The 46962-nt window shown below is 53.5% G+C and carries 37 protein-coding genes (1 of these 37 cut by a window edge); 17 read left to right on the top strand and 20 right to left on the bottom strand.

All coding sequences use genetic code 11. The annotated features are described in order from the left end of the window. The first annotated feature begins 212 nt into the window (after positions 1-212). Entirely contained in the window at positions 213-2627 is a 2415-nt protein-coding gene (malP, locus tag UC15_RS12085; protein ID WP_112288674.1) for a maltodextrin phosphorylase, read from the top strand. A gap of 8 nt (positions 2628-2635) precedes the next feature. Then, entirely contained in the window at positions 2636-4711 is a 2076-nt protein-coding gene (gene malQ / locus UC15_RS12080; RefSeq protein WP_112288673.1) for a 4-alpha-glucanotransferase, read from the top strand. A gap of 44 nt (positions 4712-4755) precedes the next feature. Here the strand turns inward: malQ and UC15_RS12075 are convergent, their stop codons facing one another. The 3 genes from UC15_RS12075 to gntX form a co-directional block, all read right to left on the bottom strand. Continuing rightward, positions 4756-6174: a DUF1996 domain-containing protein gene (locus UC15_RS12075; protein WP_112288672.1), complete on the bottom strand. Its 1419-nt coding sequence runs from the start codon at positions 6172-6174 to the stop codon at positions 4756-4758. A gap of 275 nt (positions 6175-6449) precedes the next feature. Beyond that, on the bottom strand, positions 6450-7025 hold the full coding sequence (gene nfuA / locus UC15_RS12070; RefSeq protein WP_112288671.1) for a Fe-S biogenesis protein NfuA: 576 nt from the start codon (positions 7023-7025) through the stop codon (positions 6450-6452). Between the two features lie 97 nt (positions 7026-7122). Further along, the gene (gene gntX / locus UC15_RS12065; RefSeq protein WP_112288670.1) at positions 7123-7812 is read right to left on the bottom strand and encodes a DNA utilization protein GntX; all 690 of its coding nucleotides are present in this window, start codon (positions 7810-7812) and stop codon (positions 7123-7125) included. A gap of 46 nt (positions 7813-7858) precedes the next feature. Here gntX and bioH point away from each other — a divergent pair, with 46 nt between their 5' ends. From bioH to UC15_RS12010, 11 genes are all read left to right on the top strand, one after another. Then, positions 7859-8629 carry a pimeloyl-ACP methyl ester esterase BioH gene (gene bioH, locus UC15_RS12060; RefSeq protein WP_112288669.1) on the top strand — a complete coding sequence of 257 codons (771 nt, stop codon included), beginning with the start codon at positions 7859-7861 and terminating at the stop codon, positions 8627-8629. A gap of 229 nt (positions 8630-8858) precedes the next feature. Then, a complete protein-coding gene (locus UC15_RS12055) occupies positions 8859-9128 on the top strand; it encodes a YdgH/BhsA/McbA-like domain containing protein (protein ID WP_112288668.1) in 270 nt (89 codons plus the stop codon). A gap of 303 nt (positions 9129-9431) precedes the next feature. Continuing rightward, positions 9432-11093 carry a malonate decarboxylase subunit alpha gene (mdcA, locus tag UC15_RS12050; RefSeq protein ID WP_112288667.1) on the top strand — a complete coding sequence of 554 codons (1662 nt, stop codon included), beginning with the start codon at positions 9432-9434 and terminating at the stop codon, positions 11091-11093. A 5-nt stretch (positions 11094-11098) separates the two neighbouring features. Next, on the top strand, positions 11099-11956 hold the full coding sequence (locus UC15_RS12045; protein WP_112288666.1) for a triphosphoribosyl-dephospho-CoA synthase: 858 nt from the start codon (positions 11099-11101) through the stop codon (positions 11954-11956). A gap of 40 nt (positions 11957-11996) precedes the next feature. Continuing rightward, positions 11997-12299, top strand: coding sequence for a malonate decarboxylase subunit delta (locus UC15_RS12040; protein ID WP_112288665.1), 303 nt, complete (start codon positions 11997-11999; stop codon positions 12297-12299). Continuing rightward, positions 12289-13131 carry a biotin-independent malonate decarboxylase subunit beta gene (locus tag UC15_RS12035; RefSeq protein ID WP_112288664.1) on the top strand — a complete coding sequence of 281 codons (843 nt, stop codon included), beginning with the start codon at positions 12289-12291 and terminating at the stop codon, positions 13129-13131. Before UC15_RS12040 ends, UC15_RS12035 begins: the two co-directional genes overlap by 11 nt. Next, entirely contained in the window at positions 13128-13943 is an 816-nt protein-coding gene (gene mdcE, locus UC15_RS12030; RefSeq protein WP_112288663.1) for a biotin-independent malonate decarboxylase subunit gamma, read from the top strand. The genes UC15_RS12035 and mdcE overlap by 4 nt, the downstream gene beginning before the upstream one ends. A 189-nt stretch (positions 13944-14132) precedes the next feature. Beyond that, positions 14133-15095, top strand: coding sequence for an AEC family transporter (locus UC15_RS12025; RefSeq protein ID WP_112288662.1), 963 nt, complete (start codon positions 14133-14135; stop codon positions 15093-15095). A gap of 16 nt (positions 15096-15111) precedes the next feature. Continuing rightward, the gene (locus tag UC15_RS12020) at positions 15112-15738 is read left to right on the top strand and encodes a malonate decarboxylase holo-ACP synthase (RefSeq protein ID WP_112288661.1); all 627 of its coding nucleotides are present in this window, start codon (positions 15112-15114) and stop codon (positions 15736-15738) included. Positions 15739-15765: 27 nt separating this feature from the next. Beyond that, a complete protein-coding gene (mdcH, locus tag UC15_RS12015; protein WP_112288660.1) occupies positions 15766-16701 on the top strand; it encodes a malonate decarboxylase subunit epsilon in 936 nt (311 codons plus the stop codon). Positions 16702-16794: 93 nt separating this feature from the next. Then, the gene (locus tag UC15_RS12010; RefSeq protein ID WP_112288659.1) at positions 16795-17439 is read left to right on the top strand and encodes a hypothetical protein; all 645 of its coding nucleotides are present in this window, start codon (positions 16795-16797) and stop codon (positions 17437-17439) included. Here the strand turns inward: UC15_RS12010 and UC15_RS12005 are convergent. The 6 genes from UC15_RS12005 to greB all read right to left on the bottom strand — a co-directional run bounded on the left by UC15_RS12005 (position 17419) and on the right by greB (position 24635). Continuing rightward, positions 17419-18339, bottom strand: a complete 921-nt coding sequence (locus tag UC15_RS12005; RefSeq protein WP_112288658.1) for a LysR family transcriptional regulator — start codon at positions 18337-18339, stop codon at positions 17419-17421. The two genes, UC15_RS12010 and UC15_RS12005, sit on opposite strands and share 21 nt — an antisense overlap. Before the next feature lie 94 nt (positions 18340-18433). Beyond that, on the bottom strand, positions 18434-18670 hold the full coding sequence (locus tag UC15_RS12000; RefSeq protein WP_112288657.1) for a FeoC-like transcriptional regulator: 237 nt from the start codon (positions 18668-18670) through the stop codon (positions 18434-18436). 8 nt (positions 18671-18678) lie between these two features. Next, positions 18679-20997 (bottom strand): Fe(2+) transporter permease subunit FeoB, encoded by a 2319-nt coding sequence (feoB, locus tag UC15_RS11995; protein WP_112288656.1) that lies wholly within the window; start codon positions 20995-20997, stop codon positions 18679-18681. Between the two features lie 102 nt (positions 20998-21099). Beyond that, positions 21100-21324 (bottom strand): ferrous iron transporter A, encoded by a 225-nt coding sequence (feoA, locus tag UC15_RS11990; protein WP_112288655.1) that lies wholly within the window; start codon positions 21322-21324, stop codon positions 21100-21102. 395 nt (positions 21325-21719) lie between these two features. Further along, complete coding sequence (locus tag UC15_RS11985; RefSeq protein ID WP_112288654.1) at positions 21720-24050, bottom strand: Tex family protein; 2331 nt, start codon at positions 24048-24050, stop codon at positions 21720-21722. Positions 24051-24161: 111 nt separating this feature from the next. Beyond that, entirely contained in the window at positions 24162-24635 is a 474-nt protein-coding gene (gene greB, locus UC15_RS11980) for a transcription elongation factor GreB (RefSeq protein ID WP_112288676.1), read from the bottom strand. Positions 24636-24898: 263 nt separating this feature from the next. Between greB and UC15_RS11975 the strand changes: the two genes are divergently transcribed. Together UC15_RS11975 and pbpC are read left to right on the top strand one after the other, a co-directional pair. Beyond that, positions 24899-30916, top strand: a complete 6018-nt coding sequence (locus UC15_RS11975; protein ID WP_112288653.1) for an MG2 domain-containing protein — start codon at positions 24899-24901, stop codon at positions 30914-30916. 57 nt (positions 30917-30973) lie between these two features. Beyond that, positions 30974-33289: a penicillin-binding protein 1C gene (pbpC, locus tag UC15_RS11970; protein ID WP_232829861.1), complete on the top strand. Its 2316-nt coding sequence runs from the start codon at positions 30974-30976 to the stop codon at positions 33287-33289. A 67-nt stretch (positions 33290-33356) separates the two neighbouring features. On the opposite strand, the gene UC15_RS11965 is transcribed toward pbpC, so the two are convergent. From UC15_RS11965 to UC15_RS11950, 4 genes are all read right to left on the bottom strand, one after another. Next, a complete protein-coding gene (locus UC15_RS11965) occupies positions 33357-34472 on the bottom strand; it encodes a fimbrial protein (RefSeq protein WP_112288652.1) in 1116 nt (371 codons plus the stop codon). A gap of 9 nt (positions 34473-34481) precedes the next feature. Further along, positions 34482-37025 carry a fimbria/pilus outer membrane usher protein gene (locus UC15_RS11960; RefSeq protein ID WP_112288651.1) on the bottom strand — a complete coding sequence of 848 codons (2544 nt, stop codon included), beginning with the start codon at positions 37023-37025 and terminating at the stop codon, positions 34482-34484. 62 nt (positions 37026-37087) lie between these two features. Beyond that, entirely contained in the window at positions 37088-37774 is a 687-nt protein-coding gene (locus tag UC15_RS11955) for a molecular chaperone (RefSeq protein WP_112288650.1), read from the bottom strand. 106 nt (positions 37775-37880) lie between these two features. Next, a complete protein-coding gene (locus UC15_RS11950; RefSeq protein ID WP_112288649.1) occupies positions 37881-38429 on the bottom strand; it encodes a fimbrial protein in 549 nt (182 codons plus the stop codon). A 590-nt stretch (positions 38430-39019) separates the two neighbouring features. Here UC15_RS11950 and ompR point away from each other — a divergent pair. Both ompR and envZ read left to right on the top strand, forming a co-directional pair. After that, the gene (gene ompR / locus UC15_RS11945; RefSeq protein ID WP_009635740.1) at positions 39020-39739 is read left to right on the top strand and encodes a two-component system response regulator OmpR; all 720 of its coding nucleotides are present in this window, start codon (positions 39020-39022) and stop codon (positions 39737-39739) included. Beyond that, positions 39736-41097 carry a two-component system sensor histidine kinase EnvZ gene (gene envZ, locus UC15_RS11940; RefSeq protein ID WP_112288648.1) on the top strand — a complete coding sequence of 454 codons (1362 nt, stop codon included), beginning with the start codon at positions 39736-39738 and terminating at the stop codon, positions 41095-41097. Before ompR ends, envZ begins: the two co-directional genes overlap by 4 nt. A gap of 727 nt (positions 41098-41824) precedes the next feature. Here the strand turns inward: envZ and UC15_RS11935 are convergent. From UC15_RS11935 to UC15_RS11905, 7 genes are all read right to left on the bottom strand, one after another. Further along, entirely contained in the window at positions 41825-42304 is a 480-nt protein-coding gene (locus tag UC15_RS11935) for a PIN domain-containing protein (RefSeq protein ID WP_112288647.1), read from the bottom strand. Then, the gene (locus UC15_RS11930) at positions 42301-42513 is read right to left on the bottom strand and encodes a plasmid stabilization protein (RefSeq protein ID WP_112288646.1); all 213 of its coding nucleotides are present in this window, start codon (positions 42511-42513) and stop codon (positions 42301-42303) included. The genes UC15_RS11935 and UC15_RS11930 overlap by 4 nt, the downstream gene beginning before the upstream one ends. 103 nt (positions 42514-42616) lie before the next feature. Further along, a complete protein-coding gene (gene pckA, locus UC15_RS11925; RefSeq protein ID WP_112288645.1) occupies positions 42617-44239 on the bottom strand; it encodes a phosphoenolpyruvate carboxykinase (ATP) in 1623 nt (540 codons plus the stop codon). A 226-nt stretch (positions 44240-44465) separates the two neighbouring features. Further along, positions 44466-45350 (bottom strand): Hsp33 family molecular chaperone HslO, encoded by an 885-nt coding sequence (hslO, locus tag UC15_RS11920; protein ID WP_095923811.1) that lies wholly within the window; start codon positions 45348-45350, stop codon positions 44466-44468. A 58-nt stretch (positions 45351-45408) separates the two neighbouring features. Continuing rightward, entirely contained in the window at positions 45409-45813 is a 405-nt protein-coding gene (gene hslR / locus UC15_RS11915) for a ribosome-associated heat shock protein Hsp15 (RefSeq protein WP_112288644.1), read from the bottom strand. A 24-nt stretch (positions 45814-45837) separates the two neighbouring features. Continuing rightward, the gene (gene yrfG / locus UC15_RS11910; protein ID WP_112288643.1) at positions 45838-46527 is read right to left on the bottom strand and encodes a GMP/IMP nucleotidase; all 690 of its coding nucleotides are present in this window, start codon (positions 46525-46527) and stop codon (positions 45838-45840) included. Positions 46528-46649: 122 nt separating this feature from the next. After that, on the bottom strand, positions 46650-46962 hold the final stretch of the coding sequence (locus UC15_RS11905) for an intracellular growth attenuator family protein (RefSeq protein WP_198659701.1). 1829 nt of this gene lie beyond the right edge of the window; the window shows 313 of its 2142 coding nt (coding positions 1830-2142); its start codon lies off the right edge, out of view — the gene reads right to left on this strand; the stop codon is at positions 46650-46652.

Raw genomic sequence — 46962 nt, 5'->3', positions numbered from 1 at the left:
GGAGCCGATCGAGTTTTTGCGCCTCCCCCTTCGCAGGGGAGGCGGGGAGGGGGTTTTAATGGCAACGCCCCATCCCTTCGACATGATTTCATGCATTTTTCCTCATCCCCGCAGTGAGCATTTTTCCAGCATAGGGTTTATACATAGATATCGCGATCACACTTTTTCTCACGGAAGCATTCCGTCCCCTCAGACAGAAAAGAGACTGCCCTATGTCGAAGATCACGTTCAAGCAGGATATTTTTTTGGCGGCGCTCACCCGCCAGTGGCAAGCGTTCGGACTCACTTCAGCTTCAGATATGACTCAGCATCAGTGGTGGCACGCAGTCAGTGCTGCCGTCGCCGAACAACTTCCTCCGCAAAATGATACCGTCAGCAGCAAAAGCAAAAAAATTACCCGTCACGTTAACTACATCTCGATGGAATTTCTGGTTGGGCGTCTTACCGGTAACAATCTGATTAACCTCGGCTGGTACGAAAAAATCGCCACAGCGCTGCAACCGTTTGATATCAATCTGACTGATTTGCTGGAAGAGGAAATCGATCCGGCGCTGGGCAACGGCGGACTGGGACGGCTGGCGGCCTGTTATCTGGATGCGATGGCCTCGGTCGGGCAGCCCGGTATCGGTTATGGCCTGAACTATCAGTACGGTTTATTCCGCCAGCGTTTTGTTGACGGCAAACAGAAAGAGTCGCCGGACGACTGGCACCGCAGCGAATATCCATGGTTTCGCCATAACAGTTCGCTGGCGGTCAGCGTCGGCGTCGGCGGTAAAATCGTGAAAAATGAGCAGGGCGTGTCGCGCTGGGAACCGGAATTTACGCTGCGTGGCGAAGCCTGGGATCTGCCGGTGATGGGCTATCGCAATGGCATCACGCAGCCGCTGCGCTTATGGGAAGCCACGCATCCGCATCCGTTTGATCTCGAAAAGTTTAATGACGGCGAGTTTCTGAAAGCGGAACAACAAGGCGTCGACGCCGCTAAACTCACCAAAGTGTTATACCCGAATGACAACCATCAGGCCGGTAAACGCCTGCGCCTGATGCAGCAGTATTTCCAGTGCGCCTGCTCGGTGGCGGATATCCTGCGTCGTCACCATTTCCTTGGCCGCAAAATCAGCGAACTGCCGGATTATGAAGTCATCCAGCTTAACGATACGCACCCGACCATCGCCATTCCTGAAATGCTGCGCGTGCTTCTCGACGAGCATCAGCTGAGCTGGGATGACGCATGGCACATCACCAGCCGTACGTTTGCGTACACCAACCACACGTTAATGCCGGAAGCGCTGGAAACCTGGGACGAGCGTCTGGTGCGCAGCCTGCTGCCGCGCCATTTCCAGATCATTAAACAAATCAACGCCAACTTTAAGAAACGGGTCAGCAAAGAATGGCCGGGCGATGAGGCTGTCTGGGCGAAGCTTGCCGTGCATCACGACAAACAGGTGCGCATGGCAAACCTCTGCGTGGTTGCCGGTTTTGCGGTTAACGGCGTGGCGGCGCTGCATTCGGATCTGGTGGTCAAAGATCTGTTCCCGGAATATCACCAGCTTTGGCCGCAGAAATTCCACAACGTGACTAACGGCATTACACCGCGCCGCTGGCTGAAACAGTGCAATCCGGCGCTGTCCGCGCTGATTGATGAACGCCTGAAAACCGACGGCTGGGTGAACAATCTGGATTTGCTGAAAGGTCTGGAAGACGGCGTCAAAGACAAAAAATTCTGCAAGCAGTACCGCAAAATCAAGCACGACAATAAAGTGCGGCTGGCGGAATACGTCTGGCAGCGCATGGGGATCCGGCTTAATCCTGACGCGATTTTCGATGTGCAGATCAAACGTCTGCACGAGTACAAACGTCAGCATCTCAATCTTCTGCACATTCTTTCACTGTACCGCCAGATCCGCGATAACCCGAAACTCGACATCGTGCCGCGTGTTTTCCTGTTCGGTGCAAAAGCCGCGCCCGGCTATTACCTCGCCAAAAATATCATCTATGCGATCAATCAGGTGGCAGAGAAGATCAACAACGATCCGATCGTCGCCGATCGTATCAAAGTGGTATTCATCCCGGATTATTGCGTGTCGGTGGCTGAACTGATGATCCCGGCGGCGGATGTCTCCGAGCAGATTTCTACCGCCGGGAAAGAGGCTTCCGGTACCGGCAATATGAAACTGGCGCTGAACGGTGCGCTGACCGTCGGCACGCTGGATGGTGCCAATGTCGAAATTGCCGAACAAGTCGGTGAGGACAACATCTTTATCTTTGGCCTGACCGTCGATGAAGTAAAAGCGCAGCTGAAAAAAGGCTACAAGCCGAAAGCGCTGGTGAAAAAGGACAAACATCTCAAAACCATTCTCGACGAACTGGCCAGCGGCTTTTATGCCAACGGCGACAAGAAAGCCTTCGATCTGATGCTCAACAGCCTGCTCGACGGCGGTGACCCGTATCTGGTGCTGGCCGATTTTGCGGCCTATTGCGAGGCGCAGAAACAGGTCGATACGCTGTTCCGTAATACCGATGAATGGACGCGCCGCACGTTACTGAATACGGCGCGGGTCGGCATGTTCAGCGCCGACCGTTCTATCCGCGATTATCAGCAACGCATCTGGCAGGCCAAACGATAGGAGCAGACATGGAAGATAAGCAACTCGTTGCAGCCGCGCGCCGGGCAGGGATTGTAGACAGTTTCATCAATATGACGGATGACGTCGAAACAGTATCGGATGACACGCGGACGGCTTTGCTCGCGGCGATGGGGCGGGACCCGGCTGACGTGCCGGAAATCACGCCCGTACCGCCGGTAAAAGTATTTACACAAGGCAAAAAAGTGCTGCTGACGCCGGAAGGTGCTGGTGCTTTCAGCTGGCAACTGACGCAGGAAAACGGCAGTCAGACGCACGGCGACATCCCGGCGGGTCAGGCGCTGAACCTCGGCGCAGCGCTGCCTGCCGGTTATCACCAGCTGACGTTATCGCAAAACGGTAATGTCTGGCCCTGCCGGATTATCGTCGCGCCGCCGCGTTGCTATGAGCCGCAGGCGTTGCGGGCGGGTAAAAAACTGTGGGGCGCGACGGTGCAGCTTTATACCCTGCGTTCGGAAAATAACTGGGGCGTGGGTGATTTCGGCGACCTGAAAAAAATGGTCGAAGAAGTCGGAAAACGTGGCGGGGCGTTTGTCGGGCTTAATCCCATTCATTCGCTGTATCCGGCGAATCCACAAAGTGCCAGCCCGTACAGTCCGTCGTCCCGCCGCTGGCTGAACCTGACCTACATCGATGTGAACGCCGTGGAGGAATTCGCCGCCAGTCGCGAGGCACAAAACTGGTGGCATTCCAGAGAGACGCGTGACGCGTTATTGCAGGCACGCAGTACGGAGTTTGTGGATTATCCGCAGGTCATGGCGCTGAAATCCGCCGCGCTGAAACTGGCCTGGCCGCTGTTTTGTGAACTGCCGCAAGGCAGCCTGCGTAAGCAGGATTTCCGCCGTTTCGTGGAACTCGGCGGCGACAGTTTGCGGCAACAGGCGCTATTCGACGCGCTGCATGTGCATCTGCGGGATCTGGATTTAGGCCAGTGGGGCTGGCCGGTGTGGCCGCAAGCCTATCGCGATGCCCAAAGCGCGGATGTACGCGAATTCAGTGAGCGTTATGCCAGTGAAGTTGAGTTCTATCAGTGGCAGCAATGGCTGGCGCATACGCAGTTTTCAGAATGTTATCAGCGCAGTGTGGAACTGGAGATGCCGATCGGCGTGTACCGTGATCTGGCGGTCGGCGTGGCGCAAGGCGGCGCGGAAACCTGGTCGGATCCGGCGCTGTATTGCCTGAAAGCGACCATTGGCGCGCCGCCGGATATTCTTGGCCCACAGGGGCAAAACTGGGGACTTCCGCCCATTGATCCGCACGAAATGAAAGTCCGTGCCTATCAGCCGTTTATTGATTTGCTGCGGGCAAATATGGCGGAGTGCGGGGCGCTGCGTATCGATCACGTGATGGGGCTGCTGCGTTTGTGGTGGATACCGGCGGATCAGGAGGCGGGGAATGGCGCGTATGTCCGTTATCCGCTGGAAGATTTACTCGGCGTGCTGGCGCTGGAAAGTCAGCGACATCAGTGCATGGTGATTGGCGAAGATCTCGGTACAGTGCCGAAAGAGATTGTCGCCAGCCTGCGTGACAGCGGGGTGTATTCCTACAAGGTGTTGTATTTCGAACACGATAAAAACTACGTTTACCGACCGCCGGAAGACTATGTTTCGCAGGCAATGGCAACGGTCACCACGCATGATCTGCCTACGTTGCGCGGTTACTGGGAAGGTGGCGATTTAACGCTCGGTGCGTCACTTGGCGTTTATCCTGATCCGCAGGTGCTGGAGAAATTGCGCGGGGAGCGTGAACACAGCAAGCAGGGATTGTTGGATGCGTTGCATCAGACAGGGTGCGTGCCGAAATCGATCGGCAAAACGGCAACAAACATGCCGATGACGCCGGTGCTAAATGGCGGGCTGCAGCGTTATCTGGCAGGCAGTGCCAGCGCATTGCTCGGCCTGCAACCGGAAGACTGGCTGGATATGGATTTGCCGGTTAATGTGCCGGGCACGAATACCGAATACCCTAACTGGCGGCGCAAACTGACGCGAACGCTGGAGGAAATGTTTGGCGATGAGCATATTGATGCGCTGCTGGCCGATTTGAGCAAACGGCGAAAGGGGTAATCCAGGTGGCAGAAAAGGGCCTGAGTTTCCTCAGGCCGCTGTGATTAATTCTCTGTTGCCGCCTTGTAGCCTTTCACGATCAGCAACGGTGGATGGTTGGTTTCGGTGGAATCGAAGGTGTACGTCCCGCCGTTCTGATCACCGCCGAGGTAGAAAGCGACTTCTGTTTTGCCTTCTGCCAGCGCCTGGCGAACAGCCGTATCCACGATAGCGTCGCGATACTGACGGTTATTATTCATCGAGATGGTGCCAGCTGACTGGTAATCCGTTGCCGGATGGTTATCCCAGTTCACTGTTTTGCCATCCCAGTCCGTGGTTGTGCTGTAGACATTCAGCTTGCCGGTGGCGCTGGAAGCCGCATTGCCACCAAACACCCGCAGACGGTAGACGAATAATCCCTCTTCAGAGGCCGGGATGGCTTCCGGCAGTGCAGGAATTTTAAACTTAAACAGAACCAGACTTTCCGGATTGCTGGCATGACCGCCGTTTTTCCAGTTGTCGCTGGCGGTCAGCAATGTGCTGCTGCCGTAATTGGTGCTGCTGTTGGTACTGCTGACGACCGTGTCTTCCAGTGCCGGCTCGTAGCTGTAAGGGATGGTGTTACTGCAATCGAAAGCCAGATTCATACACAAGTCGGTCATGTATTTCGCTGACTGTTCAGGCCAGCCATTCACAAAATCACCATGGGCGGTGTAAATGCTGCCCCACTTCTCGATGCGTTGATCACCGACCATTTCAGGGTCCAGCGAAAGCTGTATTTTGCTGGTATCCAGTGAGGTGATCTGCGGCAACACGTAGGCAATGTTCATGTTGACCTTAGGTATTTTCACCGGAAAAGCCGCAGGACAGACATTGTTTGAGTCATATGTGGCGTTCGCCACACCCTTCTCAGGTTTCAGATGAACACCGTCCCAGCAGTTGGGGAAGTTAATGCCGATGTTGAACTGCACGGCATCCCCGCCTGAGCGCAAACCACAGACCTGATCTGCGGTGTTTGTGTAGCCGTTCCCATTGGCACACAAGAAGCTGACGTGCGGATTGGGTGCGGTGCCCACGTGATCCCCTGCCAGCAGCTGTAACCCCTTTGGGAAAGGCGTCAGCGGATACTTTTCTACCGAGTTAGCCTGATAATAGGTTTTCTGATACGACGGCTTCACGACTTCGCCTGAAGGCAGTTTCATGGTCGGTGCCCAATAGGCGGTGGAATCTGCCTTGTTGTCACAGGTGGTTTCCGGTTTTGCCTGCAGCGTGTCGTAGGTGGAATACGCATCGGTGCTGGTGTTACCAAAGAAATCGTGCAGCATCGCGTGATTGGGCATACCAAACATCAGAATGGCATCGTCGCCGAGGGTATGGCTGTAGGAACAGGAAACGTTCGACTGTCCTGATGCCGCATGAGAAGCCAGCGGCATCAGGGCGAACAGACCTGCGAGAGGGACTAAAACGCGTAAGGTTTTTTTCATAACAGACTCCGGACAGACAGTGATTTCCTTAGAAATGACATCCGGGGAAGTGTGTGTGTCCGGCCTGGCTCTCGCTTGAGAAAGCAGGTCTGAGACGTGTTGTAATACACGATTCCTTTTCCCCTGCCTCTGTTTTATGCGCAATCTGTGCGTGCTGAAAGCGAGTCTGGTTGTGCCATTACGGGCACAACAGGAAGGGGGAAATTGCAGGCAATAAAAAGGGCTCAGCGGTGCTGAACCCTAAAGTATTGTGATACTGGAATGGCGTTAACCTATCAGTAGAACGAGTGTTCACCGCGCTGGTGTTCGGTCAGGTCACGAACGCCTTTCAGCTCAGGGAAGTTTTGCAGCAGTTCTTTCTCGATGCCATCTTTCAGGGTGACATCAATCATTGAACAGCCGTTACAGCCGCCGCCGAATTGCAGAACAGCGATACCGTCGTCAGTGATTTCCATCAGGGAAACACGGCCGCCGTGGCTGGCTAACTGCGGGTTAATCTGCGATTGCAGCTGATATTCAACACGTTCCATCAGCGGCGCATCGTCAGAGACTTTACGCATTTTGGCGTTCGGTGCTTTCAGCGTCAGCTGAGAACCGAGCTGATCGGTAACGAAGTCGATCACCGCATCCTGCAGATAAGGTGCGCTTAATTCATCGACGAAAGCAGACAGTTTCTCGAACTTCAGTTCGGTATCCGTCGCTTCAACGGCGTCAGGCGGGCAATAAGAGACACCGCATTCTGCGGTCGGCGTACCGGGATTGATCACGAATACGCGGATTTGGGTGCCTTCTTCCTGGCTTGCCAGCAATTTGGCAAAGTGCTCTTGGGCAGCATCGGTAATAAGGATCATAACATTCGCTCAATAGTTGACTACTCTAGTTGGTTATAATACGCCCTTTACTTTTACCCGTCACCCTTCACGTTGCCAGAGTGTTAGCAGCACGTGCCTATGTCTGCAACGTCCGGCAGATACACGCGATTTGCAGTGAAGCAACGCCCTGATTGCGCAGTATTTTACTGATTTCACGCACCGTGCTGCCTGTCGTCACCACGTCATCCAGCAGCATCACGTGCTTATCTCGCAGATTGATATGGCAGGTGAAAGCTTTACGCAGATTCCACTTTCTTTCCCGCTCGGTCAGGCTTTGTTGTGACGTCGTCTGCCGGTCGCGGCTCAGGGCATCGGGCAGGTATTCACAATGCAGCCAGCGTGCCAGTGGTTTTGCCAGCAATTCACTCTGATTATAACCTCGTGAGAAATAGCGTTTCTGATGCAGCGGCACGCTGAGCAGCACGTCGGGTCTGGGCAGATTGCGCCTCCGGTAGCGTTCCAGCCAGCGCAGCAACAGCAAGCGGGCGAGTGCGGTGTCGAGCTCCGGTTGCCCGGAGAATTTGAACCGCAACACCAGCCCGCTCACCGGCATTTCATAGGGACTGGCGAAGATCATCGCGTCCCACGGCGGCGGTTTTAATAAACACCGCCCGCAATCAGCCTCACCGCCGCTGGAGGGCAATCCGCAGCGCAGGCAATGCGGCGGAGCGACCGGCAGATGTTTCATACACAGGCTGCAAATGCCCTGGATCGTAAGATGCAGCGGACACTGGCATAGCCAACAGCGGCCGGCAATTGTTAGCATAGTGGCGGGTTCCTTTAGCCATTCAGACAGACACGGACAATACGCTATGAATACGCTTTATCAGGAGACAATCGGCGAAGGAGATCGCCATCTTGTGCTGCTTCACGGATGGGGGCTGAATGCCGAAGTCTGGCGTTACACGGCAGAGCGACTTGCGCCGCAATTTTGTCTGCATCTGATCGACCTGCCGGGCTATGGCCGCAGTGAAGGTTTCGGGGCGATGACGCTGGAAGAGATGGCGGAAGCGGTTCTGGCGGTCATGCCGCCAAAGGCCTCGCTGATGGGCTGGTCGCTGGGCGGTCTGGTCGCCAGCCAAATTGCGCTGAGCGCGCCGCAGCGCGTGGAAAAACTGATTACCGTGGCATCTTCGCCTTGCTTTACCGCGCACGAAGACTGGCCGGGGATCCGCCCAGATGTGCTGCAGGGTTTTCAGCATCAGCTGAGTGAAGATTTCCAGCGCACGGTCGAGCGTTTTTTGGCGTTGCAGACACTCGGCAGCGACAGCGCGCGTCAGGATGCCCGATTGCTTAAATCGATTGTCCTGAATCTGCCGATGCCACCGGCTGATGTGCTCAACGGCGGGCTGGAGATTTTGCGCACGGCCGATTTACGCCAGCCGATGACGCAGCTGACGTTGCCAATATTGCGTATTTACGGCGCGCTGGACGGGCTGGTGCCGCGAAAAGTCGTGCCGTTGCTGGATGCGTTACTGCCGGATTCCCGTTCAGAAGTCATTGAAAAAGCAGCACATGCGCCGTTCATTTCTCATCCTGATGCGTTTTGTGAACTTGCCGGTCAGTTCCTGATGTCAGAATGAAAATCAATGTAAATATTTTTTTCTAATTTCTGGATAATTCCCGAAGGTGATTAATACTTAAGCCGATAGATGCCGGAGGTGAGAGGGGGAAGAGTTTCCATCGCCCGTTTGTGTCTCTGGGGAGAAATCTGGTGGTTGACCAGGAAGGTTCGTGCCAGCACAGATTCACCTGCCGTTCATATCTTGACTGCTTTCTTTCAAAATTATTCATCCAATTAGAGGTAATGTCATGAAATCAAATAAAATTATTATTGCAGCTGTTCTGGCAGGTTTGTTCTCTGTGAACGCAATGGCCGCTGAGATGATCACCAAAGAAGAAGCCAAAGATAAGGGTTACACCAGCCTGGGCGTGGTAACGACCAGCAATGAATACACTGCGCCAATGGATGCTAAAGATGAGCTGTCCAAACTGGCTGATGAAAAAGGCGGGAAATACTACGTCGTCATCGCCGCGCAGGAGAAAAAGAAAATCACTGCTACCGCAGAAGTGTTCAAGTAATTCTCTGAATCTGCGAAAAAGGGATGCCTGGTGCATCTCTTTTTTTTCGCCTGTTTTTGCGCACTTCCTCTCATTCCTTGTTCTGTATCAAACTGTTTTTAAAGAATTCTCTTCAATCGTTACTCTCAGAGTAACGAAGTGTCAGCGCCCTTAATTGATGGGTATCTCACCGCTTCCTATACTTAACACGCTAATTAAACAGGTCAATTGTGATGCAACCGCCACTTGACTGAACTTCCCACCCTCCTTTTTGTTTCATCACGACGGGAAAGATTCAGCAAGCTCAACCCAGGGAGGTTTGGCATGCCGCAACATCCGCAGACCACGAAAGTATGGGACACCCGCCGCAGCGAAAAACAACGGCGTATCGACAGTGTCCGTTCCGTGGCAGAGGGTAAAGTTTTACCCACAGATAAAATCATCCCTATCCTCGAAACGCTGATCGCCTCCGGTGACCGCGTGGTGATGGAAGGTAACAACCAAAAACAAGCTGACTTTCTTTCCCGTTCGCTGGCAAAAGTGAACCCTGAAAAGCTGCATGATTTACATATGATCATGCCGAGCGTCAGCCGTGCTGAACATCTGGATCTCTTCGAACGCGGTATCGCCCGCAAGCTTGATTTCGCTTTCTCCGGCCCGCAAAGCCTGCGTATCGCGCAACTGCTTGAGGACGGTCAGATGGAAATCGGCGCTATCCACACGTACATCGAACTGTATTCCCGTCTTTATGTCGATCTGGTGCCAAACATCGCGCTGATCGCCGGCTTCAAAGCGGACCGTAAAGGCAATCTGTATACCGGCGCAAGCACTGAAGATACGCCGGCGCTGGTCGAAGCCGCTGCCTTTAAAAACGGCATCGTGATTGCGCAGGTGAATGAACTTGTCGAAGAAGACACCGACCTGCCGCGCGTCGATATTCCCGGCGACTGGATTGATTTCGTGGTCGTCGCCGACAAGCCGTTCTTTATCGAACCGCTGTTCACCCGTGACCCGCGCCTGATTAAACCGGTTCACGTGCTGATGGCGATGATGGCGATTAAGGGTATTTACGCCAAACACAACGTGCAGTCCCTGAACCACGGTATCGGTTTTAACACCGCAGCCATCGAACTGTTGCTGCCGACGTACGGCGAACAGCTCGGTCTGCGCGGCAAAATCTGTAAACACTGGACGCTGAATCCGCATCCGACGCTGATCCCGGCTATCGAAAGCGGCTGGGTGGAAACCGTTCACTGCTTCGGCGGCGAAATGGGGATGGAAGAGTACATTCGCGCTCGTCCGGATGTGTTCTTCACCGGCTCCGACGGCTCCATGCGTTCCAACCGTGCGTTCTGCCAGATGGCAGGTCAGTACGCCGTCGACATGTTCATCGGTTCCACCTTGCAGGTCGATGGTCTGGCGAACTCCTCAACGGTGACCCGCGGTCGTCTGGCCGGTTTCGGTGGCGCGCCTAACATGGGCCATGACCCGCACGGTCGTCGTCACTCCACGCCAGCCTGGCTCGACATGATTGAAGAGCCGGATCCGATGGCACGCGGTAAAAAACTGGTCGTACAGATGGTGGAAACCTTCCAGGCTGGGGGCAAACCGACGTTCGTTGAGAAACTCGAAGCCGTCGATGTGGGTAAAGAGTCCGGTATGCCGCTGGCGCCTGTGATGATTTACGGCGACGACGTGACCCACGTGCTGACCGAAGAGGGGATTGCTTACCTGCACCGCGCCCGCTCTCTGGAAGAACGCCGCGCAATGGTCGCTGCGGTGGCCGGTATCACTGACATCGGTCTGGGCGTTGACGCCAAACGTGTTGCCGACCTGCGCCGTCAGGAACTGGTGGTCTTCCCTGAAGACATGGGCATTCGTCGCACCGACGCCACCCGTTCTTTACTGGCGGCAGGCAGCGTGAGCGAACTGGTTGACTGGTCCGGCGGTTTGTATAACCCGCCAGCCAAATTCCGTAGCTGGTGATCCTGATGCCGCAGACTTTAACGATTGGCGCTGTACTGACAGCGGAAGAACTGGCCGAAAGGCTGGCAGAAACGGCGACGCAGGCGCTGATCGACGAAGCGCGGCTTAGCCCGAAACCGGGACTGGTAGACAGCCGGAGTTCCGGCGCACATCAGGATTTAACGTTGGATCTGATGGTGCGTTCGGCACGCAGCCTGACCTCCACTTTCTATTTGCTGGCTTTACACAGCTGGCAGCGCCCGGCGGATATCGCCCTGCGTCAGGAAGTGGGGCGCTTAGGTCGTGCTGGTGAAGCACAAATGATGGCGGAAACCGGCGGAGTGAATACTCACCGGGGCGCTATCTGGGCGATGGGGCTGCTGGTCAGCGCCGTTGCCATGCAGCCGGAACGTTTGCTGCCGCAAAGTATTGCGCAGCGCGCCGCGAAAATTGCGGCGTTACCCGATGCTTTCAGCCCGAAAAAATTCAGTAAAGGTTCGCACGCCGTGCAGCGTTATCAGGTGCCGGGTGCGCGTGAAGAAGCACAAAGTGGTTTCCCGCACATTATCGACCGGGCACTGCCGCAGCTTCATCACAGCCGGACACGAGGCGCCAGCGAAAGCGAAGCACAGGTCGATGCCTTGCTGGCGATGATGACCACGCTTGCCGACACCTGTGTGCTGTCACGCGGCGGTTTACCGGCGCTTGAAGCCATGCATCAGGGCGCGCAGGCGGTACTGGAAGCTGGTGGCACCAGCACGATGGCGGGCAAACAACGGTTGCGCCATCTCGAACACCGGATGCTAACGGACAACACATCGCCCGGCGGTGCCGCTGATTTACTGGCTGCGACGCTGTTCCTCGACCGCGTGAGCGTGGTCTGAACCGGATACGAATTAACTAACATCAGTACAAAGAGGTGTTATGGAACGTTTTGAATTTAACTACCCGGCGGCTAAACCGCTGGCAGGCCGCGCCGAAGCCGGCGTGGTAGGTTCCGGCGATTTAGAAGCGCTGTATGAACCCGACACAGCCAGTGCGCTGAAAATTATCGTCACCACATCGGTCGACGGCAGCCATACCTTGTGGCAGAACTTTTTTAACCGTCTGAGCGCGCTGCGTGAATTACCGGCAGGCCGTCTGGACATTAATGATTTTGGCGCCACACCAGGGGTTGCCCGTCTGCGTATCGAACAGGTCTTTGAGGAGGCTGAAAATGCCAACTGATACTGATCAGAGCTTTATCGAACTGAGCGCCCGTCAGCGCGCCCGCAAACTGCTGGACGACGGCACTTTCCGCGAACTGCTCGGGCCGTTCGAACGCGTGATGTCGCCATGGCTGGAACCGCAGGGCATCGTCCCGCAGGCCGATGACGGCATGGTGGTTGCAAAAGGCCAGATTAACGGTCAGCCCGCCGTGGTTGTGGCGATTGAAGGCAGTTTCCAAGGCGGCAGCATGGGCGAAGTGTCCGGTGCCAAAATGGCCGCGGCGCTGGAACTGGCCGCAGAAGATAACCGCAACGGCATCCCGACGCAGGCCGTTCTGCTGCTCGAAACCGGCGGTGTGCGTTTGCAGGAAGCCAATCTGGGTCTGGCGGCGATCGCCGATATTCACGCCGCAATCGTAGATTTACGCCGCTATACGCCGGTGATTGGCGTGGTTGCCGGTACTGTCGGTTGCTTTGGCGGGATGTCGATTGCCGCCGCGCTGTGCAGCTATCTGATTGTCACCCGCGAAGCCCGTCTGGGTCTGAATGGTCCGCAGGTTATTGAACAGGAAGCCGGTATCGATGAATACGATTCCCGCGACCGTCCGTTTATCTGGAGCATGACCGGTGGCGAAGTGCGCTATCACAGCGGGTTTGTTGATGCACTGGTGAAAGATTCCCTGAATGAAGTGAAAGACAGCGTACTGGCCTTTATTAAAGCGGGCGTACCTGCGACACATCGTTCTGATAATTATGATTATTACCTGCCAAAACTGACCGGTTTTGACACCGCGCAGCAGGCCAGCCGTGAAGTGACGGAAGCCTTGTTTAACCGGGAGGATCGCGCATGAGCAACGTAGCAAATAATGCAGCCAGCCGGGGTGATTACTGGTTCGCTGAACTGACCAAAGACGCCACTCCGGTAAGCGGTCTTTGCCCTTCCGTGAAAGCGGCTGACGGCAAACTGAATGACCAGCCCGTGCGTTTCATCGCCGTGGTACCGGATAAAAATAACCAGTATCCGCGTGCTGCGGGCGGCGAAGTCGGCCTGCTCGAAGGCTGGAATCTGGCAAAAGTAGTCAACGACGTCATTGATGCCGACGCTAATGCCACCACCAAACGCGCCATCGTGGCTGTGATTGATGTGCCAAGTCAGGCATACGGTCGTCGCGAAGAAGCATTCGGTATCCATCAGGCGCTGGCCGGTGCCGCAGGGGCGTACGCCAAAGCACGTCTGGCCGGGCATCCGGTGGTCGGGCTGATTGTCGGTAAAGCGATGTCCGGTGCGTTTCTGGCGCACGGTTATCAGGCCAACAAACTGATCGCCTTCAAAAACAACGGCGTGATGATCCACGCGATGGGTAAAGAATCCGCCGCACGTATCACCTTACGTTCTGTGGACGCGCTGGAAAAACTGGCCGCCACCATTCCGCCGATGGCCTATGACATCGAAAACTACGCCACGCTGGGCCTGCTATCGCAATTACTCGACATCGCTGATCCGGACAAGGCAACACCCGACGACATCAGCAACGTGCAAAACGTTGTCTGGCAAAACATTCAGGACGCACGCAAAGAAGGCGTTAGCCTCAGCAACCGTCTGGGTGCAGAAAACCGCGCAAGTTCGCAGCGCGTTCGCCAGCTGATGCGTCAGGAATGGTAATTCGTTAAAACTTTCAGTCTCAACCGGTAACGCACCTGCAAACAGCGTGACGCAGCCGCATTGCGGGTTCCCGCCCTGACATACCGTCCGGGCGAGGACCTGCTGTTGTCTGCAACTGGACTGTCATACTAATAAAACCATCGCACCGGCGCCGACTGAGCATTCATTTTTTGCCTCAGGAAAAACGCTATGACTTACGTAATATTGCACGCGCTTGCCCCTATTTTCGTCATCATGATCCTCGGTTTTTACGCCGGGAAAGCGAAAATGGTGGATAACCAGAATGTCTCTTTACTTAATATTTTCGTGATGGATTTCGCTTTACCCGCTGCGCTGTTTGCAGCAACCGTACAGACCCCGTGGGCGGGCATTGTTGAACAGTCACCGCTGATTCTGGTGCTGGTGCTGGCCATGTGGGTAACCTACGCGGCGATTTACTTTATTTGTACCAAAGTCTTTAAAAAGTCTCCGCAGGACGCGGCGGTTCTGACGCTGACTGTCGCACTGCCGAACTATGCGGCGCTTGGTTTGCCGATTCTGAGCAGCGTGATGGGTGATGCGCCGTCGACTTCACTGTCCGTCGCGGTATCTATCGCCTGCGGTTCCGTGCTGATGACGCCGTTCTGTCTGCTGATCCTTGAACGTGAAAAAGCGCGTCTCAGTGGTGAAAATCAGGGGTCTTCTCTGGCACTGCTACCGGTTCTGATGTGGCGTTCAGTGAAAAAACCGATCGTCTGGGCACCGTTGCTGGGCGTGATCCTGTCGGCGATTGGCATTAAAATGCCGGAAATTTTCCTGGCATCGATCAAACCGCTGGGTCTGTCAGCTACCGCGTCTGCGCTGTTCCTGACCGGTGTTATCCTGTCAGCCCGTAAACTGAAAATTAACGGTCCGGTGCTGTTGTCTTGCGTGGCGAAAAATCTGATCCAGCCGTTTATTGCCTGGGGCCTGGTTCTGGCATTTGGCCTGAGCGGTCAGGTGGCTGTGACGGCGATCCTGATGATTGCGTTGTCTGCTGGTTTCTTCGGTATCGTGTTCGGTAACCGTTTCGGGGTTCAGTCTCCGGATGCAGAAGCGTCACTGCTGATCAGTTCCGTATTATGTATCGTGACATTGCCGCTGTTTATCTCTCTGACAGCCGCACTTCACTAATCAGAAAGGTTGGAATATGTGTGACCCGCGTGCCCATGATTTTGTCTGGATTAGCGACCGTTCTGCGCTGCAAAGCGACGACACGTTACCCGCGTGGGTAAACACCGGCTGGCGTACGTCGCTGCCGCTGGTGGTGCGTCGCGATAAGCGGGCTGACGGCGCAATTCCTGTGGGCATTCGCGGCATGACCCGTATTCAGCGTGCTGCCGCCTGGATAGATCCGGCGGCGGTGGTGCGGGTCGTCACGCCCGAATCTCTGGTCAGCGACGTGAATGCATTACTGCATTCGCCGTTTGTGTCACAGCAACCGGTGCAGGCGCTGATTACGTTATGCAGTCTGAAGCTGCCTTTCGCGTGGGGCGTGACGGGCAGTTGCGCCTACGCGCTGGTCAGTGACCTTCCCGTCATGCACGCCGACAGCGATCTTGATTTACTGGTGCGCTGCGACATGCCGCGGGATCCTTCTCAGTTTTCCGATTTTTACGACCAGCTTCAGCGGCTTCCCTGCCGCGCCGATGTTCAGATCAATACGCCACAGGGCGGATTTGCCCTCAGCGAATGGCTGCGTGGCGGTGACATCATGCTGAAAACGGCGTCCGGCCCGTTGCTGGTGCGTGACCCGTGGCAATTGCCGGGAGACTGAACCTGGCCACAAGAAGCAAGGAGCACGATGAAAATCCTATTTACTTTCCCCGGACAGGGCCCGCAGGTGCCGCAAATGCTGCATCGTCTGCCGGATAACCCGCTCACACATTCCCTCATTGAACAGGCCAGCATCGCGCTGGGCGAAGATGTTCTGCTGCTTGATACTGCCGATGCCTTACGCTCCACCCGTGCCGTACAACTGTGTTTGCTGATTGCCGGTGTGGTCTGGGCGAAACAGTGCCAGGCCGAAGGCGTTGAGGCAGATTTTTGCAGCGGGCTGTCAATTGGTGCGTTTCCGGCAGCGGTGATTGCCGGTGCGCTCGACTTTGATGATGCCGTACGGCTGGTCGCGCTGCGTGGGGAACTGATGCAACAGGCCTATCCGCAAGGCTTTGGCCTTTCAGCGATCACCGGGTTGCGTCAGATGCAGGTGGAAGATCTGGTCGCGCAGGTCAACAGCGCCACATCGCCGGTGTATCTGGCGAATATTAACGCGGAAGACCAGCTGGTGATTGCGGGTAGTGATGCCGCTATGGCGCAGGTCATGCAACTGGCGAAAGGGCTGGGAGCGCAGAAAACGCATCAGCTGGCGGTCAGCGTGCCATCACATTGCGCACTGCTCGATGAACCTGCGGCGAAACTGGTTGAGGCGTTTAAACAGATTCACATTTCCCGTCCGACCTGCGGTTATCTCAGCGGAACAACGGGTCGCGTTTACTGGCAGGCGGAAAAAATCGCGGACGATCTGGCGATGAACATGGCGCGTACCGTGAACTGGCGTGATGCCATGGTCGCGGCCTACCAGCGCGATGTGCGACTGGCAATTGAAATGCCGCCGGGCGCGGTGCTTACCGGCCTGACCCGCCGTGCGATGGAACAGGGCGAAGCGCTGTCTTTATGCCAGTCAGGTATGCATGTTGCGGGACGTCTCGCAGCGCGGTTACGGGAAAACGAACGCTGATTAAAGGCATGATAGGTTGGGGATGAAACGCGTGGCGCTGTTTGATTATTGCGCAGCGTGCTATTGTCCAACCACTCTGAACGAAGGGATATCATGCCAGTTTTAATTCGCGGGGATTCGCAAATGATCGTGCTTGAAAGATCGTACAGTCCGGCCACTCTGGCCCGACGGTTTGAAGTCATTGATGAAATCCGTTTCAACAACATTGACATGTTGGTCATCTATGATGAAAAAATTCCATTTATCGCCATTGCCGAAGCCCAAACCAGAACCGATAACAGGGGTGAAAACCGACACCATGTGGTGGCAACGCTGGAACTTGCCCGCAGGGAAAATAGCGTTGAACTGCTCGAAGTACGACAGTTCTGGGAAGACGATAAAGCGTTTCAGGTGGAAGGCGTGGTGGATAATGCTGGAATGCGAGATTACCGTTTAGCGACCTTGTTGTATGAAACACTGGTGGTAAAAAAGCATCTCACGTTGATGAGTGATAACGATCATTACACCGGCGGTCGCGCCTTGTGGAAACGTCTTGCGCAGGATTCTGCAGGATTATTAGTTTTTATACTCGATACAGAGAAAGGGCAATTTTACCCTTATGATGGCTCGAAAATGCGTTATGACGGGGTGAGCATTCCTGAGTCTGCTATCTGGAGTCACCATCCGGATCAAACGCACTGGCCGGTCGTATTGATTGCGCAAAACAGCGAGCATCTGTCAGCGCTTTCTGCTCGCTAGCGCATACATCCGGCTTTCAGCGGCGAGGGCGAGGAGGTTAGGATCGTGCTCGCGGCTGTGCGGGAAGACCAGCGAAATGGTCTGGCGCATCTGGTAGGCTTCGGTAAGCGGCAGTAATTTCACCGTATTTGCGTACACGCCTTTCATCCTGCCGGGAATGAGCGTGTATCCGACGCCCGCCTGCACCAGACTCAGCATCGAAAAAATATCGTTTACCCGTGTGACAATGTCCGGCTCAAAACCGGCGATCTGAAAGGCTTCCTGAAAGCCGTGGTAAGTCGCAAACCCTTCTGCCAGTGAAACGAATTTCTTCTGTTTGTAATCGCGTAAATCCGCCGCGCCTTCCGACGCCAGTTCTGCGCTGGCGGGGGCGGCGAGAAAAATATCATCCTGAAACAGCGGCAACTGATCGTAGCGCTGTGCGTCCACGCTCGAATCACTGGTCGAAATCAGAATCGCATCGAGCAGGCCGTCTTCCAGCTTTTGCAGCAAATCACTGTTAGACCCCATCACCAGCTCCAGTTCAAGCTCGGGTCTGCGTAGTTTCAGCCCCATAATCAGGCGCGGAATAGTTTCCAGGGTCAGCGAATACAATGTGCCGACTTTCAGGCGTTTATCCCCAAAACCGGCGGCGCGCTGGGTGGCCTGGATCCCATGTTCCATCTGTTCAATCACCTGCGTGGCATGTTCCAGTAACGCTTCAGCCGCGGGCAATGGCAGCAGATTGCGCCCGCGATGGATAAACAGCGGACAGCGCAAACCTTCTTCCAGAGAATGCAGGGCGCGATGCACGCTCACGCTGCTCAGACCGAGTTGTTCGGCTGCGCGGGTGATGTTTTGCTTTTCCATGTAAGCGAGGAAAATTTCGAGTTTGCGGAAGGTGATTTCACTGTCGATCATACAGGCTCCTGCGGCGCGTTTTAGGCCGTTGCGGGCTGAGATGATAGCTGAATAGCCGCCGGGCGACTATTCAGGAAGGGCGGAAAAGCCGGGTTCAGGGGATCAGGGTGTAAGACACTGTCAGGCACTTTTTGCCGTCAGCGCAACTTTTACAGCTGCCGCTCAGACAGCTGTCATCCGCTTCCACCGTTTCTGCTTTTCGCATCGCCACCAGCCGTTCGAGCATGGCCTGCACCAGCGGCTGCGGAGCCTTAAGCTGCTGGCTGAGCTGGCGGGCATCTGCCCGGCCAGCCAGTGCGAGAGAGTCGCGAACCTGAATCAGCGTAGTCATGTTATCTCCTAGTGGCAGTCGCTGCCGGTAGCCGGTTCGCAACAGGCCGCGATATTACGCGGCTGCAAATGGAGGCTGACCCGACTGCGTGCCTTGCGCAGGCAGGTGAGGACGATAGCGTTGAACAGTAACACGATGAAGATGACGCCCGCACTGTAGGCCGGATGGTTGCTGAAAGTGGCCACCTGATAGAACAGGGTCGCCAGCGAGTAGGCGACGTTCAGCCCCCAGAAAATGGAGAACGTCATCCAGCTGCGGCTGGTTTCACGGGCAATCGCCCCCATCACCGAGACGCAAGGCACGTAAAGCAGCACGAAAATCAGGTAACTGTAAGCCGAAATGGCGGTACCGAATTTGGTGCTCATGACGCCCATGGAGCTGACGCCCATTTCGCCGTCACCTTTGCTGGCTTCGATCGGGTTCGACAGTACGCTGATGCTGAAGGTGTCTTTCAGCCCCTGCCAGGTTTCCTGCACTGCGCCGCCCAGTTCATCGAACAGGTTGAAGCTGGCAGCGTCGAACTCCTCATTGTGGATATGTTCGGCGGTGTACAGCGTGTTCAGCGTACCGACCACCACTTCTTTCGCCATCGCGCCGGTGACCAGACCCACGGTCGCCTGCCAGTTGTCAGAATGTACGCCCATCGGCGCCAGCACCGGTGTCAGTACTTTACTGACCGAGGCCAGTGCAGAATCATTGATGTTATCCACCGCCTGACCGCTGAACGAGAAGCTGTTCAGTGCGCCGATAAAAATACTCGCAATCACGATCACTTTACCGGCGCGCAGCACGAACCCTTTCAGACGCTGCCAGGTTTGCAGCAGCAGACTTTTCAGGTGCGGAACGTGATACACCGGCAGTTCCATCACAAACGGTGAGGCTTCACCGCGCATAATCGTGTATTTCAGCAGCAGGCCGGTCAGGATAGCGACCACAATACCGAGCAGATACAACGAGAACACGATGGATGCACCGCTTTGCCCGAAGAATGCCGCAGAAAACACCGCGAAAATTGCCAGACGTGCGCCGCAGGACATAAACGGCGCCATCATCACGGTGATCAGGCGTTCACGCGGGGCATCCAGCGTACGGGCACCCATAATGGACGGCACGTTACAGCCAAAGCCAACAATCAGCGGCACAAATGATTTACCCGGCAGCCCCAGTGATTGCATCAGCCTGTCCATCACGAACGCGGCGCGGGCCATATAACCGGAATCTTCAAGGAAGGAAAGGAACAGATACATCATGCCGATTTGCGGCACCAGCGGCAGAACCGTATTGATACCGCCGCCCACGCCCTGTGCCAGGAAAATGGTCAGCCACTGCGGGAAGTGCAGGGTGAAGCCTACCCATTGCATACCCTGAATGAAAATTGCTGCCGAGCCGATATCGAAAATCGGTTGCAGCGCGCCGCCGATGTTAATCGCCAGCACGAACATCAGATACATCACCAGCAGGAAGATCGGCACGCCGAGGAAACGGTTGAGGATCACGCGGTCCAGCACCTGCGTCAGCTTGTTGGGCGCGGTGAGGTGCGAGTTACTGACGTCCGCGCAAAGTGACGCAATGCTCTGATAGCGCGCATCCGCAATCAGCAGCGCCGGATCTTCCAGCTTTTGCTCTACCAGACGGGCTTTCACCTGCGGCAGTAAAGCCTGCGCGTTACCTGCGTGCGTCTGGCTGTAAATATCCCCTTCGAGGATTTGCAGCGCCAGCCAGCGACGCTGTTGCAGCGTCATATCTTGCGGCATTTCAGAGGCCAGCACTTCCACTTCCTGTTGCAGCACCGGATGGTATTTCACACGTTCCAGCGCGGCCACTTGTGGCAATTCATCGATGGCCGCTTTCAGTTCTTTGATCCCGCTGGCACGGGTAGAAATCAGGGCAACAACAGGGCAGCCCAGGCGTGCAGACAGCGCCGGGATATCAATATTGATGTTCTGAATTTTGGCGATGTCGAGCATGTTCAGCGCGACAATGCAGGGCACGCCGAGCTCAAGCAGTTGCAGTGTCAGGTATAAGTTGCGCTCAAGGTTTGAGGCATCCACGACGTTAATCATCAGATCTGCGTCGCCGCTCAGAATGTAATGACAGGCAATTTGCTCATCGAGCGAGGTTTGCTCGGAGATGGTGGTCAGTGAATAGGTGCCGGGCAAATCGACCAGCGTAATCTGGTGATCTGCGGTAGCGAACTGGCCTTCTTTACGTTCGACGGTGACGCCAGCCCAGTTACCAACGCGTTGTCGCGAACCTGTTAACTGGTTGAAGAGGGTCGTTTTACCTGAGTTGGGATTACCAATCAGGCCAATAGTCAGTGCTTTCATACGTTCAGATCTACGTGTGAGAAAGGAAAAAACGCGGAAGACTCAACAGAGCCGCGCTAAACAATCTTTCAGAAACCAACTTTCAGAAATCCATCAGAAAGATCAGGCCAGAAGCTCAAGCTTGAGCAGGTCGAGGTCTTTTTTGCGCACGACCAGACTGGTGCGGCGGGTTTCTATCTGCACCGGATCGCCCATCGGTGCCACGCGGATGATGTTGAAGAATGATCCCGGAAGCATGCCGAGAGACAGCAGTTTCTGGCGATAGGCCGGGCTGATTTCATGAGAAAAGCCGGTGATTTTATAAGCACATTTTGATTGAAGTTGCATAGTTCCTCGCGAAGCGTTCAGGCATTTTGGGGGCAGCGTCACAAAGGTGACGCCGCGCTTCCGTGCCCGGTGATTTCACTGCTCGTGAAATATTGCTCAGAAATTGTCCCTGGTGCGAAATTGCCAGCCTGAGGCCGACGGCGTATTGAATACGCAAAGAAGTACAAACGAGAATAGTTATCATAATTAGTACGCGTGTGGAGACAAAATAAAAGAGGGGGGCCTCTTCACGGGAATCTCCACCGCGTCGCTATCCTAAGCCTGCAACAGTGAGGATTTATTGATTTACCTCAGTGATTGATTCAATAGGAGAGACTTTAAAAAGTGTCGAAAAAAGACACATAAAAAAAGCCGCTGAATATCAGCGGCTTCCGTTTTGCAGGAAAAGCGAGAATTTAACGTTTTTTGCCGAGAGCGGCAGCCAGAGCATCGGCCATCGCATTATTGCCCGCCGGTGCGGCATTGCGGCCCGCAGGTTTGTTTGGCGTATGGCGTTTCTGATTGTCACGCGAATCTGACGCTGGCGCGGAAGAACGGCGTGCCGGTGTTTCGCCCGGTTGCTCATCCAGACGCATAGTCAGCGCGATACGTTTACGTTGCAGATCGACTTCCATCACTTTGACTTTGACGATATCGCCGGCTTTCACCACGGTATGCGGATCTTCAACGAATTTATTCGCCAGTGATGAGATGTGAACCAGACCATCCTGATGTACGCCGATATCCACGAATGCCCCGAAGTTGGTGACGTTGGTGACAGAACCTTCAAGGATCATGCCCGGCATCAGGTCGTTCATGGTTTCCACGCCGTCAGCAAAAGTCGCGGTTTTAAACTCAGGACGTGGATCGTGCCCCGGCTTTTCCAGCTCCTTGATGATGTCAGTAACAGTCGGTACGCCAAACTGTTCGTCAGTGAATTCACTGGCTTTCAGGCCGCGCAGCACATTCGAATCGCCCATCAGTTCTTTCAGCGCCAGTTGCGTCGCCGCCAGAATGCGTTCGACCACCGGATAGGTTTCCGGGTGAACCGTTGAGGCATCAAGCGGGTTGTCGCCGTGATTGATACGCAGGAAGCCCGCGCATTGCTCGAAGGCTTTTGGCCCCAGACGGCTGACTTTCAGCAGCTGTTCGCGGTTACGGAACTGACCGTTTTCGTCCCGCCAGTTAACGATATTCTGCGCCATCATGCGGGTCAGACCGGCCACGCGGGTCAGCAGCGGAACGGACGCGGTATTCAGATCCACACCCACGGCGTTCACGCAGTCTTCGACGACGGTATCGAGTTTTTTCGCCAGCTGAGACTGGCTGACGTCATGCTGATACTGGCCGACTCCGATGGATTTCGGGTCGATTTTCACCAGTTCTGCCAGCGGATCTTGCAGACGACGCGCAATGGAAACGGCACCACGAATCGAAACATCAAGATCCGGGAATTCCAGCGCCGCCAGTTCTGAAGCGGAATACACCGACGCACCGGCTTCACTGACGATCACTTTCTGCGCTTTGACCGCCGGGAACTGTTTTTGCAGCTCGAGGAAGAAACGCTCGGTTTCGCGGGAAGCGGTACCGTTACCGATAGCGACCAGTTCGACATTATGTTTGATGCACAGCGCGGCAACCTGTTGTGCGGCTTTTGCAGCCTGGCCGGTGTGGGGATAAACGGTATCGATATCCACCAGTTTGCCGGTGTTATCCACAACGGCGACTTTAACACCGGTACGTAAACCCGGATCCAGACCCATGGTTGCGCGCATACCCGCTGGCGCAGCCATCAGTAAATCATGCATGTTGCGGGCGAAAACGTTAATCGCTTCATCTTCAGCGCGTTCGCGCACGGTGCCCATCAGCTCGGTTTCAAGGTGCAGCAGCACTTTGATGCGCCATGTCCAGTTGACCACGGCACGGCGCCAGACGTCGGCTGGCGCGTTGTTCAGGCGCAGACCCAGATGGTCGATGATAATTTGTTCGGCATAACTTTCTTTCGGCGGCTCGTCATGCTGCGGATCGGCATTCAGCGCCAGCTGCAGGATACCTTCGTTGCGGCCACGGAACATCGCCAGCGCACGGTGAGAAGGCACCTGAGAAATCGGTTCATGGTGATCGAAGTAGTCGCGGAATTTCGCGCCTTCCTGCTCTTTACCCTCGACCATGCGGGAAGTCAGATGGGCGTTTTTCCACAGGTAATCACGGACTTTCGCCAGCAGCGACGCGTCTTCAGCGAAACGCTCCATCAGAATGTAGCGTGCCCCATCCAGCGCTGCTTTGGTGTCGGCGACGCCTTTATCCGCATCAATAAACTTCGCGGCGGCGGTTTCAGGTTCGTTTTGCGGATCGTTCCACAACAACTCTGCCAGCGGTTCCAGCCCCGCTTCGATAGCGATTTGCCCGCGCGTGCGGCGCTTCGGTTTGAACGGCAGATACAGATCTTCCAGCTCGGTTTTGCTCAGCGTGGTTTTAATAGATTTCGCTAAATCGTCGCTCAGTTTGCCCTGTTCTTCGATGGACTTGAGGATAGTCTGACGGCGGTCTTCCAGCTCACGCAAATAACCCAGACGGGTGTCCAACTGACGCAGTTGGGTATCATCCAACCCACCGGTGACTTCCTTACGATACCGCGCAATAAACGGCACGGTATTACCTTCATCCAGCAGACGCACCACGGAAGCAACCTGCTCCGGGCGAACCTGCAATTCACTTGCGATAATGCGGCTCAGTTGATCATTCATAGGTCTGGTATCAGTTTTATTCGTTAAAAAAGCAGGGCACAGTTATACGGTTTGAAGACCAAAAATGCCAGTCATCAGGCCGACCGCCTGCGCGTTTTGAGAGTTAGCTGATCATTTCCTGTAGTCAATCTCATTGACGTACCAGGTCGCGTCGCCGGCTGGCGTGGTCACCACCAGACTGTCGCCGACTTCTTTTTTCAGCAGGGCGCGTGCCATCGGAGAATCGATAGAAATGTAGTCTTTACGGCCAAAAATTTCGTCATAGCCGACAATGCGAAAACGCTTGATGTCGCCGTCGTCGTTTTCGACTTCCACCCAGGCGCCGAAGAACACTTTGCCGTCCTGCTGCGGCGAATAATCGACGATGCGCAGCTGCTCCAGACATTTGGTCAGATAGCGGATACGGCGGTCGATTTCGCGCAGCCGTTTCTTGTTGTACTGATAATCGGCATTCTCGCTGCGATCGCCCAGGCTCGCGGCCCAGGTCACTTTTTTGGTCACTTCCGGGCGCTCTTCACGCCACAGGAAATCCAGCTCAGTTTTGAGCTTGTCGTAGCCTTCACGGGTAATCAGTTTCGTTTTCATATTACCTGTCACTTTCTCACTGTTTTCCTGCACAGAAATCTGCCGCCATTGTTTCACACAATCGCTTTCCTGACAGCGCACAAATTGACCGAAAAGTCTGACTCACTGCTACGCTTTATATGATGGCTTTTTAGCCAGAGAGCTATTATCCTTCTGTGCTGCTTCTTACGTTTTTTACCTTCAGATATTTCACGTAATATAATGAATTAAATAAAAATATCTCTTGCGTTTAACCGTCTACAGGGATTGGGGTACAGGTACAAATGGATTTATTAAAATTCTTACTTCGTCTGCCTTTTACATTGATAAAAGGCATCCTGCGCGTGCTGGCCTTTGTATTGGGTCTGCTGGGCCGCATTTTTAAACCGATTGTCGGCAATATCGACTGGCGTGCGCCTGTCTGGTGGACGGCAATGTCCGGCTGGCTTAAGCGTGGTTTTGCGCGTCTTGAAGGCGGAGTAGATAAGTACCCCAAAGCCATCAGTCTGGCGATTCTGGTTTTGCTGTGCGCCGCGGGTGCGGGCGTTTATGGCTGGCACTGGTGGCTCAACCGGCCGCAGCCGATCGAACCGGCGCCGATGGTTTATCAGGATACCAGCGTGCGCATCAGCGGCCCCGAAGCCATCAATTACGCGGCGCAAAAACCTGCACCGCAGCAGGTGATTTTCAATTTCCGTAACTCCGTCGCGCCAATTACCGACGTGGGCAAAGTAGTCGAAAAAGGGATAGCCCTGAAACCGGCCGCCGAAGGTGAGTGGAAATGGGTGAGCGGCTACACCTTAGTCTTCACCCCGAAAAATCCGCTGCCGATGGGCACCCAATATGAAGTGAATTTCTCGCCTGACGTCCTGCTCGCGCCGCAAATCAAGCTGGCGAAAACCCGTTATGAATTCACCGCTCCGGCGTTCGGTTATCAGCTGGGGCAAGCCGAGTACTATCAGGATCCGCAAGACCCGCAAAAACGCAGCGCGATTTTTAACGTTAAGTTCAACGCGCCGGTGGATGTCACCAGTTTTGAAAAACAGATTTCGCTTGGCCTGACCGAAGGCAAAGCCAAAACTGAGTCGAAACTCAATTATTCCGTGGTCTACGACCAGAAGAAACTCAACGCCTGGGTACATTCCGAACCGCTGAAATCGCTCGATCACGGCGGTTCCGTGCGGGTGACCATTGGCGAAGGCGTGAAAGCGTCCGTCACTTCTGCACCGACCACACAGGCCAGAAATGGCGTGGTGTCTGTGCCGACGCTTTACAGCCTGGTGGTTAACGAAGCCAGCGCGCAGGTGGTGGATGCCGACGGCGCGAAAGGTCAGCGTGCGCTGATCGTCGGCTTCAGCGATGCGGTCAAAGACAAAGATATCCGCCAGGCGGTCAAAGTCTGGTTACTGCCACAGCACAATCCCAACGATCAGGATGAAGCCAAAGGCCCGGATGATTACGCCAGCTGGGAAGTCGACAGCGTGGAAAATAACGTCCTCGCGCAGTCTACGGCGCTGAACATTCAGCTGAATGATGCAGAAAGTGATTATCAGCCACAGTTTAGTTTCCGCTTTGATGCGCCAGCGCACCGCGCCCTGCTGGTGGAAATCGACAACATTCTGACTTCTTCCGGTGGCTACAAGATGCCGGAAAAAGTGTACCGCATCGTCGCGGTGCCTGATTATCCAAAATCCCTGCAATTTATGTCGCAAGGCTCACTGCTGTCGGTCAACGGTGACAAGCAAATCAGCGTCGCAGCACGCAACGTGCCGGGCATGAGACTGGATATCAAACGGGTGATCCCAGGCCAGCTGCAACATATCGTGTCGTTCAAAAGTCGCCAGTATTCTTCGGCTGAATTTAACCGACTCAATGACGAGTATTTTACCGAGCACTTTAAATATCAGACCGCGGTAAACAACGATAAGCCGGGTGAAGTGAATTATCAGGGCGTCGACCTCTCGCGTTATCTCTCCACCGATCCGACATCACATCGCGGCGTTTTCCTGCTGACGCTGTCGGAATGGGATCCGAAGAAGAAAGAAGTGAAACCCGAAGCGGATGATGACGGCAATATCTATCAGGACGAAGATCAGAGCGGGGATGAAGCGCCGGTTGGGGATTCGCGCTTTGTGGTGGTCACCGATCTGGGGATTATTGCCAAGCGTTCGCAGGATAAAACCCGTGACGTATTTGTGCAGTCGATTCACAGCGGCACGCCGGTAGCGAATGCGAAAGTCTCTGTCATCGCCAAAAACGGTGTGACGTTGCTGACCCAAATCACCGGTGCCGACGGCCACGTGCGTTTCCCTGCGCTGGACGTCTATACCAGTGAGCGCCAGCCGGTGATGTTCCTGGTCGAAAAAGAAGGCGATGTGTCTTTCCTGCCTGCTGACAGAAATAATGACCGCGGCCTCGATTTCTCCCGTTTTGATGTCGACGGCGAAATTACCCCGAATGACCCGCGCACGCTGAGCAGTTATCTGTTTTCCGATCGCGGCGTTTATCGTCCGGGCGATACCTTCAATATCGGTCTGATCACCCGCGCCGCCGACTGGAGTAACGGTCTGGCCGGTGTGCCGGTACGTGCGGAAATTCACGACCCGCGTGACAAGCTGATGAGCACCATCCCGCTGACGCTGGGTGCCAGCGGTTTCAATGAGCTGAGTTATACCACTGACGATAATTCTCCGACCGGTGAATGGAACGTCTATTTGTATCTGATCGGTAAAGACAACGAGTCTTCCACGTTACTGGGGCATACCTCGGTCAACGTCAAAGAATTCGAGCCGGATCAGCTGAAGGTGAAACTGCAACTGACGCCGGAGCGTAAACAAGGCTGGGTGAAACCGTCAGAACTGCAGGCCAATATCGACGTGCAGAACCTGTTTGGGACGCCAGCGCAGGACCGCCGTGTGACCTCGAAACTGACGCTGCGCCCGATGTATCCGAGCTTCGATCAGTTCCCGGATTACGCATTCTACGAGAACCGCCAGAACAGCGACGGTTTCGAAACGGAACTGGAAGACCGCACAACCGATGAAAAAGGTGCGGCGACTATTCCGCTGGATCTGAAATCTTACGCTGACGCGACCTATCAGCTGCAACTGCTTTCCGAGGCGTTCGTGGCCGGTGGCGGGCGTTCGGTGGCCGCAACGGCGCGGGTGCTGGTGTCACCTTATGACTATCTGATTGGGGTAAAAGCTGACGGTGATTTGGGGTACATCAACCATAACGCGGTCCGTCACCTGAACGTGATTGCGGTCGATCCTTCGCTGAATAAGATGGCGTTACCGGATCTGAAAGTCGCGCTCGTCGAGCAGAAATATATCTCTGTGCTGACCAAACAGGATTCCGGCGTTTACAAATATCAGTCGAAAATGAAAGAAGTACAGCTGTCGGAACAGCCTCTGACGCTGACGGCGCAGGGCAATGACCTGACGCTGGCGACGGATAAACCGGGTGATTTCGTGCTGGTGGTGGAAGATGCCAAAGGCAACGTGCTGAACCGTATTGGCTACACCGTGGCCGGTAACGCCAACCTGAGCCGTTCGCTGGACAGAAATGCCGAGCTGAAACTGAAACTCAATCAGGCGGAATACCAGCCGGGTGATGAAATCGAAGTGGCGATTAACGCGCCTTACACCGGCAGCGGGCTGATCACCATCGAGAAAGACAAAGTCTACAGCTGGCAGTGGTTCCATACTGACACCACCAGTTCTGTGCAGAAAATCCGCGTGCCTGCGGGTATGGAAGGGAACGGATACATCAACGTGCAGTTTGTACGTGATGTGAATTCCGATGAAATCTTTATGAGCCCGCTGAGCTACGGTGTGATGCCGTTCAAAATCAGCACTAAAGCGCGCCAGAATACTCTTGAAATCGAAGCGCCTGAAGTGATTAAACCGGGCGAAAATCTGGCCATGACGGTGACAACTGACGGCCCGCAACAGGTGGCGCTGTTTGCTGTCGATGAGGGGATTTTGCAGGTGGCGCGTTATCGCCTGAAAGATCCGCTGGAATACTTCTTCCGCAAACGTGAGCTGGGCGTGGAAAGCTCGCAAATCCTGGATCTTATTCTGCCGGAGTTCAGCAAACTGATGCAGCTTGCGGCTGCCCCGGGCGGTGACGCGGGTGAAGGGCTGGATCTGAACGTCAATCCGTTCAAACGCAAGCGTGATAAGCCTGTGGCTTACTGGTCAGGGATTACCGAAGTCAACGGCAAGAAGCAGTTCGATTATCAGGTACCGGATTACTTCAACGGTAAAATCCGCGTGATGGCGATTTCCGTGACTACGGACAAAATCGGCAAAGCGCAGACGTCTGCGACGGTGCGCGACAACTTCATCATGACGCCGAACGTGCCGTCAATGGTGGCACCAGGTGATGAGTTTGACGTCAGCGTGGGAGTCAGCAATAACCTTGAAGGGCTGAACGGCAAAAGCATTCCGGTTGCGATTCACCTGACCGTGCCGCCACAGCTGGAAGTGGTGGGTAAAGCTGAACAGAGCCTGTCGCTGGCCGAAAAACGTGAAGGTGTGATTAACTTCCGTCTGCGCGCCAAAGCCTTGCCGGGCGATGCGCCGCTGGTGTTTGACGCAACGTATGGCGATAAGGTCAGCCGCCGGACCATCAGTACCTCAGTGCGTCCGGCAATGCCGTTCCGCACGCAGTCAGTGATGGGACGCATGAGCGGCAGCAGTCAGAACGTCGATAATCTGCGTCAGATGTTTGACGCCTACGCGGTGCGCACAGCAGCAGTGTCTAACTCACCGCTGGTGCTGACACGCGGGCTTTCACAGTATCTGGCTGATTATCCTTATTACTGTTCTGAACAGATTGTCAGCCGCTCGGTGCCGCTGATCCTCGGCACCCTTCATCCTGAGATGAAAGGCATAAAGAGTCAGGCAGAAAGCAGCAAGCAGCTGAAAGATATGCTGGCGGTACTGCGTTCACGTCAGAATGACAGCGGTGCGATTGGCCTGTGGCGTTCGTCGCCGCAAACCGATCCGTTCGTCACGCCTTACGTGGTGCAATATCTGCTGGAAGCCAAAGCCGCGGGCGTTGCATTGCCAGCCGGTATGCTGGAAGAGGCCAATTCGGCACTGCGCGAACTGGCAGCGAATCAGAATGATGATTTATATACGCTTCGTCTGCGCGCATGGGCGGTGTATCTGCTGACGCGTCAGGGTGAAATCACCACCAGTTCGCTGGCCTCGGTACAAGACACCTTGCAGCAGCGTTATCCGGACACCTGGAAAACTGATCTGAGTGCGATGTATCTGGCGTCGTCTTATCGTCTGCTGAAAATGGATGATGAAGCGAATACGCTGTTGCAGCCAACCTGGAAGCAACTGAGCAAGGCGTATGACAAAGCCTGGTGGACGCAAAGTTACTTTGACCCGCTGGTGCAGGACGCGACGCGGCTGTATCTGATCACCCGTCACTTCCCGGAAAAAGTCTCCGCTATTCCGCCGCAGGTGCTGGAGAATATGGTCAAAGCGCTGAAAGAGGAACGTTATACGACGTATTCCTCTGCGATGAGCATTCTGGCGCTGGAGAGTTATTCCGCACAGGTGGCGGCGCAGGCAACGGCACCGGATACGCTGAAAATTACGCAGCTAAGCAAAACAAAAAATGTGCAACCGCAGCTGATTTCACAGGTTCAGGGGCTGTTTGCTAAAGCGAATTTCACCGCCGATGCACAGGCGCTTCGTATTGAAAACGGCAACGATGCGCCCGCCTGGTACGTGGTGACACAGGCCGGTTATGACCTGTCCGCGCCCAAGAAAGCCATTTCACGTGGTCTGGAAATCACCCGTGATTACACGGATGAAAAAGGCAATGCGGTAATGCAGGTGACGCTGGGGCAGAAGATCAATGTGCATCTGAAAGTCCGCGCTAACTCGCAGGAAGGACAGGACAATCTGGCGATTGTCGATTTGTTGCCGGGCGGTTTTGAAGTGGTTCAGCAAACGCCACCGGAACCGGAATCTGACAGCAGTGATGAAAACAGTGATGCAGAAGCGTCGGCATCGTGGCAGTCACCGCTGGCGGCATCGGGTTCAACATGGGCGCCGGATTACAGCGATATTCGTGAAGACCGAGTGGTGATCTACGGCAGCGCCACTACCGATGTGCAGGAGTTTGTGTATCAGATTAAAGCCACCAACACCGGCAGTTTCGTGATCCCGCCAGCTTACGGTGAAGCGATGTATGACCGCGACGTTCAGGCGCTTGCCGTCAGTGACAAAAAACTGGTGGTCGTGCCGGCTGACGAAGCCGCTGTTGCTAAAAAATAACAAAACGCAGTCGCCCCCGTCGTTAACGGCGGGGCGTAACCTGTTCTGAGTAGCAAGATGATCTCCTTTTCCGCGTTTTCTAAATCCACTAAACGGCTGCTGCAAAATATCGCAATGGCCGTTTTTTTACTGGCGCTGATCGTACTGGCATGCCGGCTCTGGCCCCATCCGCCACTTTCTCAGGGACAACCGTTTTCCTCCACCTATTACGACCGGCAGGGCATCCTGATGCGCATCACGCTGGCTAACGATGACCGTTACCGGTTGTGGACGCCGCTGGAACAGGTTTCTCCGCTGGCGGTGAAAGGGCTTCTGCTGCATGAAGATCGCAGTTTTTACTACAATCCCGGCTTCAATCCGTTCAGCCTGATGCGCGGATTCTGGCGCAGTTATGTAGCTGGCGGCAAAATGCAGGGTGGTTCGACCATCACCATGCAACTGGCGCGTATGCACTGGCATCTGAATACCCGCACGCCGGCGGGCAAAATAATGCAGGTTCTGCGTGCGGTACAACTTGAACTGAGTTACTCCAAACACGACATTCTCGAAGCCTATCTGAACGCCGCGCCTTATGGCCGTAACATTGAGAGTATCGGCGCAGCCAGTCTGATCTATTTCAACAAAGCACCGAAAAAGCTGACTTTACCCGAAGCGCTGACGCTGGCGGTTTTGCCACAATCACCGAGTTATCGTATTGACCCTAAGACTGGTGTCTTGGGCGCGGCGCTGACGCAGGCGCGTAACCGGCTTTTCCAGCGCTGGCAGGCACATTATGAAACTGACAGCAGCCAGATCTCTTTGTTCAGATTGCCGCTGGCGCTGCGTCAGCCGGAGCAGATGCCCTATATTGCACCGCATTTTATTGAACAGCTTCGTCAGCAGAATCAGCAGCTTGCCGGTACAGATACCCGGACGGACACCACGATTGACGCCGGCTTGCAGCGGCTGATTGAGCGGCAGGTCAATGCATTTATCACCCGTAACGAAAGTCGCGGTATTCACAACGCCGCCGTTTTGCTGGTCGATACCCGTGACATGGGGGTGCGATCGCTGGTGGGATCTGCCGATTACTTCAACCGCGATATTCAGGGACAGGTAAACGGCACCAACGCGAAACGTTCGCCGGGCTCGGCGCTCAAACCGTTTATTTACGCACTGGGAATGGAGCAGGGCGTGCTGCATCCGATGACTATTCTCAAAGACGTGCCCTCTGCATTTGGTGCTTATGCGCCGGAAAATTTCGACCGGCGTTTTCTCGGTCCGGTGACCGCAACCGATGCCCTGAACTTCAGCCGTAATATTCCCGCCGTGTATGTCGCATCGCAGCTGCGCCAGCCGACGTTTTATCAGTTCCTGAGGCTTTCCGGCGTGGCGGATATGGCCAGTGAAAACCATTACGGTCTGTCGCTGGTGCTGGGCGGCGGAGAAGTGACGATGCAGGAGCTGGCAAAACTGTATGCGTTACTGGCAAACCGCGGTGTGTTGCAACCACTGCGGATGCAGAAAACTGATGCGCAACAGACAACGCCCGTACGTTTGCTCAGTGAAGAAGCCAGTTTCATGACGCTGGATATGCTGCGTCAGCATCGCCGTCCGGGGGATACGCTGGCTCAGGCTCCGTCTTCGCTGCCGGTTTACTGGAAAACCGGTACCTCGTGGGGCTTTCGCGATGCGTGGAGTGTCGGGATTTTCGGCCCTTATATATTAGTGGTCTGGGAAGGCAATTTCGACAGTAAAGGCAATAACGTTTTTGTCGGTGCCGATGCAGCCGCACCGCTGTTCTTCAATATTATCGACAGCATTACCGCCAGCTATCCTGCATTACAGGAGCCCAAAAGACCCTTCCCTAAAGGGCTGAAACGGGTGGATATCTGCCTCGCCAGCGGGAATTTACCGACTCCATGGTGCCAGCAAAAAGGTAAAACCTGGTTTATTCCCGGTAAGTCGCCGATCAAGGTCGATACGGTTTACCGTCCTGTACGTCTCGATAAACTGACCGGTAAAGTCGCCTGCCCGCCTTATGAGGAAGACGAAACCCGTACGGAAGTGTTTGAGTTCTGGCCATCGGATCTGGCCAATGTCTTTGCGCAGGCCGGATTACCGAAACGCAAACCACCAGTTAATCATTGCAAAGATGAGGGCGTGGACGTGAGTGGTAATCCGCCGCGCATCACGTCACCACTGAAAAACACCACCTATACGCTGCGTCAGTCTCAGCAGGGGCGTGACCGGATTTCATTTAATGCGGTGACCGATGCGGACAGTAAAACGGTCTACTGGTTCGTCGATGATATCTACCTGGGAAGCTCCGCCAGTAAAACCGCCATTGACTGGCAGCCTATCAATAACGGGCAATACCGTATCCGCGCGTAGATGATCATGGCCGCGCGGACAGCCGGTTAGTAAGTATTGAGATTGTGAACTGAACAACGTGGCGGGCTTATCGGATATCTATTTTCAAGGTCGCCATGCCACTGAATTCACCGGTATCCAGACTGCCCCCAATCAGATTAATTGGATAAGCCGTCATTGATATATTCCCCATACCATTTTGATTCATGAGTAAGTTCCCAGATTCAAAAGGTATCGCTGTACCGCCGGCATTTTCAACGCGAATTCCAATATCGGGTCTATTGTCAGAAGGTCGGCGTCTCGCTATCAGCGTGTATTGATCTGCCAGATCGTCACCTTTCAACAGCATAGCAAGCTGTGTGCCGGTCGGGATCTGAGGCAATCCATTTGCTGTGCAGTCATACGTAATGTTAAATGTTGTGGGAATATGGCCCTTAGGTGGCTGATTTAGGGTGATAAATTTACTGGCGGCGATAGCACCGAAATTGACCGTGATCGTTTCACCCTTATTGATTTCACAGCTTTGAGGTACGGTCAGTTTTCCGCTGATATATACGCGGGCCACAGGGGAACCAAGCGGAGGGGCGGTCACTATGGCCGTGCCTGAGGACAAATATATCTGGGCGATCTCTGTTCTTGGAATATCCAGTTCACCGATAAAAGGCGTGCTGATATAAAAAGTTAATGAGCCTTGAGAGCCAATGTTGAGGCTGGCACGGGTACTTTGCTGGGTGCAAACGCCATTATTATTTGCATCTGTATGGTGAGTGGCATCACCGAGTGTTCTGACCGTCGGTACAGCAACCCCTGTTGCCGGAGGCAGATCGAGCATTGCCTTAACATCAATGTGGTCGTTAATTTTGTAATATCCCGGCTCAGTTCCCTTAGGCAAGGCGGTTTTTACGGTATACATCAGTAAAACCCCGCCGCTGCTGTTGGCATCACTGTCGGTACAATTGCAACTGATGGTGTAATTCTGCCCCCCTCCGCCCATAGTGAGATCATACTTTTTCCCTCTCTCGTTATCCGACGCGGGAATATCTTCCTGAAGAAAATTTTCATAACTCGCGCCTGCGCCATCCTCCGGCGAGCACATCGCTGATCCCGCTTGTGCAACGGATGAAAAACTATTGATGGCCATCCCCAGCAGGGTAAGCTTTATGAACGATGTCAGGTTGCGCAAAACCTGTTTTGTTGTGTGCATGAATTATCCTTAAATACACGGAGCCGTCAGCGAATTCACCTGAGAGATTGAGGCAGAGATGTTGAATTGAGCCTGACATTGCTGAGAGACTTCATTTCCCCATTTCACATGAAGTAAAACCTGTTTTTCTAAAGGGATACCCGACAGGTAAACGACACCGCCTTCATCCACGATATTGCTTTGTTTTTCAGTTGCCGCCATGGCACCAAAAGGCACTGTGGCACCGTTTGGTCGAACCAGTGTCACCAGAACTCGGGCTCCCACACGGGCATCAAAATGTGCCGTTACCATAGCGCCGGAATTTGGGATCACAATGGCTGAGGTATTTTCTATATCTACGTCGTCAGGCAGGGTGGTGGTGTCCATGGCGATACGGTTTTCGTTATACGCAGTCAGATACGGGACGACAGCAAAACCACGCCAGTCAGTTCTGACACCCGGCAAATTTTGCAGACGTGCTCCGCTGGCGCCATTGGTATCTATCAATGCAAAGGAATCACCGAGCGGTTGAGACAGCGTGGCTCCCCGTGAATGCGCCACGATACCGCCTGCAATGCCGTAACTGAGTTGCTGAGAATCTCTGCTGTAGTTGTAACCTGCGTTGAGATTGCCAAAGGAGGAGCGGTAGGTTGAGTAAAGGTTGCTCCCGCTCTCATTGTTCTGATCGGTATAACTTTGCTGAACTGAATAGCTGAGACGGCGATCGTCAAGTGCGGTTCCGCTTAACCCAACCTGATGGCGCGTTCCTTCGCCTTTCTCATGGGAGACATTGTATGTACCCCAACTTTGTGGCAACCAACGGCTTAGCGGAATACGGAGGTTCAGGGATATCTGTTGATCGTTATCTTCACCTTGCAGCTGGCTGTAGGAATAGCTCAGGTTATAGCTGACACCGAAGAGACTGTTGTTTAAGCCGACGGAGAGGTTCTTCTCCTTGCCGCCATTGTTCCAGTAGTCCTGTTCATATCCTGACAGATACAGGCTCGCCCCTTCCCATAATGTCTGATTGATATTGAACTGGATTTTACTGCGTTTGTGGTAGTCAAGTTCCAGAGCATTGTCGCCATCAAGATATTGTGTGGATTCATCAAAATCGTAATACCCAGCACTTGAGTACCTATAGCTCGCCAGACTGAAATCCGTGTCGGTCATTTCAATATTTTTCGAATACTGAACGCGGTACGACTGGCCTGAGGTGGTCTGATTATTATCCAGAGTGGAACGGGCATGTGTAACATCAGCTGAAATGCCGCCCAGCCACTGGAGGTTATAACCCACACCGATGAGTCCTGAGAGGTAATCTTCAGATACCACTGAGCCCCCGTAAGACGTAATGGTGTTTGAAATACCATAGATAGCCGTACCCTGAGCAAAGGTTGGCTCTTTCTCATTGTTATCTGTCGCGCGGTAAACACCTGCTGTTGCGCTGTATTTCAACCGACCAGGGCGTTGCATAACCGGAATAGCCGAAAAAGGCTGATTAAACCGGCGTTCAGTTCCGTCAGCTTCTTTCACCGTTATCTCAAGATTTCCGCTGTAGGATGAGGGATAAAGATCGTTAATCTCAAAGGCGCCCGGAGGGACAAAGGACTGATAAATAATGTGATCATTTTGCCGGATAGTGACTTCAGCATTGGAGTTTGCAACCCCCCGTATGGTAGGGGCGAAACCGCGCTGGCTGTTAGGTAGCATATTATCGTCAGAAAAAAGCTGAACACCGGAGAACGGAACACTGCTGAGAATTTCCCCGGAGGTTGAGTTTTCACCAAGCAGCAACTTTGATTTGATGGATTTTATGTCCCGCTCCACGTAGGTCGAGATCGTGTCCCATTTTTTCTCATCTCCACTGTCGCTGTAAGTGGTGTAATTGCGAACGCGCCAGGGGCCTACGTTTAAGCCATTTTGCAGATTCAGGTACTGGCTGGAATCATCGTTGCCATTTCGATAACTCCGCTGGCCGCCTGAATAGGAATAATTGGAGAAAAGAGAAGGGGCGCCGTCATCCCATTTTGCCGGGTCAATATAGTCTTCTGCTTTCTGAAGGATCGCTGCTTGCGGAATGCTGAAATTAAGCTGCATGAGGTAGAAATCAAATTTGACGTCTGCGGCAGGGATATATTGTGCAAGCGAACCCAGTGGCGCATCTGGCTGAAGACTTTTTAATGCCGGAAAAGCATCAACATTGACGCCCAGTGCCCGCAAGATATTGGGCGTAATCTGCGGTTCGAGTGTGCCATCTGATCGGGATAAGTATCTGATCGAATGCCGTAATTTTAATTTTTTATTCACATACAGCGCTGTGTCATAGTCACCAGGCAGTTGCGCCTGATCATTACTCTGGAACAAAGAAAGGTCGACATCCCCAACGTCACCGGCTTTACGCTCGATAAACAGAGGGTCGAAATAGACATCTTCTGCATGCGCTGCCTGAGCGGCGAGTAATCCAATAGCCGTACTGGCCAGCAGGCTACCCAGTTTAAGCACGAGCGGCGCTGAGTTCTTTTTAACGTCCTCAGTCAAGCTCGTGTGTAAAAATTTTTCATCCGTGAGCATAGTTTTCTCGTACTTCTGAGTTGCCGATGGCTGCGGGTTATGGTGTGGCTTTATTTGTCTGGTTATAAAGGCTGTTCATAGCGTGCTGTTGTTCCGCCATAGTCATTAATCGCATCCCATTTCACACTGCCTCCAGAGGTACCCGGTGGAAGTACAACGTCCATCTGGCTCAAAGGCGCAATCATTGCCACATCTTTTAAGAAAGTAGAGCCAATGCTGAGTGAGCTGAAAACCACGTGATAGGGGCTCGGATTTTTAATAAAGAGATGACCGTTGTTTCTGGCGAAAGTGAGCGCCTTCGGTGCTTCAAACGATTTTCCGGGCAGTTTTGCTGGCCGGTAGAAGAGCTTTATCCGCGTATTGACGACCAGTTTAAGTTCGTTTTTTGTATTTTTAGGCGTTGAAGGAATCGCTTTAACATTGATATAGAAAACGGACTCTCTGTCTGTCGGGAGGACGCCGCCGCTATAGGAAATACGCAGGTTACTTTCCTGTTGAGCATTCAGGCGAAATAGCGGTGGAGTGATGATAAAAGGACCGCGTGTTTTTTCTCCCCCCGCATCAACCCAGGACTGTATGAGGAAAGGGTTGCTTTCAGCATTATTCTTAACGGAAAGCGTAGCTTCCCTTTTATCTGCGTCATAAATAACGCGGGTGCGCCCCACAACAATTCCGCCAGCATAGGTTATTTGTGACGTGAATAATGAAATTATAATTAAAAATAATATATATGTATTTTTTCTACCCATGCGAATTTGAATCCTTACAGTAGCAATATATTCATGCGGTAATTGAATGAGCCCTTAATAAAATGCCCTGCAAAGTTGACCTTTTGCAGGGCAAGATTAAAGGTGCTTATCTGTAATCGAGAGTAACTTTCACACGGGCGTCGGCCGCACCGGCAGTGATATCGCCAGGCAACTTGAACGATTCATAGTATGCGAGAAGATTCACATTCATGACCTTACCCGGAATTGGGTAGATGATGTCAGGCAGCGCGTTAATTTTCATGATGTTATTTGTTGCCGCATCTTCAATTCTGATGCCTACGCCATCCGCCATTGCGTCACCATAATCATTGCCAAGCGCAATCAGATCAGTGGTGTCAGCAACGGTATCTGACTCCAGCCATATCCGGAAGTGAGGGGTAGGGTTGGTCTCTGAAACGACAGGGCAGTTATCAAGTGGCAGGGTGAAAGGGATTTTTGGCGAGAGGTCACCAATTTCCTGGAATTGTGCTGCTGAATAAGTCCCTAACGGTATATTGAGTTCTTCACCACCATTAATCTCACAGGATTCTTCAACAATTGCACCTGTGAAATTAATAGCACCATCGATCGCATAGCTATTTGCAGCCATAGCCAAAAATATCCCGCCCGCTAAGAGCTTGAACTTGGTTTTCATTTTTTGCGTCCATTCAGAAATAAAAATTGGAGGTTAAGCTAAAGATAATGTTATCTGATTCAATAAATTGAATTCATCACCTTTAGATGCCGGATTCTACCAAGTGTTTTATACCTTGAATAGTAGATGGTATCCAGCCTGTTTGAATGATACTGAGTTTTTAGCTCTACACATTACTACCAATGATCATTATCATTTATATAATTCACTCAAATGATCCTTTGGCGTGTAAATGTTCTATTTTCCAAAGAAAATATTATTCTTATCGTTTTATTATTAAGTAAACGAATAAGTATAATCACCAGAAATTTCTTCCCGCTCGCACATTGAGATGATCATTTTTCTGATACTTGCAGCAGGAATGTTCAGATAACGACCAATGAAACGGGCGAACAGATTTCGGAGAGCGGGACAAACCGTAACAAACCAACCTTCGCTTGCAGAAGATTCCTCTGATATTGTTGATAAATTAGGAAATCCATAATCATTGTTACAATTTCGGCTAGAATATATACCATTAAACGCTGTCTGTTTTAGCTGACTTTTCTGACAATACAAGCTTCAGGCATTCACGCCTTTGGGAGATTTAAATGCAAGAAAATCACAAGATTCTGGTGGTCGATGATGACATGCGCCTTCGCGCACTCTTGGAACGTTATCTGACTGAACAGGGCTTCCAGGTGCGTAGCGTTGCCAATGCCGAACAAATGGATCGCCTGCTGACTCGTGAGTCATTCCATCTGATGGTTCTCGATCTGATGCTGCCGGGCGAAGATGGCTTGTCTATCTGCCGTCGTCTGCGCAGTCAAAGTAACCCGATGCCGATCATCATGGTCACCGCTAAAGGCGAAGAAGTTGACCGAATCGTAGGCCTGGAAATTGGTGCCGACGACTATATTCCAAAACCGTTTAACCCGCGTGAACTGCTGGCCCGTATCCGCGCTGTGTTGCGTCGTCAGGCTAACGAATTGCCAGGTGCGCCTTCTCAGGAGGAAGCGGTCATTTCATTTGGCAAGTTCAAACTGAACCTCGGTACCCGCGAAATGTTCCGTGAAGACGAGCCTATGCCGCTGACCAGCGGTGAGTTTGCCGTGCTGAAAGCACTGGTGAGTCATCCGCGTGAGCCGCTGTCCCGTGACAAGCTGATGAATCTTGCACGTGGTCGTGAATACAGTGCGATGGAACGTTCTATCGATGTGCAGATTTCCCGTCTGCGTCGCATGGTAGAAGAAGATCCGGCGCATCCGCGTTACATTCAGACCGTATGGGGTCTGGGCTACGTATTTGTGCCGGACGGCAGTAAGGCATGAAGCGAATACGCTTTTCACCGCGTAGCTCGTTTGCCCGAACACTGTTATTAATCGTCACCTTGCTGTTCGTCAGCCTGGTGACGACCTATCTGGTGGTGCTTAACTTCGCCATTCTTCCCAGCCTGCAGCAGTTTAATAAGGTTCTGGCATACGAAGTGCGTATGCTGATGACCGACCGGCTGCAGCTGGAAGATGGCACGTTACTGGCTGTTCCACCGGCGTTTCGTCGCGAAATTTACCGCGAACTGGGCATTTCTCTTTATACCAACTCTGCAGCCGAGGAGAGTGGTCTGCGCTGGGCGCAGCATTACGAATTCCTCAGTCAGCAGATGGCGCAGCAGCTTGGTGGGCCTACCGATGTCCGCGTCGAGGTGAATAAAAATACCCCGGTTGTGTGGCTGAAAACCTGGTTGTCGCCTGATATCTGGGTACGCGTTCCGCTTACTGAAATCCATCAGGGCGATTTCTCTCCGTTGTTCCGTTATACGTTAGCGATTATGTTGCTGGCGATTGGTGGCGCGTGGCTGTTTATCCGTATTCAGAACCGACCCCTGGTCGAACTGGAGCACGCGGCATTACAGGTCGGGAAAGGTATTATTCCGCCGCCATTACGTGAATACGGTGCGTCGGAGGTGCGGTCAGTGACGCGTGCATTTAACCAGATGGCAGCCGGTGTCAAACTGCTGGCCGATGACCGTACCTTGCTGATGGCAGGTGTGAGTCACGATTTACGCACTCCGCTGACACGCATTCGTCTGGCGACTGAAATGATGAGCGACGGTGACGGTTATCTTGCCGAGTCGATCAACAAAGACATCGAAGAGTGCAACGCCATTATCGAGCAGTTCATCGACTATCTGCGCACTGGCCAGGAAATGCCGACAGAGATCACCGATCTTAACGGTATTTTGGGCGAAGTGATTGCGACAGAAAGCGGCTACGAACGCGAAATAGATTCAGATCTGGCCGACGGCGAATTACTGGTGAATGCGCATCCGCTTTCCATCAAGCGTGCTGTTGTGAATATGGTGGTCAACGCCGCCCGTTACGGCGATGGCTGGATTAAAGTCAGCAGCGGTCGTGAACTCCAGCGTGCATGGTTCCAGGTTGAAGATGATGGCCCGGGCATTGCGCCGGATCAGCTCAAACATCTCTTCCAGCCATTTGTGCGCGGTGAAAGCGCCCGAACCACCAGCGGAACCGGCCTCGGTCTGGCGATTATTCAGCGTATCGTTGATGCCCATTCCGGGACGCTGGATATCGGCAAGAGTGACCGCGGGGGATTACGGATCCGGGCGTATCTGCCGTTACCGGTGGAGATGCTGAAAGCGGTGGCGGTTCAGCAGAAACCAGTTTGATTAAGGGGGGCCTTAATAATCCCCTCGCTTAAATTGCATTAGGACTTTAAAAGCAGACTAAGAAAATTTCGGTTTCTCAATTGCATTGGGCTATCAAAACAGACCGGGAATATTTCGGTTTCTCAATCTCGGTTATCACTTATCGCGCTGCGCCGAAACCGCCCAAAAGGGGAAAGTGCTTTTCCCCTTTTGGATTTCCCCTCGCTTTTTCAACACGCGCTACCGCTCGCTGGCTATGTTTCAGCAGCCACCGCGACAGGCTGGAAATCTTGCCGCTCCGCGGTGCCTTCTCTCGGTCCTGAAGCCTGTGGTCTTCAGGCCGCTCCGTTCAGCAAGATTTCTGAATCGCCCGCACGATCTTAAAATTAACGGCAGACTGTTTTTCATCTTTTAGAAAAGTGGATTGGCGTGCTCAAAATTCAGCTGAACGGAGCGGCTTCAAGACCTATGGCTTGAAGACCGAGAGAAGGTAGTGCGAAGCACCTGAATTTGCGCCACACGCCAAAGCAACAGAACATGTCCGTCATGCCCGCGGTAGCGCGCAGTGAAAGAGCCTGGGATTCTTAAGGGTGGTGGCGATAAGCCACCCTTAAGGCCGGTGTGGGCGGCAGCACACGGTTTTGACCTAAGGCCGGTGTGGGCGGCAGCTCACGGTTTTGACCTAAGGCCGGTGTGGGCGGCAGCCCACGGTCTTGACCTAAGGCCAGTTTGGAAGGCAATCCATAATTCAGCTCTTCCTGCTCATCACATAATACTCTGCCGCTTCTTCCCGCCATCTAGGCGTGTTCCCTGTATCCCACGGATTAACCAATACGACACCTGTATGCGCAAACGCTTCGCCATGATCGGTCGCCAGAGTCGCCTGATGATTCAGGCAAATAGCCGCCAGTAGTCTGTCCTGCTCTGACATCACTACATTGGCAGCTTCTGACAACGTCATGACCCGCGGGTAATGCAGCGCGCTTGCCGCATCAAACGACAGTAATCGACCGGCAAAATCCTGATTCAGCATTTCCAGCAAGGCTTCAGAAAGCGCGGCTTTCGGCTGGTGCTCCGGCAGGTTATCGACCCAGGTGAAAAGCGCCGCCACGCTCAGGCTGGTCAGGTAAAGCTGTGTGGCATCCTGCGCATCCAGCCATTGCAGAACGTTTTTTTGTGGCCTGGGATTGATCATCTCAAGAATGACGGCGGTATTAAGAATAATCATTTGGGCGGCAGTTCCAGTGGCTCTGCGATCACGGAGGAAAAACGCTGGCGGAGCTGGCTGCCGAGGCCAAAGTCAGGCTGGGCGGGAGTGAGCGCCTGTTTCAGAATGAGACGTGCTTCTTCTTCCATCGAGTGGCCTTTTTTGGCCGCCGCGATACGCAGCAGTTCCTTCACATCGTCATCGAGATTGCGTACGGTAATCGTCGCCATTTGAGGTTCCTCTGACAGCAATGCCGTCATTCTGAAATGCTGCCGGGCCGGTTGCAATAAAAAAGGCGCGGAAGCCCGCGCCTGATGAGAGATTATTGCCAGATTACCGTTTCGGTCCGGCGCTGACCAACGCGGCACCTGCCGGGGTATCGGTATATTTATCAAAGTTATCGATAAACAATTGTGCGAGATGCTCTGCTTTTTCCTGCCACTGTTCACGGCTGGCGTAGGTATTGCGTGGATCCAAAATATGGGTGTCGACGCCCGGTAACGCAGTCGGAACGGCCAGGTCAAACATCGGAAGAGTGAACGTTTCGGCATCATCAATGGTGCCATCTAAAATGGCATTGATGATCGCGCGGGTGTTCTTCAGCGAGATGCGTTTGCCGGTGCCGTTCCAGCCAGTATTCACCAGATAAGCCTGTGCGCCCGCAGCTTCCATACGTTTCACTAATACTTCTGCGTATTTCGTCGGGTGCAGCATCAGGAATGCGGCACCGAAGCAGGCGGAGAATGTCGGCGTTGGTTCATTGACGCCACGCTCAGTACCCGCCAGTTTGGCCGTAAAACCGGACAGGAAATGATATTGCGTCTGCGATGCCGTCAGGCGCGAAACCGGTGGCAGGACACCAAACGCATCAGCAGTCAGGAAAATCACTTTGCTGGCGTGTCCGGCTTTGGAAACCGGCTTGACGATATTTTCAATGTGGTAAATCGGGTATGAAACGCGGGTGTTCTCGGTTTTGCTGCCGTCATCAAAGTCGATTTTGCCATCTTCACTGACCATCACGTTTTCCAGTAACGCGTCGCGTTTGATGGCTTTGAAGATTTCCGGTTCGGCTTCTTTGCTAAGTTTGATGGTTTTGGCATAGCAACCGCCTTCAAAATTGAAGACACCATCATCGTCCCAGCCGTGTTCATCGTCGCCGATAAGTTTGCGCTTCGGATCCGTCGACAACGTCGTTTTACCCGTGCCGGAAAGCCCGAAGAACACCGCAACATCGCCTTTTTCGCCGACGTTAGCCGAACAGTGCATGGAAGCAATGCCTTGTAATGGCAGCAGATAATTCATGACGGCGAACATGCCTTTCTTCATTTCGCCGCCATACCACGAACCGCCGATCAGCTGGATACGCTCGGTCAGGTTGAAGGCAATGAAGTTTTCTGAATTCAGACCCTGCTTCTGCCAGTCAGGATTGGTGCATTTGGCGCCGTTCATGACGATGAAATCCGGTTCGAAATTTTCCAGCTCGCTTTCGGTCGGGCGGATGAACATGTTTTTGACGAAATGCGCCTGCCAGGCGACTTCGGTAATAAAGCGGACTTTCAGACGAGAATCGGCATTTGCGCCGCAGAAAGCATCAATGATAAACAGACGTTTGCCGGACAACTGTTTGCTCACCAGAGCCTTCAGTGACGTCCAGGTTTCCTGTGACATCGGCTTGTTATCATTTTTGCCTTTGCCCTGATCAGACCACCACAGCGTATCGCGGGTGGTGTCATCGCGGACGATGTATTTATCTTTCGGCGAACGACCGGTGAAGATACCGGTATCGACATTGACTGCACCCAGTTCTGTCACTTGCCCGCGCTCAAAGCCTTCGAGACCCGGCGCCGTCTCTTCATTAAAAAGAGTTTCGTAATCAGGGTTATAGACGATTTCGCTATTCTGATGGATCCCATAAAGGGCGAGTTTTTCGGCGGTGATCCCGATAGTCGTAGGCATTTCCCTGCTCCTCACTGAACTTTGAATCCCTCGGTAGGGATAAATCAGTTGTTATTGTAGGTATTTATCGCGTTTTAACCGCGACAAGTCTCAAAGAATAACGGGAGGTGTAAATGTTTTTCCAGAATTGTGATGAAAAACTCGAAAGGTATGCAAAAAGGTTATGTAAAAGAAACAAAAAAGGGACTCTTCGGCGAAAAGTCCCTCAATTTTAAACGGTTAACGATCAGTGAACCTGATCATCTCCGGAGTGAACATCTCCGCCCGCTTTCAGCGTCGCCATATCCATCGCGTCAAACTCATAGTCTGCGCCGCAATAATCGCAGTGCATTTCTATTTTGCCATCCGCTTCCAGCATTTCGAGAATATCTTCATCTGGCAGCGTCAGCAGCGCGCCTGCACAGCGCTCACGCGAGCAGGTACAACGGAAACAGACTTCCTGCGGTTCGTAGAGCGTGACTTCTTCCTGATGATACAGGCGGTAAAGCACTTCGTTAGCCGGAAGGTTCAGCAGCTCTTCCGCTTTGATGGTGGTGGTCAGCTGCGCCAGATGACTGAATTCTTCAGGATCGGTATCTTCAGCGGGCAGAACCTGCAACAACATGCCGCCTGCAGCAGGCTGGCCTTCAACTTCACCGGTACGGATGAAGATGCGGGTTGGCAATTGCTCGGATTGCATGAAGTAGTTTTCCAGGCATTCCGCCAGGTTTTCACCTTCCAGACCGACCACGCCCTGATAGCGTTCACCGACGGTCGGAGAAATGGTGATCACCATGTAGCCGTTACCAATCATCTCTTTCAGAGAACTGCCTTCGGTAATGTCACCTTGCAGACGCGCAATACCGCGCAGTTCCTGTTTGTTGTTCCCGTTAATCACGGCCAGTTTCAGCGGGCCATCGCCCTGCAGCTGCACGGTAATATCGCCGTCGAATTTCAGGGTCGCGGTCAGCAGGCTGGTCGCCACCAACATTTCGCCCAGCAGATTACGGACTTCTGCCGGATAGTCATGACCGGCAACAATCTCCCGGAAGGTTTCTTTGAGCGAGACCAGTTCACCGCGAACGGCGTGATGATTGAACAGGTAGCGATGCAGTTGGTCGTGATTAGACATAATTTTCTCTCTGTTTAGCGAACTCAAGTCCTTCATCCTTCACCGAAGGATTGCGGATTTATTCAGAATCGCCATATTTAAATTTGATCAGGGTCCGCCGTTCCTTTTTATCCGGGCGTCTGTCCGGATGCGGCATTGCATTCATTTTGCGGGCCTCGGAGATTTTCTCCCGGCTGGCAATGCTTGCGTCGGTTTCCTGATACAGTTTCAGTGCTTCTTCCGCGCTGCGGCGCTGAGTGGTCAGCCCCAGAACGGTGATCGTTTTGGTGTCATTACCCTGACGCAGCGTTATTTCGGCATTCAGTTCCATCAGCTTGCTGGGTTTCCCCCGCTGGCCGTTGTAATGCACTTTGCCGCCATCAATCATCTCTCGTGCCAGCGCGCGGGTCTTATAAAAACGAGCTGCCCACAGCCATTTATCGAGACGTACTGCGTTATCGTCGTCGTCCTTTTTACCTTTCATCTTTCTCCCCTGACGCTACCGGAATTATTTAGCCGGGCCTGTTACGGGGTGAATCGAAGGCAACAGGCTACGGAAGTCATTAATGGAGGGATGGTCCTGAAATGACTTATCTGCCATGGTCGAATCCGGATTTTCTATACCCAGACAATAGCGGATACCGAAGGTTTTTGCCGCATTCAGGATCGGTTCACCGTCATCGACAAATAAAGTCCGTTCAGGATCAAAGCCTGTTTGCTTTTGGACCGCAGACCACAACCGCTGATCTTCCTTCGGATATCCAAATGTGTGGGTGGAAAGTAATAAATCAAGGTGCTGATCTAAACCGGTATGCTCAATTTTAACGGACAGACTGTGCGGATGTGCGTTGGTCAGCAAAATAGTCTGACGACCGCTTTCACGGAGATGCGTCAGAAAAGGCAGCGTATCGTCACGCAATCGCGCATTTTTGCCGATATTCGTGGTCATCTGATAGATATCCATGTCCAGCCGCTCGCTCCAGTAATCAAAGCAATACCAGTTCATGGTGTGCTGCACCGCCAGATACTCCTCATGAATAATCTGCCGGGCATTTTCAAGCGAAATAGACCGCTGCTGGCTCAGTGCTAACGGTACATCCTGCAACCAGAACTGACTGTCGAACGCCAGATCCAGCAATGTGCCGTCCATGTCGAGCAAAACGGTATCAATGGAATTCCAGTTAAAATCAGGGGGCATGAAAACTCCATGTCCTGGCGGCTGAAGTGGTGCCGTGCGCCGCAGGAGAGAAAAAATGAAAGCAGGGAAGGGCTTCAGGGTAGCACAATCTCACAGGGCGGCGCAGAGCAACCCTGCGGTTTTCAGCCAGGGTTATGTGGCATCACGGGCGTCAGCGTGGGGTGAAAACACGAATTGTAATGTTGCTGGATATCGTCGATGCGACGCTTATCTTTTATAAACCGGCGGATAAACAACACGCTGTTCACCAGCAGAATTCCGAACAACAGGAACAGCAACACGCTGGTACCGAGATAACGCCACAGCGTCGAGATGTCCGGCTCGCTGTGCAATGAAATATGACGGGTACCGTTGGCATCTACGCTGATACTGGTGATCACTCCCTGCGCACTGAACGGGGTGTGTAGCAGCAGGGTAGATAAATGTTGCAGTTGC

This window comes from Rahnella sp. AN3-3W3 (assembly GCF_003263545.1).
Lineage (GTDB): Bacteria > Pseudomonadota > Gammaproteobacteria > Enterobacterales > Enterobacteriaceae > Rahnella > Rahnella variigena.
This window is presented reverse-complemented; position numbering and strand designations above follow the sequence as displayed.

What these genes read in the sequence shown, in the direction of transcription:
- UC15_RS11930 (WP_112288646.1), bottom strand. Translation starts at nt 42,513, where the DNA reads ATGGCGACGATTACCGTACGCAATCTCGATGACGATGTGAAGGAACTG.
- pbpC (WP_232829861.1), top strand. Translation starts at nt 30,974, where the DNA reads ATGATCTCCTTTTCCGCGTTTTCTAAATCCACTAAACGGCTGCTGCAA.
- mdcE (WP_112288663.1), top strand. Translation starts at nt 13,128, where the DNA reads ATGAGCAACGTAGCAAATAATGCAGCCAGCCGGGGTGATTACTGGTTC.
- malP (WP_112288674.1), top strand. Translation starts at nt 213, where the DNA reads ATGTCGAAGATCACGTTCAAGCAGGATATTTTTTTGGCGGCGCTCACC.
- mdcA (WP_112288667.1), top strand. Translation starts at nt 9,432, where the DNA reads ATGCCGCAACATCCGCAGACCACGAAAGTATGGGACACCCGCCGCAGC.
- yrfG (WP_112288643.1), bottom strand. Translation starts at nt 46,527, where the DNA reads ATGCCCCCTGATTTTAACTGGAATTCCATTGATACCGTTTTGCTCGAC.
- UC15_RS12020 (WP_112288661.1), top strand. Translation starts at nt 15,112, where the DNA reads ATGTGTGACCCGCGTGCCCATGATTTTGTCTGGATTAGCGACCGTTCT.
- UC15_RS12010 (WP_112288659.1), top strand. Translation starts at nt 16,795, where the DNA reads ATGCCAGTTTTAATTCGCGGGGATTCGCAAATGATCGTGCTTGAAAGA.
- UC15_RS12055 (WP_112288668.1), top strand. Translation starts at nt 8,859, where the DNA reads ATGAAATCAAATAAAATTATTATTGCAGCTGTTCTGGCAGGTTTGTTC.
- UC15_RS11960 (WP_112288651.1), bottom strand. Translation starts at nt 37,025, where the DNA reads ATGCTCACGGATGAAAAATTTTTACACACGAGCTTGACTGAGGACGTT.
- hslO (WP_095923811.1), bottom strand. Translation starts at nt 45,350, where the DNA reads ATGTCTAATCACGACCAACTGCATCGCTACCTGTTCAATCATCACGCC.
- UC15_RS11955 (WP_112288650.1), bottom strand. Translation starts at nt 37,774, where the DNA reads ATGGGTAGAAAAAATACATATATATTATTTTTAATTATAATTTCATTA.
- UC15_RS12005 (WP_112288658.1), bottom strand. Translation starts at nt 18,339, where the DNA reads ATGATCGACAGTGAAATCACCTTCCGCAAACTCGAAATTTTCCTCGCT.
- UC15_RS11965 (WP_112288652.1), bottom strand. Translation starts at nt 34,472, where the DNA reads ATGCACACAACAAAACAGGTTTTGCGCAACCTGACATCGTTCATAAAG.
- feoA (WP_112288655.1), bottom strand. Translation starts at nt 21,324, where the DNA reads ATGCAACTTCAATCAAAATGTGCTTATAAAATCACCGGCTTTTCTCAT.
- gntX (WP_112288670.1), bottom strand. Translation starts at nt 7,812, where the DNA reads ATGCTAACAATTGCCGGCCGCTGTTGGCTATGCCAGTGTCCGCTGCAT.
- pckA (WP_112288645.1), bottom strand. Translation starts at nt 44,239, where the DNA reads ATGCCTACGACTATCGGGATCACCGCCGAAAAACTCGCCCTTTATGGG.
- UC15_RS12035 (WP_112288664.1), top strand. Translation starts at nt 12,289, where the DNA reads ATGCCAACTGATACTGATCAGAGCTTTATCGAACTGAGCGCCCGTCAG.
- UC15_RS12045 (WP_112288666.1), top strand. Translation starts at nt 11,099, where the DNA reads ATGCCGCAGACTTTAACGATTGGCGCTGTACTGACAGCGGAAGAACTG.
- envZ (WP_112288648.1), top strand. Translation starts at nt 39,736, where the DNA reads ATGAAGCGAATACGCTTTTCACCGCGTAGCTCGTTTGCCCGAACACTG.
- feoB (WP_112288656.1), bottom strand. Translation starts at nt 20,997, where the DNA reads ATGAAAGCACTGACTATTGGCCTGATTGGTAATCCCAACTCAGGTAAA.
- UC15_RS11950 (WP_112288649.1), bottom strand. Translation starts at nt 38,429, where the DNA reads ATGAAAACCAAGTTCAAGCTCTTAGCGGGCGGGATATTTTTGGCTATG.
- UC15_RS11935 (WP_112288647.1), bottom strand. Translation starts at nt 42,304, where the DNA reads ATGATTATTCTTAATACCGCCGTCATTCTTGAGATGATCAATCCCAGG.
- mdcH (WP_112288660.1), top strand. Translation starts at nt 15,766, where the DNA reads ATGAAAATCCTATTTACTTTCCCCGGACAGGGCCCGCAGGTGCCGCAA.
- malQ (WP_112288673.1), top strand. Translation starts at nt 2,636, where the DNA reads ATGGAAGATAAGCAACTCGTTGCAGCCGCGCGCCGGGCAGGGATTGTA.
- UC15_RS12075 (WP_112288672.1), bottom strand. Translation starts at nt 6,174, where the DNA reads ATGAAAAAAACCTTACGCGTTTTAGTCCCTCTCGCAGGTCTGTTCGCC.
- bioH (WP_112288669.1), top strand. Translation starts at nt 7,859, where the DNA reads ATGAATACGCTTTATCAGGAGACAATCGGCGAAGGAGATCGCCATCTT.
- UC15_RS11975 (WP_112288653.1), top strand. Translation starts at nt 24,899, where the DNA reads ATGGATTTATTAAAATTCTTACTTCGTCTGCCTTTTACATTGATAAAA.
- UC15_RS12000 (WP_112288657.1), bottom strand. Translation starts at nt 18,670, where the DNA reads ATGACTACGCTGATTCAGGTTCGCGACTCTCTCGCACTGGCTGGCCGG.
- ompR (WP_009635740.1), top strand. Translation starts at nt 39,020, where the DNA reads ATGCAAGAAAATCACAAGATTCTGGTGGTCGATGATGACATGCGCCTT.
- UC15_RS12040 (WP_112288665.1), top strand. Translation starts at nt 11,997, where the DNA reads ATGGAACGTTTTGAATTTAACTACCCGGCGGCTAAACCGCTGGCAGGC.
- hslR (WP_112288644.1), bottom strand. Translation starts at nt 45,813, where the DNA reads ATGAAAGGTAAAAAGGACGACGACGATAACGCAGTACGTCTCGATAAA.
- greB (WP_112288676.1), bottom strand. Translation starts at nt 24,635, where the DNA reads ATGAAAACGAAACTGATTACCCGTGAAGGCTACGACAAGCTCAAAACT.
- nfuA (WP_112288671.1), bottom strand. Translation starts at nt 7,025, where the DNA reads ATGATCCTTATTACCGATGCTGCCCAAGAGCACTTTGCCAAATTGCTG.
- UC15_RS12025 (WP_112288662.1), top strand. Translation starts at nt 14,133, where the DNA reads ATGACTTACGTAATATTGCACGCGCTTGCCCCTATTTTCGTCATCATG.
- UC15_RS11985 (WP_112288654.1), bottom strand. Translation starts at nt 24,050, where the DNA reads ATGAATGATCAACTGAGCCGCATTATCGCAAGTGAATTGCAGGTTCGC.